Source organism: Streptomyces sp. SLBN-8D4, assembly GCF_049739545.1.
In the GTDB taxonomy this organism is placed as follows: domain Bacteria; phylum Actinomycetota; class Actinomycetes; order Streptomycetales; family Streptomycetaceae; genus Streptomyces; species Streptomyces canus_C.
This window is the reverse complement of record NZ_JBMGQC010000001.1, coordinates 8,034,023-8,090,523: the sequence shown is the minus strand read 5'-3', so window position 1 is coordinate 8,090,523 and position 56,501 is coordinate 8,034,023. Positions and strand designations below refer to the sequence as shown.

General features: G+C 71.7%; 50 protein-coding genes, 1 pseudogene and 1 riboswitch (1 of these 52 cut by a window edge). Of the genes and pseudogenes, 17 read left to right on the top strand and 34 right to left on the bottom strand.

Annotated features, from left to right (window positions below):
* Nucleotides 1-13: 13 nt before the first annotated feature.
* The 4 genes from RKD20_RS36805 to RKD20_RS36790 all read right to left on the bottom strand — a co-directional run bounded on the left by RKD20_RS36805 (nt 14) and on the right by RKD20_RS36790 (nt 4,786).
* Nucleotides 14-619 (bottom strand): GTP-binding protein, encoded by a 606-nt coding sequence (locus RKD20_RS36805; protein ID WP_424881465.1) that lies wholly within the window; start codon nt 617-619, stop codon nt 14-16.
* Between the two features lie 325 nt (nt 620-944).
* On the bottom strand, nt 945-1,340 hold the full coding sequence (locus RKD20_RS36800) for a DUF742 domain-containing protein (RefSeq protein WP_424881464.1): 396 nt from the start codon (nt 1,338-1,340) through the stop codon (nt 945-947).
* Between the two features lie 9 nt (nt 1,341-1,349).
* A complete protein-coding gene (locus RKD20_RS36795) occupies nt 1,350-1,772 on the bottom strand; it encodes a roadblock/LC7 domain-containing protein (protein WP_424881463.1) in 423 nt (140 codons plus the stop codon).
* The gene (locus RKD20_RS36790) at nt 1,769-4,786 is read right to left on the bottom strand and encodes a nitrate- and nitrite sensing domain-containing protein (RefSeq protein ID WP_424883404.1); all 3,018 of its coding nucleotides are present in this window, start codon (nt 4,784-4,786) and stop codon (nt 1,769-1,771) included. Before RKD20_RS36790 ends, RKD20_RS36795 begins: the two co-directional genes overlap by 4 nt.
* A gap of 431 nt (nt 4,787-5,217) precedes the next feature.
* Here RKD20_RS36790 and RKD20_RS36785 point away from each other — a divergent pair, with 431 nt between their 5' ends.
* Complete coding sequence (locus RKD20_RS36785) at nt 5,218-5,757, top strand: hypothetical protein (protein WP_424883403.1); 540 nt, start codon at nt 5,218-5,220, stop codon at nt 5,755-5,757.
* 62 nt (nt 5,758-5,819) lie between these two features.
* Here RKD20_RS36785 and RKD20_RS36780 read toward each other — a convergent pair whose 3' ends face one another.
* From RKD20_RS36780 to RKD20_RS36765, 4 genes are all read right to left on the bottom strand, one after another.
* Entirely contained in the window at nt 5,820-10,514 is a 4,695-nt protein-coding gene (locus RKD20_RS36780) for a hypothetical protein (RefSeq protein ID WP_424881462.1), read from the bottom strand.
* Nucleotides 10,515-10,551: 37 nt separating this feature from the next.
* On the bottom strand, nt 10,552-11,430 hold the full coding sequence (locus RKD20_RS36775) for a hypothetical protein (protein WP_391183793.1): 879 nt from the start codon (nt 11,428-11,430) through the stop codon (nt 10,552-10,554).
* A gap of 31 nt (nt 11,431-11,461) precedes the next feature.
* On the bottom strand, nt 11,462-12,991 hold the full coding sequence (locus tag RKD20_RS36770; protein ID WP_424881461.1) for a hypothetical protein: 1,530 nt from the start codon (nt 12,989-12,991) through the stop codon (nt 11,462-11,464).
* Between the two features lie 158 nt (nt 12,992-13,149).
* A complete protein-coding gene (locus RKD20_RS36765) occupies nt 13,150-13,845 on the bottom strand; it encodes a GntR family transcriptional regulator (RefSeq protein ID WP_424881460.1) in 696 nt (231 codons plus the stop codon).
* 129 nt (nt 13,846-13,974) lie between these two features.
* On the opposite strand from RKD20_RS36765, the gene RKD20_RS36760 reads away from it, so the two are divergent.
* The 5 genes from RKD20_RS36760 to RKD20_RS36740 are packed head-to-tail and all read left to right on the top strand — an operon-like array spanning nt 13,975 to nt 18,377.
* Entirely contained in the window at nt 13,975-15,270 is a 1,296-nt protein-coding gene (locus RKD20_RS36760) for an MFS transporter (protein WP_424881459.1), read from the top strand.
* A complete protein-coding gene (locus RKD20_RS36755) occupies nt 15,267-16,088 on the top strand; it encodes a putative hydro-lyase (RefSeq protein WP_424881458.1) in 822 nt (273 codons plus the stop codon). Before RKD20_RS36760 ends, RKD20_RS36755 begins: the two co-directional genes overlap by 4 nt.
* 47 nt (nt 16,089-16,135) lie before the next feature.
* Nucleotides 16,136-16,894: a LamB/YcsF family protein gene (locus RKD20_RS36750; RefSeq protein ID WP_424881457.1), complete on the top strand. Its 759-nt coding sequence runs from the start codon at nt 16,136-16,138 to the stop codon at nt 16,892-16,894.
* A complete protein-coding gene (gene pxpB / locus RKD20_RS36745; protein WP_424881456.1) occupies nt 16,891-17,502 on the top strand; it encodes a 5-oxoprolinase subunit PxpB in 612 nt (203 codons plus the stop codon). Before RKD20_RS36750 ends, pxpB begins: the two co-directional genes overlap by 4 nt.
* Nucleotides 17,499-18,377, top strand: coding sequence for a biotin-dependent carboxyltransferase family protein (locus RKD20_RS36740; RefSeq protein ID WP_424881455.1), 879 nt, complete (start codon nt 17,499-17,501; stop codon nt 18,375-18,377). The genes pxpB and RKD20_RS36740 overlap by 4 nt, the downstream gene beginning before the upstream one ends.
* A gap of 77 nt (nt 18,378-18,454) precedes the next feature.
* Here the strand turns inward: RKD20_RS36740 and RKD20_RS36735 are convergent, their stop codons facing one another.
* The 5 genes from RKD20_RS36735 to RKD20_RS36715 form a co-directional block, all read right to left on the bottom strand.
* Nucleotides 18,455-19,303, bottom strand: a complete 849-nt coding sequence (locus RKD20_RS36735) for an SGNH/GDSL hydrolase family protein (RefSeq protein WP_424881454.1) — start codon at nt 19,301-19,303, stop codon at nt 18,455-18,457.
* A 13-nt stretch (nt 19,304-19,316) separates the two neighbouring features.
* A complete protein-coding gene (locus RKD20_RS36730; protein ID WP_424881453.1) occupies nt 19,317-20,480 on the bottom strand; it encodes a glycosyltransferase in 1,164 nt (387 codons plus the stop codon).
* Nucleotides 20,477-21,610, bottom strand: a complete 1,134-nt coding sequence (locus RKD20_RS36725) for a glycosyltransferase family 4 protein (protein ID WP_424881452.1) — start codon at nt 21,608-21,610, stop codon at nt 20,477-20,479. Before RKD20_RS36725 ends, RKD20_RS36730 begins: the two co-directional genes overlap by 4 nt.
* Before the next feature lie 188 nt (nt 21,611-21,798).
* Nucleotides 21,799-23,217 carry a HEAT repeat domain-containing protein gene (locus RKD20_RS36720; RefSeq protein ID WP_424881451.1) on the bottom strand — a complete coding sequence of 473 codons (1,419 nt, stop codon included), beginning with the start codon at nt 23,215-23,217 and terminating at the stop codon, nt 21,799-21,801.
* Nucleotides 23,218-23,529: 312 nt separating this feature from the next.
* Entirely contained in the window at nt 23,530-23,922 is a 393-nt protein-coding gene (locus RKD20_RS36715; protein ID WP_424881450.1) for an ankyrin repeat domain-containing protein, read from the bottom strand.
* Nucleotides 23,923-24,138: 216 nt separating this feature from the next.
* Between RKD20_RS36715 and RKD20_RS36710 the strand changes: the two genes are divergently transcribed.
* Nucleotides 24,139-24,333, top strand: coding sequence for a hypothetical protein (locus tag RKD20_RS36710; protein WP_020117383.1), 195 nt, complete (start codon nt 24,139-24,141; stop codon nt 24,331-24,333).
* A 40-nt stretch (nt 24,334-24,373) separates the two neighbouring features.
* Nucleotides 24,374-25,960, top strand: a complete 1,587-nt coding sequence (locus RKD20_RS36705; protein ID WP_424881449.1) for an ABC transporter ATP-binding protein — start codon at nt 24,374-24,376, stop codon at nt 25,958-25,960.
* Nucleotides 25,961-26,036: 76 nt separating this feature from the next.
* Here RKD20_RS36705 and RKD20_RS36700 read toward each other — a convergent pair whose 3' ends face one another.
* Nucleotides 26,037-27,536, bottom strand: a complete 1,500-nt coding sequence (locus tag RKD20_RS36700) for a PLP-dependent aminotransferase family protein (RefSeq protein ID WP_424881448.1) — start codon at nt 27,534-27,536, stop codon at nt 26,037-26,039.
* A 64-nt stretch (nt 27,537-27,600) separates the two neighbouring features.
* On the opposite strand from RKD20_RS36700, the gene RKD20_RS36695 reads away from it, so the two are divergent.
* From RKD20_RS36695 to RKD20_RS36680, 4 genes and pseudogenes are all read left to right on the top strand, one after another.
* Nucleotides 27,601-28,290: a YczE/YyaS/YitT family protein gene (locus RKD20_RS36695; protein ID WP_424881447.1), complete on the top strand. Its 690-nt coding sequence runs from the start codon at nt 27,601-27,603 to the stop codon at nt 28,288-28,290.
* A pseudogene (locus tag RKD20_RS36690) lies at nt 28,287-29,055 on the top strand (glycerophosphodiester phosphodiesterase). The gene RKD20_RS36695 and the pseudogene RKD20_RS36690 overlap by 4 nt, the downstream one beginning before the upstream one ends.
* Nucleotides 29,056-29,120: 65 nt before the next feature.
* Nucleotides 29,121-30,476, top strand: a complete 1,356-nt coding sequence (locus RKD20_RS36685; RefSeq protein WP_424881446.1) for an MFS transporter — start codon at nt 29,121-29,123, stop codon at nt 30,474-30,476.
* A 268-nt stretch (nt 30,477-30,744) separates the two neighbouring features.
* Complete coding sequence (locus RKD20_RS36680) at nt 30,745-31,119, top strand: RNA polymerase-binding protein RbpA (protein ID WP_003977404.1); 375 nt, start codon at nt 30,745-30,747, stop codon at nt 31,117-31,119.
* Nucleotides 31,120-31,201: 82 nt separating this feature from the next.
* Here RKD20_RS36680 and fxsA read toward each other — a convergent pair whose 3' ends face one another.
* The 4 genes from fxsA to RKD20_RS36660 form a co-directional block, all read right to left on the bottom strand.
* The gene (fxsA, locus tag RKD20_RS36675) at nt 31,202-31,768 is read right to left on the bottom strand and encodes an FxsA family membrane protein (protein WP_424881445.1); all 567 of its coding nucleotides are present in this window, start codon (nt 31,766-31,768) and stop codon (nt 31,202-31,204) included.
* 72 nt (nt 31,769-31,840) lie between these two features.
* A complete protein-coding gene (locus RKD20_RS36670; protein WP_424881444.1) occupies nt 31,841-32,635 on the bottom strand; it encodes a polyprenol monophosphomannose synthase in 795 nt (264 codons plus the stop codon).
* A 551-nt stretch (nt 32,636-33,186) separates the two neighbouring features.
* Complete coding sequence (locus tag RKD20_RS36665; protein ID WP_424881443.1) at nt 33,187-34,782, bottom strand: amidohydrolase; 1,596 nt, start codon at nt 34,780-34,782, stop codon at nt 33,187-33,189.
* Between the two features lie 63 nt (nt 34,783-34,845).
* Nucleotides 34,846-35,286 (bottom strand): Lrp/AsnC family transcriptional regulator, encoded by a 441-nt coding sequence (locus RKD20_RS36660; protein WP_006136660.1) that lies wholly within the window; start codon nt 35,284-35,286, stop codon nt 34,846-34,848.
* A gap of 268 nt (nt 35,287-35,554) precedes the next feature.
* Between RKD20_RS36660 and RKD20_RS36655 the strand changes: the two genes are divergently transcribed.
* Nucleotides 35,555-35,989 carry a hypothetical protein gene (locus tag RKD20_RS36655; RefSeq protein WP_424881442.1) on the top strand — a complete coding sequence of 145 codons (435 nt, stop codon included), beginning with the start codon at nt 35,555-35,557 and terminating at the stop codon, nt 35,987-35,989.
* 10 nt (nt 35,990-35,999) lie between these two features.
* Here RKD20_RS36655 and RKD20_RS36650 read toward each other — a convergent pair whose 3' ends face one another.
* From RKD20_RS36650 to RKD20_RS36640, 3 genes are all read right to left on the bottom strand, one after another.
* Nucleotides 36,000-37,094, bottom strand: a complete 1,095-nt coding sequence (locus RKD20_RS36650; protein ID WP_424881441.1) for a phosphotransferase family protein — start codon at nt 37,092-37,094, stop codon at nt 36,000-36,002.
* 35 nt (nt 37,095-37,129) lie between these two features.
* Nucleotides 37,130-38,242 (bottom strand): hypothetical protein, encoded by a 1,113-nt coding sequence (locus tag RKD20_RS36645; RefSeq protein WP_424881440.1) that lies wholly within the window; start codon nt 38,240-38,242, stop codon nt 37,130-37,132.
* A 342-nt stretch (nt 38,243-38,584) separates the two neighbouring features.
* Nucleotides 38,585-39,757 (bottom strand): acyl-CoA dehydrogenase, encoded by a 1,173-nt coding sequence (locus RKD20_RS36640; RefSeq protein WP_424881439.1) that lies wholly within the window; start codon nt 39,755-39,757, stop codon nt 38,585-38,587.
* A gap of 342 nt (nt 39,758-40,099) precedes the next feature.
* On the opposite strand from RKD20_RS36640, the gene RKD20_RS36635 reads away from it, so the two are divergent.
* Nucleotides 40,100-41,332, top strand: a complete 1,233-nt coding sequence (locus tag RKD20_RS36635) for a glycoside hydrolase family 18 protein (RefSeq protein ID WP_424881438.1) — start codon at nt 40,100-40,102, stop codon at nt 41,330-41,332.
* Between the two features lie 81 nt (nt 41,333-41,413).
* On the opposite strand, the gene RKD20_RS36630 is transcribed toward RKD20_RS36635, so the two are convergent.
* The 3 genes from RKD20_RS36630 to RKD20_RS36620 all read right to left on the bottom strand — a co-directional run bounded on the left by RKD20_RS36630 (nt 41,414) and on the right by RKD20_RS36620 (nt 43,781).
* Nucleotides 41,414-42,076, bottom strand: coding sequence for a TetR/AcrR family transcriptional regulator (locus RKD20_RS36630; protein ID WP_424881437.1), 663 nt, complete (start codon nt 42,074-42,076; stop codon nt 41,414-41,416).
* 66 nt (nt 42,077-42,142) lie between these two features.
* Nucleotides 42,143-42,283, bottom strand: coding sequence for an SCO1431 family membrane protein (locus tag RKD20_RS36625; RefSeq protein ID WP_424881436.1), 141 nt, complete (start codon nt 42,281-42,283; stop codon nt 42,143-42,145).
* 139 nt (nt 42,284-42,422) lie between these two features.
* Complete coding sequence (locus RKD20_RS36620; protein WP_424881435.1) at nt 42,423-43,781, bottom strand: peptidase C39 family protein; 1,359 nt, start codon at nt 43,779-43,781, stop codon at nt 42,423-42,425.
* Nucleotides 43,782-44,014: 233 nt separating this feature from the next.
* Between RKD20_RS36620 and RKD20_RS36615 the strand changes: the two genes are divergently transcribed.
* On the top strand, nt 44,015-44,635 hold the full coding sequence (locus RKD20_RS36615) for a uridine kinase family protein (RefSeq protein WP_424883402.1): 621 nt from the start codon (nt 44,015-44,017) through the stop codon (nt 44,633-44,635).
* 432 nt (nt 44,636-45,067) lie between these two features.
* Nucleotides 45,068-46,933 (top strand): AAA family ATPase, encoded by a 1,866-nt coding sequence (locus tag RKD20_RS36610; RefSeq protein WP_424881434.1) that lies wholly within the window; start codon nt 45,068-45,070, stop codon nt 46,931-46,933.
* Between the two features lie 144 nt (nt 46,934-47,077).
* On the opposite strand, the gene RKD20_RS36605 is transcribed toward RKD20_RS36610, so the two are convergent.
* From RKD20_RS36605 to RKD20_RS36560, 10 genes are all read right to left on the bottom strand, one after another.
* Nucleotides 47,078-48,154 (bottom strand): hemolysin family protein, encoded by a 1,077-nt coding sequence (locus tag RKD20_RS36605; protein ID WP_424881433.1) that lies wholly within the window; start codon nt 48,152-48,154, stop codon nt 47,078-47,080.
* The gene (locus RKD20_RS36600) at nt 48,151-49,485 is read right to left on the bottom strand and encodes a hemolysin family protein (RefSeq protein WP_424881432.1); all 1,335 of its coding nucleotides are present in this window, start codon (nt 49,483-49,485) and stop codon (nt 48,151-48,153) included. Before RKD20_RS36600 ends, RKD20_RS36605 begins: the two co-directional genes overlap by 4 nt.
* A gap of 192 nt (nt 49,486-49,677) precedes the next feature.
* A complete protein-coding gene (locus RKD20_RS36595; RefSeq protein WP_356599505.1) occupies nt 49,678-50,136 on the bottom strand; it encodes a PH domain-containing protein in 459 nt (152 codons plus the stop codon).
* Nucleotides 50,137-50,150: 14 nt separating this feature from the next.
* Nucleotides 50,151-51,008, bottom strand: coding sequence for an ATP phosphoribosyltransferase (gene hisG / locus RKD20_RS36590; RefSeq protein WP_424881431.1), 858 nt, complete (start codon nt 51,006-51,008; stop codon nt 50,151-50,153).
* A gap of 44 nt (nt 51,009-51,052) precedes the next feature.
* Nucleotides 51,053-51,325 (bottom strand): phosphoribosyl-ATP diphosphatase, encoded by a 273-nt coding sequence (locus RKD20_RS36585; protein WP_020117406.1) that lies wholly within the window; start codon nt 51,323-51,325, stop codon nt 51,053-51,055.
* Between the two features lie 34 nt (nt 51,326-51,359).
* The gene (ribH, locus tag RKD20_RS36580) at nt 51,360-51,845 is read right to left on the bottom strand and encodes a 6,7-dimethyl-8-ribityllumazine synthase (RefSeq protein WP_356024345.1); all 486 of its coding nucleotides are present in this window, start codon (nt 51,843-51,845) and stop codon (nt 51,360-51,362) included.
* A 23-nt stretch (nt 51,846-51,868) separates the two neighbouring features.
* Nucleotides 51,869-53,158, bottom strand: coding sequence for a bifunctional 3,4-dihydroxy-2-butanone-4-phosphate synthase/GTP cyclohydrolase II (locus tag RKD20_RS36575; RefSeq protein WP_424881430.1), 1,290 nt, complete (start codon nt 53,156-53,158; stop codon nt 51,869-51,871).
* Entirely contained in the window at nt 53,155-53,796 is a 642-nt protein-coding gene (locus RKD20_RS36570) for a nicotinamide mononucleotide transporter family protein (RefSeq protein WP_424881429.1), read from the bottom strand. The genes RKD20_RS36575 and RKD20_RS36570 overlap by 4 nt, the downstream gene beginning before the upstream one ends.
* Nucleotides 53,793-54,398 carry a riboflavin synthase gene (locus tag RKD20_RS36565; protein ID WP_424881428.1) on the bottom strand — a complete coding sequence of 202 codons (606 nt, stop codon included), beginning with the start codon at nt 54,396-54,398 and terminating at the stop codon, nt 53,793-53,795. The genes RKD20_RS36570 and RKD20_RS36565 overlap by 4 nt, the downstream gene beginning before the upstream one ends.
* Nucleotides 54,399-54,544: 146 nt before the next feature.
* Nucleotides 54,545-54,675: riboswitch (FMN riboswitch) on the bottom strand.
* Nucleotides 54,676-54,972: 297 nt separating this feature from the next.
* A complete protein-coding gene (locus RKD20_RS36560) occupies nt 54,973-56,223 on the bottom strand; it encodes an ROK family transcriptional regulator (protein ID WP_424881427.1) in 1,251 nt (416 codons plus the stop codon).
* A 113-nt stretch (nt 56,224-56,336) separates the two neighbouring features.
* Here RKD20_RS36560 and RKD20_RS36555 point away from each other — a divergent pair, with 113 nt between their 5' ends.
* Nucleotides 56,337-56,501: the start of an MFS transporter gene (locus RKD20_RS36555; protein ID WP_424881426.1), read on the top strand. Its footprint extends 1,047 nt past the window's final position; 165 of the gene's 1,212 nt are visible here — the first part of the coding sequence; its start codon is at nt 56,337-56,339; the stop codon falls past the right edge of the window.

Genomic DNA, 56,501 nt, shown 5'->3' with positions numbered 1-56,501 from the left:
CCGCACCCGTGTCTCAGGTCGCGACGCTCTGGCGGCGCCGCGCAGAGTACGCCATCGCGTGCTGGACGACGCCCACGAGTACGTCCTTGACCGACTGCTTGTCCCGGGCATCGCACAGCACGACCGGTACGTCCTCGTCGAGGTCGAGGGCCTGCCGTACGTCCTCCTCGGGGTAACGGACCGCTCCCTCGAAGCAGTTGACGCCGACGAGGAAGGGGATGGAGCGCCGCTCGAAGTAGTCGACCGCGGCGAAGCAGTCCTCCAGGCGGCGGGTGTCGACGAGCACAACGGCTCCCAGGGCGCCTTCGGAGAGCTCGTCCCACATGAACCAGAACCGTTCCTGCCCGGGCGTGCCGAACAGGTACAGCACCAGGTCCTCGCGCAGGGTGATCCGCCCGAAGTCCATGGCGACGGTGGTGGTGCGCTTGTTCTCCACACCGCTCGTGTCGTCGACGGGGCGGCCCGCCTCGGTCAGCAGTTCCTCGGTGCGCAGCGGTCTGATCTCGCTGACCGCGCCCACGAACGTGGTCTTGCCCACGCCGAAGCCGCCGGCCACCAGGATCTTGAGCGTGACGGGCTCGACCGGGGGCTTGCCGCGCTCAGATCGCCCGAAGATCATTGGTCTCTTCTCCTGCTTGCTGGGGGTGTGGGGTGGACGGCGGTGCGCGGGCGGCCGTACGGGCGTCGCGCGGCGACGTCGGTGCAGGTCCCGTCTCGGTCGACCCGGAACCGCCGGCCTGTCGTCACGTCCGTCTCCCCGATCGCACTGCTCGCAGCCGTGTCCGCGGGCCGCTGGCCGGCCGTCCGCGAATGGTCGTCGACGATCAGTCAGATCATATCGGCAGGGGGCTTCCCGGTGTCCGCCGCGGACCGGTAGGGCCTCCCGGCGCGGACACGCGGCCCGCTCTCGGCGTTCTCCGAGGGCGGGCGCGCGCGACGGCCCCTCACAGTGCCCGCAGGCCGTTGATCACGTCGCGCAGGATGCTCTCGTCCGGCAGCTCGGCGGGTGGCACCGGCCGGTTCACATGGACCCACTCCGAGGCGACGAGGTCACCCACGAGGACCCGTACGACCCCGATGGGCAGGTCGAGTTCGGAGGACAGCTCGGCGACCGACTGCGGGCTGTCCCGGCACAGGTCGACGATGTCCACGTGCTCGGGGGACAGCGAGTGGTCCCCTTCCGGATCGTCCGTGTGGGATTCGGCCACGACGACCGCGATCAGGTCGAGGCGGTGCTGGCCGGCACTTGTGGTGCGACCACGCGTCATGGCGTACGGACGAACCACCGGTCCGGCCTCGTCGTCGAACCAGTGGCTTCTTCCCTGACCGTCTGTGCTCATGCCATCTCACTACCCGCCCTGAGGCAGATCGGTGCGCGGGGCGGCACTGAGATGCACACCGACCCGCTTGACCAGGAGCGTCATCTCGTACGCGACGAGACCCACGTCCGAGTCGGCGTCCGAGAGGACGGCGAGGCAGCTGCCGTCACCCGCGGCCGTCACGAACAGGAAGGCATCGTCCAGTTCCACGACCGTCTGCCGGACGTTGCCCGCCTCGAAGTGCCGGCCCACACCCTTGGCCAGGCTGTGGAACCCGGACGCCACGGCGGCGAGGTGCTCGCTGTCCTCACGGGTCAGGTCCTGGGACACGCCGGTCGGGAGGCCGTCGCTGGAGAGCACCAGGGCCTTGCGGATGCTCGCGACGCGCTCCACCAGGTCATCGAGGAGCCAGTTGAGCTCGCCGGACTTTTCGGTCGCCTTCGGTGCGGTCATCGACCGTCCCCCTTAGTCGTTCGTTGTGGTGCTGTGCCGCCGGACGTGTCGTCGCCCTCGGCGTTCTCCTCACGGCCACGCTGCCAACCCCGTTGGAGCGAGGCCATTCGGCTGCGGACCTCGTCGGCGTCCCGCTCCGCGGGCTCCGCCTGGTTCTGGGGGCGCCGCTCCGGGGCCTGTTTGAGCTGCGGGGCCAGGTTGGCCTGCCGTACCCGGCGGGGCAGCGGAGCGGTGCCGGAGCCGGCCTCGACGGGCCCGCGGGCGGCGTCGAGCGGCGGCCTGCCGGAGCCGGAGGCTCCGGCGGCACCACCGGAAGGCTCGCCCCAGCCCGGCCGTACGACGCCGCCCGGCGCGGAGTCGGTCGCGCGCCTGCCCACGGCATCCGCGGTCGGGCCCACGGCGCCGAGAGCGGACGTGTCCGAGCCGTGCCCGTCGGCGGCCGAGTCCTCCGCGCCCGGGCCGCTCGACGCGATGTCGGCACGCCGGGTGCGTCGGGGCAGGCCAGGCGCTGCGGGTCCGCCGCCGAGTTCACGACCGGGGGATGTCGAGGGGGCCGGTGGCTCCGTCAGCTCGTCCAGGCGGTCGGCCACGCCGGTGCTCCGGCGCAGGGCCGCGGCACGGCGGCGGCTCGGGAGGGTCGGAGGTTCGGAGCGCGCGGGCCCCGCCGCGGGGGTGGTCTGCGACCGGGACGCGCCCGGGCCGATCGCCGGCGGCTGGTCCGCCTCCTGGCGTCCCGTCCGCTCGCCGGTGACCGGGCGGCCGTGGGAGCTGACCAGCTTGGGAGTCCGGCGACGGGACAACGACACCGGGGCGTCCGCGCTGCCGCCGCCGATGTCCGCCCCGTCGGTTCCGGGAGACTCTTCGTCGACCTGGGCCAGGGAGCGGCGCGGCCGGAACAGTCCGCCGCGCTCGCTGTCCTCGGATTCGAGGACGCCCGGCAGGTCGCTCAGGGTGTCCAGGTCGACCGGAGCCTCCAGTTCGACCGGGCCGTCCAGGATCGCGGGCGGCATGCCCCCCAGCGGTGCCCCCCGGGTGAGCGAGACGCGCTGCGCCTGCTCCAGTTCGGCCTCCTTCGACGGCCGGGGCCTGTCGAGGCGGAAGCCGATGCCGTTGGTGTCGGGGACGTCGTCGGTCAGCAGCGCGTCGGGGATGAAGACGACCGCCGTCGTGCCGCCGTACGGCGAAGGCTGCAGCGAGACCCTGACGTTCTGCCGCTGGGCGAGCCGGCTGACCACGAACAGCCCCAGCCGGTCGGTGTCGGACAGCTCGAACTCCGGTGTCTCGGCGAGCCGGAGGTTGGCGTCAAGGAGCGCGTCGGCGGCCATGCCGAGTCCGCGGTCGTGGATCTCCAGGGTGAAGCCGTTGGCGACGCGCTCGCCCAGGACCTGGACGGCGGTGTGCGGCGGGGAGAACACCGTGGCGTTCTCCAGCAGTTCGGCCACCAGATGCGTGAGGTCCGCGACGGCCGGGCCGGTCACGGCCACCCTGGGCAGCCGGCGGACCTCGATGCGCTCGTAGTCCTCGACCTCGGCGACGGCGGCACGGACGACGTCCATGAGCTGGACGGGTTTGCGCCACTGCCGGGAGGGGGCGGCGCCGGAGAGGATCACCAGGCCCTCGGCGTGCCGGCGCATACGGGTCGTCAGGTGGTCGAGGCGGAAGAGGTCGGCGAGTTCGTCGGTGTCCTCGGTGCGGCGCTCCATGGTGTCGAGCAGGGTGAGCTGCTTGTGCAGCAGAACCTGACTGCGCCGGGCGAGGTTGACGAAGACCTCGGAGACCCCGGCGCGCAACTCGGCCTGTTTGACGGCCGCTTCGACAGCGGCGCGCTGGAGGGTGTTGAGCGCCTGGCCGACCTCGCCCATCTCGTTCTTGTCGTACTCCAGGCGTGGGACCTCGGTCTCGATGTCGACCTGTTCGCCCACGGACAGCCGGCGCATCACGCTGGGCAGCCGTACGCCGGAGGCCTCGTGGGCGTCCAGACGCAGTTGCCGCAGGTCGCGGATGAGGCCGCGGCCGACGCGCACGGACAGCACGAGCGAGAAGAGCAGGGCGATCAGACCGAGGATGCCGACGGCGGCCGCCTTGATGATGACGCCCATCGCGTCCGGCCGGACGCGGTCCTGGAGGCGGTCGCCCGCCTGGTCGTCGAGCTTGGCGAGTTCGTCGAGCGCACTGCCCGCGGCGGCGTCCCAGCTCTTGGCGCTGACGCTGCCGGTCGTACCGGGCTCCGCGGTGGCGACGGACTGCTCGGCGGAGCGCAGCGGAGCGGTGCCGGCGTTCTTCCAGAAACGCTCGTAGCGCTCGCGCTCCGAGGCCGGCAGAACTCCCAGGCTGACGTCGTACATCAGGGTCCGCTGGGCGGCGAGGTCGGAGACGTCGCGGATCTCGTCACGGGTGAGCTTGCCCACCACGAGGGCGGAACCGAGGAGGGCGTCCTCGCGGGAGAGCAGTTCACGGGCCCGGGTGATGTTGACCAGCGCCCGGGCCTGCTTGTCCAGTTCGACGTTGTCGATGCCGTCGAGGGTGGCGAGGAGGGCGTAGGCGGGGTCGACGAGGCGGTTGTACTGGTCGAGGGCCTGGAACCTGGAGACGGTGCCGTCCTCGACACTGCGGCGCAGCGAGTCGATGCCGTCGAAGGCGTCCAGGACGGCGGTGAGGCGCTCGTCGTCGTCCTGGTCCAGACCGTCGCGGACATCGGGATCGTGCGCGTTCCGGCGGAACTTGGCGATGGCCTCGTCCGAGGCGCTCCTCGTGCCGCGCAGCGCGGCCAGGGCGTCCGAGGCGCGCGGATCGGCCAGGTAGACGAGCGTCTGGCGGCGTTCCTGCTGGAGCACGCGCACGGTGTCCTCGATGGGATACCCGAGCTTCTCCGTGACGGTCGACACCTGGAAGAGCCGGGCGACCTCACGTCCCGTCTGCACCGTGGCGAAGCCCCACACCGCGATCAGGGACACCAGCGGCACGAGAAGCAGCGCCACGATCTTCCGGCGGATCGACTTCCCGCGAAAGCGCATGGCCTCCCCCAGCTCGACCCCCATCCGCCGGGGGTACACATGTACGTCAACAAACCGGCGCGAGCCTACTACCGACGCACACGTAACTCGAAGTTGCGTCCGGAACCCGAACTTCTGCCGCGGTTTCGAGAGATGGGTGCTTGTCCTCCCATTGCGGGAGATTGCGTCCCGCGACCAGGTGGGGCGATCGGACCGGAACTGATCGGCCAGGGTGGGTGGTTGGCTGGATTTTTTCGTTTCTTTGACGTCGCGGGGGAATCTTGAAGGGGTTTTGTTCGTCTTCCTCTTCGGGAAATGGCGGTGGATTCGGCCACAGGAGCCGCATCTGCAACTGGGCGGCGTAAAGCAGCGCAAGCCGGGCAGCCACCTTAGAAGCCCGGTTCACGAACACCGGGACGAGGGGTCTGCCGGCGGTGGGGAGTGACACGGTGATGGGCACGGCGGAACGGCAGGAGGCGCCGGGAATCGGCGCGGAGACAGCGAGTCCGACGGCGCCCCGGCGCACCGGGGCACGGGTTCCCGACATACCGGCGGAGCCGGACGTGCCGCGCAGGCGCGCCGCGGCCCGGGAGGAGGCGTACCGGCCATTGTGGGTCGAGGAGCCCGCCCGCAGGCGTCGGCTGCCGGATCCGGTGCGGACCTCCGCGGTGCGGGCGGTGCTCATCATCGCGGTGACCCTGCTTCAGGCGATGGTGGCCTTCCTGTGCACCCTGGCCGGGTCCTGGCTGGCGTTCCCGATGGTGCTGAGCAGCGTGGCGAGCACCGTGGTGGCCACCTGGGGCGCCGTGGACGTCTGGGTGACCCGTCAGGTGTGGAACCAGCGCCACGGCGTGGTGTCGACCCCGAGCAGCACCGCGCGTGCGCTGCGGCGTGAGCGCCGCAAGGCCCGGCGGCACGCGCGGGTCACGGAGCGGACCCAGGAGCGGATACGGCGTCAGGGCGGCGGCACGGGGCGGTTGTCCCATCCGTGAGGGCTTGATCACCCCCGCCGTCGGCGTCGGCCGGCCGCTCACCGGGCGCGGCCCCGCGCTCCTTACGGAGTCGCGGGCGCCGGGCGCTTGAACATCCGGGTCGCCGTGATCTCGCTGTGCCCCGCCTCCCCCGCCTGCGGCTGCTGCGGCAGGCCGGGGCGGAGGTGTTCCTCCACGCTGATGTACTTCAGGCCGGCCCTGAGGTCCGCGTCATTGCGCAACCGGATGACCAGGGGGAACTCGGCGAGCGCCGTCGTGTCGAACAGTCCGGTGGTGTACAGGAGTTGGACACCCAGCGCGTCCGACACGGCCCGCTGGAGTTCCAGCAGATACGTCGCGTTGGCGCGGCCGATGGGGTTGTCCAGGAAGAGCGTCCCCGCGTGCCGGTGCTTGTCCCGGCCCCGGTCGTTGGACCGCAGGGCCGCCATCGTGCAGTACAGCGCGATGGCCGCCGTCAGCAGCTGACCGCCGGAGAACACGTCACCCATCTGACCCACGGGCACCCGCTCGGCCCGCAGCACGGCGTCCGGCTTGAGGATCTCCACGGCCACCCCCCTGGGCTGGAGCGCCGCCCCGACTCCCCGCAGCAGCAGGGACATTCCGTCCCGCCGCAGGTCGGAGTTCTTCTTCACCGCGGCCCTGGTCGCCTCGTCGATGACCTCGCCGAGCCGCTCGGTCAGCGTCGCCTGGTCGGGCTCCTCGAAGCGGATCCGCAGGAACTCCTGCCCGGACCACTCACCGAGCCCCTCCGGCAGCCGGGACAGCCGCTGGGCGGACCTGAGCGTGGCGAGGGCGGACTCCACGAGCCCCCGCAGCCGGTCCACGATCGAGTCCCGGTTCCGCTCCAGCTGCGCCAACTCGTCGGTCAGCACCCGCAGTCGGGGGGCGAAGGCGTCCGCCCACTTCTGCGCGTGCTCGGGCAGGGCCGAGGCGGGCAGCTCGCGGATCTGCTGCCGCGCGGGGGTGCGGACCTGCTCGTAGCGCGTGGAGTTGGCGTGCCGCACGAGGACGTCACTGGCCTCGCGGACGGCCGACTCGGCGGCGGAGAGGTCGGCTGCACAGCCGCGCAGCGAACGGCGGGCCTCGGCGGCGGCCCGCCGGGCCTCCTCGGGGCTGCCCGGGTACGGCTCCTGCTCTTCCTGCTCATCCTCCACAACGTGCTCGCGCAGCAGGTCGCGCAGCATCGCGGCAATCTCGTCGAAGCCGCCTGCCGCGTCCTCGGCGGCCCGGTGGGAGCCGAGCAGTTCCGCGTGCACCTCCCTGGCCTGCGCCAACGCCTCGGTCCGGGAGGCGAGTTCGGCGGTGGCCGTACGCAACAGCGCCTGCGCGTGCTCGGCGTCGCGCGGCTCCAGCTCCGGCGACAGCTCGGTGTGCGCCTCGCCGTCCCCGGGCGCATGCCGTTCGGCCTCGCCGCGCAACCGCCCCAGCTGCTCGCTCGCGGTCGACACCCGGGTCTCCAGGAGCTGCACCAGTTCCTCCGCACGGGCGGCGGCGGCCTGCCGGGAGGGCCCGTCGGAGCCGTCGGGCGACTGGAGCAACTGCGCCGCGCGGGTGCGGACCTTGTTGCTCAGCCGGTCCAGTTCGGCGAGGGCCGCGCTCTCGTCGCTCTCCGCCCGCGCCTGCTCGGCCCGCAGATCGGCGCCGACCCCCACCTTCTCGTACAGCTGGGAGGCGGCTCGGTAGGCCTCGCGGAGCGCGGGCAGCGAGGACTTGGAGGCGTCCGGGTCGCTGTCCGGGACGTCGTCCGGGGCGCCGGCGATCTCGGCGCGCTCGGCGCGCAGCGCCCGCGCGGTGCGGCGGGCGTCGTCGGCGGCCCGCTGGGCCCCGCGCCGGTCCTCGTCGGCGGCCCGGGCCCGCTCCAGACAGGTCTGGGCGCGGGCTTCCGACTCGGTGGCCTCGTCGGCCAGTTCGCGCAGCTTGGCCTGCCAGCCGGCCCGCTCGCGCAGCCGGTAGGCCAGCCCGGCGAGGGCGTCGGCGGCGCGCCGGGCCTTCTGGGCGGCTTCCTGTCGCTCGTCACGTGTCTGCGCGGCCTCGGCGGCGGCTTCGTCGGCCTCCGCCCGTACCGTGCGCGCCTCGGCCAGTTCGGCCTCCGACTCCTCGGCGAACACGCGCGTGTCCGTGGCGGCCTGAGCCAGTTCGACGAGCCGGCCGGCCGGGCAGCCGGTGCGCCAGGAAGCGAGCCGGGCGGCCAGTTCACGGTCCTTGCCGAGGCGGGCCGCGAGCGACCGGATCTCCTCGTCCCGCTCGCCGGCCCGCGCGCGCAGCGCCTGGCGCTCCTCGTCGGCGGCGTGTTCGTCGTGCATGGCCGGGTTCGGCGGCACGAGGAAGACGTCGGCGCTCTGGGAATCGGTCGCCGGGGTCGGTGCCAGCAGCGCGGCGGCCGTGCCGACGGCGACGGCGGAGCGCGGGAGGAGTGCCGCGTCGTTCAGCGCCTCACGGGCACGCGCGTGGGTGTCGGGGTCGGTGATGATCACGCCGTCGACCAGATCGGGCCGGGCGGCCAGCACGCGCGCGTGGTCGACGGGGTCGACGGCCTGGGCGAGGTAGCGCCAGCCGGGCAGGGCGGGGATGCCGTTCTCACCGAGGAACTCGACCGTGGCCAGCACGTCCGGGCCCGGCGGCAGAAGCCCACCGTCACCGAGCGCGCCGAGGATCCGGGAGTCGTCGGCGGCGGCCGTCCGCAGCTCGAAGAGTTGGCGTTCGGCGGCGGAGACGGAGTCGTCGAGCAGTGCACGCAGTTCGTCGGCGAACCGGTCGAGATCCTCCGAGGTCAGACCGGCGTCGACGTAACCACCCGTGGAGCCGCTGTACGGATCGGCGCCGCCCGCCGCTCCGGCACCCTCGCGTCCGGCCGCGCCGCTCGTCTTGGCGCCCTCGGCCCCCGCGCGCGGTCCCGGGACGGCCGCGGAGGTTCCGGTCAGGCTCAGCAGCTCCGCCAGCCGCTCCTCCCCCGCCAGGCCCTCGGCCAGGCGCCGCTCGGCCTCGTAGGACCGCGCTGCGGCCGTGGCCGCGTCCTCCGCGCGGGCGGCCGTGAGCTCCGCCCGGGATTCGGCGGCGGCCGCCTCGCGCGCGTGCTCGGCGGCCCGGTGGGAGGCCTCGCGGGCGGTGTCCCAGGCGGCGACCGCCGTCTTCTCGGCGTCGCTCGCGGCGAGGGCCGCCCGGGCGGGGTCGGCGTCGGGCGCGCTGTCGTCGAGCCAGCCCGCGCGGACCGCCTCGGCGGTCTCCTGCTCGACCTCGCTCAGCCGCTGGCGCAGATGGCCGATCTCACTGCGGGCGCGCTGCGCCTCGGTGGCGGCGGACGTGGAGTCCCGGTGGGCCGACTCGCTGACTTCCTGGAGAGCGGCGGACCGCTCCTCCTCCTCGTTGGCGAGCGTCTCGGCACCCTCGGCGGCCGAGTGCAGGGCCCGCACGAGATCGACGGCGGCCTTGGCGCGGGCGGCGAGCGCGGGGGCCGCGTCCCGCTCGGCCTCCTGAATGGCGGCGGCCACGCGCGCGACCCGGTCCGCGGCGGCTCGGTGCCGCAGTACGGCCTCGGCGGCCTGCCAGGCGGAGTGCAGCGTCCGCGCTTCGGCGAGCTCGCGCTTCTGGGCCGCGGCCGACTTCTCGGCGGCGGCCAGCGCCAGGGAGGCGTGCCGGTAGGCGATTTCGGCGGCGACGAGCGCACTGCGCTCCCGGCCCGCCTCGGCGTGCGTGACGGCGTACGCGGCCGCGGTGACCCGCTGGGCCAGGTCCGCCGCCCGTACCCGCTCCTGGACACCCCGCGCGGACAGCCGCCGGGCCAGGGTGCGGGTACGGCGCTCGGCGCCCGCGTGGATGTCACGCGCGCGTGAGCGTGCCTCGGCGGCCTCGACGATCCGGCCCAGCAGGTCCACGGAGCCTGCGGTGAAGTCCCGTTCGGCGATGAGTTCGGCGCGTCGCCCCAGCTTGTTGCCGAATCCGCTGACCAGGTCGGCGAGCCCGTCGGTGTCGCGGGTGTCGGTCACCGCGCGCAGCAGCAGGTCGGTGAAGTCGGAGTCCTTCTTCACCGCGAACAGGCCGGCGGCCTCACCCTCGTCGGCGTTCATCTCCCGCTGGTAGCGGAAGAGTTCGGGGTCCAGGCCGAGGTCGCCGAGGTGCTCGATCCAGCGGTCGTGGATCTCCTCCCAGTGCACCTCCAGATGCGGATACGCCTTTCCCGCCTCGGTGATGGCGTCCCGGAAGCCCTTCATGGTGCGGCGGCGGCCCTGCGCGGCCGACTGGCCCTCGGCGGGCGGCCGGACGGCGGTGGACTCGGCGACGGGCAGGTTGTCGAGGCTGAGCCCCGGTCCGGGCCGGAAGGAGTACCAGGCCTCGGCGAACTTCCGCGGGTCGTTGGAGACCTGGCGTCCCCGCCACTCGCTGACCTTGCCGACGACGACGCACTCACCGGTCAGGGTGTGCTGCCACTCCAGGGCCACGTGCCCGCAGTCGTCCGCCAGCAGGAATTTCCGCAGCACACCGGAGCTGGCGCCGCCCAGCGTGTTCCGGTGGCCCGGCAGCATCACCGAGAAGATCAGCTTGAGCAGGACGGACTTGCCGCCGCCGTTCTCCAGGAAGAGCACTCCGGCGGGCGCGGGCCGGCGGGGCGGACCCACGGGCTCCTCCTCGAAGAACTCCGCCTGGGTGGGCGCGGGGTCGGGCACCTCCGCGCCGACGCCGCGCAGGTCAAGCACGGTGTCGGCGTAGCGCGCACCGGCGGGGCCGATGGAGTAGAGGCGGACCCGGGACAGCTCGTACATGGCGGACTCTCGTAAGTCTTCGGCAGGTCAGGGAATTTCAGGAGTGGAACGGCAGCCCGGCATCGGCCACCAGCTCCAGGTCGTCGGCGTCCTCGGCGGGCACCAGGGTCGGTGTGCCGTCGGTGACCGGGACGACCCCCAGCTCCAGGAGTTCGGCCATGGCGGCGCTTCCGGCCATGTCGCGCACCTGGAGCTGGTAACGAGCCGTGGTCCGGTAGGTGCCGCCGTTGTCGTCCCCGGTGCGCTGGAGGAATCCGGAGTCGGTGAGGAAGGCGGCCGCCTTGCCGACGATGCCGGTCGTGGACCCGGCGAGTCGGCGCGCGTCCTTGGTCGCGCCGGCCGCGCTGCGTCTCGCCCAGATCCGCCAGGCCGCCTCCAGCCCCGGAGCGTCGGTCGCCGGGTCGGTGTTCTCGCCGACCTCCTCGGCCCGCTCCTCGAGCCGTCGGCAGGCCTGCCGTACGAAGGCGTCCACGCCGTTGACCGAGACCCGCCCGATGTATCCGTCGTCTGCGAGGTCCTCGGGCCGCGGGAACGCCATGGCGGCGACGGCGAGATGGGCGAGGCCGTGCAGGAACCGGTCGCCGCCGTCGGCGGACGTGCGACGCGCGTAGTCCCCCATCCGGACGGCGAACACGGAGTCCTCGGCGGCGGTCACGGCCATCCCCGCGCGCGGGGACACCTCGAGGACGACCAGGCCGAGTCCGGCGGCGACGGCGTCGGCGAGCCGCGCGAACGGCGGGTCCTCCCGGTAGCGCCGCAGCAGGTCGGCGTACTCCTGGTCCCGCGCGGGCTGCAGTTTGGGCTGCAGACCGAAGGCGACGAGCCGAGCGGCGTCGGCGGCGTCGGCGGGGGTGACGGCGGCGGGCGCCGACGGGGTCGGGACCTCCGTGTCGCTCCACTCGACATGCTCACTCACGGCTGGGACTCCTTGTCACGCTGTCGCTCACTCATGCTGCTTCCGTCCGGTCCGCCGCCATCCCCGCGGCGTCCAGCAGGGCTGTGCCGACGATGAGGTCGGCGCCACCGAAGTCCGGATCGTCCAGTTCCGTCCCGTCGTCCACGGCGAAGAGCAGCTTCTCCTCGCCCTGGCGGTAGGCGGTGCCGACGGGAGGGCTGGCCGCGTGGATCGACATCAGGGCCACCAGGTAGGCCAGATCGAACCCGCCGGTCCGGCGGGCCTCCGCGAGCAGCCCGGAGAGCCGCCGCGGCGCGTCCGCGGGCAGGTCCAGCAACTGCTTCGCGGACGCCAGCTGTTCCTCGCTGAACCGGCTGTCGTCGGGCGTGGCGATGAGGTCCGGCTCCGGCATCTCCGCGCCCAGGTGCTCCCGCTCCACGGGGGGCGTCAGCAGTATGTCGACGAGATCGCCCACCCGGACCGACACCGGTGTGCGCAGGCCGGTCCCGCGCGCGAAGAACGCGTCGGTGACGCGGGTGGCCTGCTCCAACGGCAAGGGCAGCAGCGGCGCGAACAGCTGGCCGTACAGGTCCGTCCCCGACGTCGTCATGGGGGTGGCGAAGGCCTGCCGGTCCTGCTCGGCACGGAACAGCGGGCCCGCCTCCAGGAGCCGGGACTGGAGCTGGGTGTGGCGCCGGATGCAGTCCTTGACGATGTCCACGAGCTCGGCGGCCCGGCGCTTCTGCTCGGGGTCCTCGGACTCGTCCCGCGCCTTGCGGATGTTGGTCAGGATCGCGTTCTCGTGACGGTACCGGTCGGCGACGTGGTCGAGTGCCTCGGCGATCATGTCGGGCACGGAGTTGAGCCAGTCGACGGCCCGGACATTGCGCCGGGTGGCGTCCAGGGTCCTGCGCAGCGTCTCGGAGTACTGCACGGTCCGGTAGCGGGCCTGCTCCGCGGCGAGCTGGGCGTCGGCGAGGCGGCCGCGGCTGATCAGCACCTCCAGCTTGACCTCGGCGGCGATCTGGGCGCTGGTGACGTCGGTGTCGAGGGCCCCGACGAGGACGTTGACCGCCTCGTCCGTCGTCCGGAGATACACCGAGCCGCCGGGCCCCGGCACCTCCTCGATCAGCTTGAAGTCGTAGTCACGCCGGACGTAGGTCCCGTCCGGTGCGAACGTGCCGTAGACCGCGCGGAAACCGCGGTCGACGCTGCCGACGTTGATCAGGTTCTCCAGGACCCAGCGGGCCACGCGCTCGTGCTCGGCGACGGGCCGCTGCGGGGCCTGGGCGGCGATGCGCGGGATGAGGCGGGCGACGACCTGGTCGTGGTCGGCGCCGGTGTCGAAGTCCATGTTCAGGGTGACCAGGTCGATGGCGGCGAGGGCCACCTCCGCCATGCCGTACACCGAGTACTCGCCCGCGAGATTGGCCTTGCGCACATCGAGGTCGTGCAGCGGCGCGGTGCAGGCGAGCGCGCGCAGCCGACGCGCCAGTCCCTCGTCGGCGGCCGGGCCCGGTGCGGGGCGCGGCCCCGCGCTGAACTGGGGCGGAACGCTGTCCGTCGTCGCAGGCGAAGTCACGGTGCACAGACTAGGTCCTCGGTCTGACAACTCCCCAAACGGCGCGGATCGCCTCCGGCGGTTGGACGGGGGACCACGGTTGAGATTTGTCTGCCGGCCGGTGGGGGCTGGCCGCGCGCAAGCGGCGGAGCCGCATATCGGACACAGCCCCGCGCCCCCTAAACGTCCTGGCCCACTCTTCGCCTGTACACCTCGACCACTCGCCCCAAAGAATCCGAGAGGTACACGGCGAGCAGCCGTTCCGCCTCTTCCCTGTCGCCCGCCTGGAGCGCGCCGAGGATCTGCTGGTTGCGCGCCAGGTACGGCTCGTGCAGGGCCTTGGGGTCGTCCACGACGTGGAAGGCGAGGCGGAGTTCGGCGAAGACACTGCGCATCAGTTCGTCGGTGCGGTCGCTGCCCGCGAGAGCGACCAGTTCGCGGTGGAAGTGGATGTTGGCGGTGCCCAGCGTTTTCCAGTCACCCTCGCGCACCGCCCGCTGCCCCTCCACAACCGCTTCGGCGAGCGCGTCCAGGGCGTACGGCGGCTCGCCCAGCCCACGGACGACGGCGCACTCCACGAGCGCGCGGGTGCGGTAGATGTCCTCCACGTCCTCGACCGCCAGGACCCGGACGAACACACCGCGGTTCAACTCGTGGACCAGCAGCCGCTCGTGGGTGAGCAGCCGGAACGCCTCGCGCAAGGTGTTGCGGGAGACCCCCAGCGCTCCTCCGATGCTGTCCTCCGACAACCGTGTCCCCGGCGGGAAGTAGCCCTCGGCGATGCGGCTCCTGAGGATGTCCGAGACCCGCTCGGCCGTGCTGGTGCGGCCCAGGAGGGCGCGATCGTCGGCCAGTCCGCTCAACTGCTCTGCCATGCCCGGAATTCAACCGCAGACACGAGAACGAAACAACAGGGGTATTGAAGGATCGTTGAACGATCCTCTACGTTACTCTCACCGCACGGTGCAGCTCCGCAACCTCCGTCCTCCCACTGCGAGGTGCTCATGAGCACGACCCCGCCTCCTCAGGCCCTGACCGATCAGCCCACAACCACCGAACACCAGGCCGAAGACGGGGCGTTGGGCTGGTTCCGCGCCCTCGGTCCGCGCGGCCGACGCGCCTTCGCCGGCGCCTTCGGCGGCTACGCCCTCGACTCCTACGACTACTTCACGCTCCCGCTGAGCATGGTCGCGCTGGCCGGCTACTTCGGCCTGGACAGCGGCCAGACCGGTCTCTTCACCACCGTCACCCTGCTGGCCTCCGGCATCGGCGGAGCCCTGGCAGGAGTGCTGGCCGACCGGGCCGGCCGGGTCAGGGCGCTGATGATCACGGTGGTCACGTACGCGATCTTCACCGTGGCCTGCGGCTTCGCCCCCAACTTCGAGTCGCTGCTGATCTTCCGCGCCCTCCAGGGCCTCGGGTTCGGCGGCGAGTGGGCGGTCGGCGCGATCCTGGTCGCCGAGTACGCGAGCTCGAAGCACCGGGGCCGCACCCTGGGTGCGATCCAGAGCTCCTGGGCCGTGGGCTGGGCGCTGGCCGCGATCGTGTACACGGTGGTCTTCTCGGTCTTCGACGCCGACACGGCCTGGCGCGTGATGTTCTGGACCGGCGCGCTGCCCGCGCTGCTGGTCGTCTGGATGCGGCGCCAGGTCCAGGACGCCCCCGAGGCGATCGCCGTGCGCGAGAAGAGCGCAGGCAAGGGATCCTTCGCGGCGATCTTCAAACCGGACCTGCTGCGTACGACGATCTTCGCCGGGCTGCTGTCCACCGGCGTCCAGGGCGGCTACTACACGCTCGCCACCTGGGTGCCGACGTATCTGAAGAGCGACCGCGGACTGTCGGTCGTCGGCACCGGCGGCTACCTGACCTTCCTGATCTCCGGCGCCTTCCTCGGCTATCTGACCGGCGGCTACCTCACCGACCGGCTGGGCCGGCGCCGCAACATCTGGCTCTTCGCCCTGCTGTCGGCCGTCTGCATCGTGGCCTACGGCAACATCCCGAGCGGAGCCGACACCTGGCTCCTGGTCCTCGGGTTCCCGCTCGGGTTCTGCATGTCGGCGATCTTCAGCGGCTTCGGGTCCTATCTGAGCGAGCTGTACCCGACGGCGGTGCGCGGCTCGGGACAGGGCTTCACGTACAACGCGGGCCGCGCGGTCGGCGCGGTCTTCCCGACCACCGTCGGCTTCCTGGCCGACAGCTGGGGCGTGGGCGGGGCACTCGTCTTCGGCGCCATCGGCTACGGAATCGCCGCACTGGCCCTGCTCGGACTGCCGGAGACCCGTGGGAAGGAACTCGCGTGAACCGCACGGAAGACCGTCCCCTGACCCTCGTCGACGAGCACGCGCACGCGTGGAGCCCGGCCCAGGCACGCGCCCGCTTCCGGGCGGGTCTGACCGGCCCCACCGCCGGGGTCGCGGCCGGCCACACCCAGGCCAACCTGATCTCGGTGCCCGCCGACTGGGCGTACGACATGCTGCTGTTCTGCCAGCGCAACCCCAAGCCCTGCCCGGTCCTCGACGTCACGGACGCCGGTGACCCGACCACCGTCCTCGCCGAGGGCGCGGATCTGCGCACCGATCTCCCGCGCTACCGGGTGTGGGAGGACGGGCACCTGGTGGACGAGCCGACGGACGTGCGCGCACACTGGCGTGACGACCTCGTTTCGTTCCTGATCGGGTGCAGCTTCACCTTCGAGTGGGCACTTTCGGAGGCGGGCGTCCCGATCCGGCACATCGAGCAGGGCCGGAACGTTCCGATGTATGTGACCAGTCGACAGTGCCGTCCCGCGGGGCGGCTGCACGGACCCATGGTGGTCTCCATGCGCCCGGTGCCGCCTCAGCACCTGGCCGCGGCCCTGAGGGAGAGCGGTCTGCTCCCGGCCGTGCACGGCAGCCCCGTGCACTGCGGTGACCCCTCCGGCCTGGGCATCGAGGACCTCGGCCGTCCCGACTTCGGTGATCCGGTGGACGCCGAGCCGGACGACATCCCGGTGTTCTGGGCCTGCGGAGTGACCCCGCAGGCCGCGGTGATGGCCTCGCGCCCGCCGTTCGCCATCACCCACGCACCGGGGCAGATGTTCCTGACGGACGCCCGCGACGAGCAGTACCGGGTGGCCTGAGAACCGCTAGACCCTCTTGAAGATCTGAAAGGAGACACGAGACCTCCATGATCTCGATCGATCTCAACGCCGACCTCGGCGAGGGCTTCGGCCGCTGGGAGTTGACCGACGACGAACAACTGCTGTCCGTCGTCACCAGCGCCAACGTGGCCTGCGGGTTCCACGCCGGGGACGCGGTCACCATGCGGCGGGTGTGCGAGCTGGCCGCCGCGCGCGGGGTCCGCATCGGCGCCCAGGTCTCCTACCGGGACCTCGCGGGGTTCGGACGGCGCTCTATGGACGTGCCGCCCGCCGAGCTGACGGCCGAGGTGGCCTACCAGATCGGCGCCCTGGAGGTCTTCGCCCGGGCGGCGGGCACGCGCGTGTCCTACGTCAAGCCGCATGGCGCGCTCTACAACCGGGTCGTCCACGACGAGGAGCAGGCCGCGGCGGTCGTCGACGGCGTGCTCCTCGCGGACGTCACGCTGCCTGTGCTGGGCCTGCCCGGTTCGCGTCTTCTGGAAGCCGCCGAGAAGGCAGGTCTGGAGTCCGTGACGGAGGCCTTCGCGGACCGCGCCTACACAGAGGAGGGCACGCTGCTGCCGCGCGGCCAGGAGGGCGCGGTGGTCACGGATTTCGAGATGGTGGTGGAGCGCTCGCTGGGCCTGGCCCGGGATCGCGCGGTCACCGCCCACTCCGGCGCCCTCATCGAGATCGAGGCCCGCTCCCTGTGTCTGCACGGCGACACCTCGGGCGCGGTGGAACTGGCCCGACGGGTCAGAGCGCACCTCGAGTCCTCGGGCGTGCTGGTGGAGGCATTCGTATGAGGGCATTGCCGGTCGGGGACGACGCCCTGCTCGTGGAGGTGACCTCGGGCGAGGAGGCCCAGGCTCTGCACGCGGAGCTGGTGCGCCGCCGTGCCGAGGGATCGCTGTCGGTCCGCGAGATCGTCCCCGCGGCCCGTACGGTCCTCCTCGACGGCCTCACCGACCCGGTCCGCCTGGCCGCCGAACTCACCGCCTCCGAGGTACCTCCCGCTCCCCCACGCGCGCGTGAGGTGATCGAACTCCCGATGCGTTACGACGGCCCGGACCTGGCCGACGTGGCCGCGCACTGGGGCGTCTCCACCGAGGAGGTGGTCCGCATCCACGCCGGCACCGAGTTCACGGTCGCCTTCTGCGGATTCGCGCCCGGATTCGGCTACCTCACCGGCCTGCCCGACCGTTACGACGTCCCGCGCCGGGCCACCCCGCGCACGGCCGTCCCCGCGGGTTCGGTGGCGCTCGCGGGCCCGTACACCGGGGTCTACCCGCGCTCGTCGCCGGGTGGCTGGCAGCTCATCGGGACCACTGACGCCGTTCTGTGGAACCACACGCGCGCGCCGGCCGCACTGCTGTCGCCGGGGACACGGGTGCGCTTCGTGGGGGCGAGATGACGGACCGCGCCCTCTGCGTCGTCCGGGCCGGAGCACTGACCACCGTCCAGGACCGGGGGCGCCCGGGCCACGCCCACCTCGGCGTCCCCCGCTCGGGCGCACTGGACGGTCCGGCGGCCGACCTCGCCAACCGCCTGGTCGGCAACCGCCCCGGCGCGGCCCTCCTGGAGACCACGCTCAACGGCTGCGCGGTACGCCCGCGTTCGACGGTCACCGTGGCCGTCACGGGTGCCCCCTGCCGGATCACGGTGGACGGCCGTCCGACGGCCTGGGGCGCACCGGTGCGGGTACCGGCCGGAGCACTGCTGACCGTCGGAACGGCGATTTCAGGGCTGCGCAGTTATGTGGCCGTCTCCGGCGGAATCGCTGTGGAGCCGGTCCTGGGCAGCCGGTCCACGGATCTCCTGTCGGGCCTGGGCCCGGTCCCCCTCACGGACGGCGCGGTCCTCCCCCTGGGCACACCGACACCACTCCACACGCGCGTGGACGCCGCGCCGCAGCCGGCACCCCCCGCGGAACTCGTCCTGCGTGTCACGCTGGGCCCACGGGCGGACTGGTTCACCCCGGAAGCGGTACGGGCTTTCACCTCCCGCGCCTTCCAGGTGTCCTCGGCGAGCAACCGCATCGGCCTGCGCACCGAGGGTCCGGCCCTGGAGCGGGCGTTCGAAGGTGAACTCCCCAGCGAAGGCATGGTTCTGGGCGCCGTCCAGGTCCCTCCCGACGGCAGGCCGGTGGTTTTCCTGGCAGACCACCCGACCACCGGCGGCTACCCGGTGATCGGCGTGGTCCGCACACCGGACCTGGCCGCGGCAGCGCAGGCGGTACCCGGCATCCCGGTGCGCTTCGTAGCGGTGCGGCGGCGACAGCTTCCCTAGGGGCGCGGGGAACTGCCCGACCAGCTACGACGCACCTGCACCTGCACCTGCACCTGCACCTGCACCCAACAACGCACTCACGCGGCCTCAGGTCGTTGCTCCTGCCCGGACAAGGCCGCCAACGCCGTGGACACCCCGTGCGCGGCCCGCAGATCGAGCCGCGCGCTGGTCCCCCGGGCACGATGCCGCATCTCGTCCATCGCGAGCGTCACCAACTGGGGCAGCAGGTCGGTGCACCGCCGCACCACCCACCCCGTGCCCGCCGTGGCCAGCCACCACAGACTCGCCGCCCTCGCGGGCACGGGAAACTCGGGCTCGGCCGAGGGCGCGACCCCGGTCGCGACCCCCCGCTCCGCCAGCACCGCGTGGAACCGCACGGCCAGCTGCCGGTGCCCCCGCTCACTGGGGTGCAACCGGTCCGCACTCCACATCGCGGGCTCGGTGGTCCAAGCTCCCTCGGCCGCATGCAGATGCACCGCCCCGTACCGCTCGGACAGGGCGTGCACCACCGCGTTCACCGCCCGCTGCCGCCGAGCCAGCGGACGCGCCAACGCGCCGGGCAGGCCGAGCATCGTGCCCGGGTCGGGCAGGCACGCCGTGAGCAGGACAGCGCCCTGCTCGGTGAAGGCCGCGTACACCTCATCCAGCCGCGCGGCCACTGCATGGATGTCGAACGTGCAGCGCAGGGTGTCGTTGACGCCGACGACGACCGAGACGACATCCGGCCGCAACCCCAGCCCGACCGGCAGCTGCCGCTCCAGCACGTCCCGCGTCTGCGCCCCGCTCACCGCGAGCTTGGTGAACTCCACGGACTCGGCGAGCCCGTCGGCAAGCAGCGCGGCCCAGCCGCGCCGTTCCCCGCCGACGGGATCGCCCACGCCCTCGGACAGCGAGTCACCGAGGGCGACGAAGCGCACGGTTCTCATGACGCGCCCCTGCTCATGCCACGCCTCCCGGCACGGTGCCCCGTACGAAGACTTCCGCGTCGTGCGCGGCGAGGAACGCACGGACCGCCGTGTCCCAGCCGAAGCACTCCGCACGCGCGCGTGCGGCCTCGCGACGCTCGGCCTCGGAGCGTTCGAGGAGCGTGTCGACGGCGTCCGCGAAGGCGTCCCCGCGGTCGGCGGCGACGGCCCCGGCCGGTCCGATGACCTCCGGCAGCGCGGAGGAGGCGCTCACCACCACCGGTGTGCCGCACGCCATGGCCTCCAGCGCGGCGAGCCCGAAGGTCTCGGCGGGCCCGGGCGCCAGGCACACGTCGGCGGAGGCCTGGAGCGCGCCGAGCAGCCCGCGGTCGGAGACGTGGCCGAGGAAGGTGACCGGCAGCCGCCGTTCCCGGGCCCGCTGTTCCAGGCGCGGCCGCAGCGGCCCGTCCCCCGCCACCACGAGCACCGCCCGCCGGCCTCGGCGGACCAAGGTCTCCAGGGCGTCCAGGGCCGTGCTCGGCCGCTTCTCCACGGACAGCCGGGTGCACGTCACGAGAAGGGTCTCGTCCTCGCCCGCGTAACGGGCCCGCAGTCCCGCGTCGCGCAGCGCCGGGCGCCGCTCGACCAGGTCGACGCCCAGCGGGGCCCGTACGACGTTGCGCGCGCCGATCCGGACGAACTCCCGCTCGGCGAACTCGGTGGTGCACACCACGCGCGCGTACGTGTGCGCCGTACGGACGTTGAGGGCGTCGGCGGTACGCCGGGCCGCGCCCTCGGGCAGTCCCCAGGTGCGCAGGACGCCGTCGGCGGTCTCGTGGGAGACCATCACGGCGGGGACGCGGGCCCGCCGGGCCCATTTGCCGGTCCACCTGAGGGTCGTACGGTCGGAGACCTCCAGGCGGTCGGGGGCGAGTTCCTCCAGGAGCCGGGCCACGCGCCCCTTGTCGGCGAGGACGCGGTAACCGCCGGTGCCGGGCAGCAGCGGGCCGGGCAGGGTGATGATCCGTCCCTGCTCGGTCACGCGGTCGCTCGCGCGCTCGCCGGGCACGATGAGCACGGGCTCGTGTCCGGCCGCCCGGTAGCCCTTGCCGAGCTCGCGCAGGGCGGTGCGCAGGCCGCCCGAGGCGGGCGCGACGAAGTTGGCGAGACGGACGATCCGCAGCGATGGTCCGCTCATGCCGCCACCGCCGTCTTCCGGCCGGTGAGCACGGCGGCGTAGTGGCCGATCAGCTGGTCGCCGACGGCCGCCCAGGTACGCCCCTCGACCATGGCCCGCGCGGCGGCGCCGAACGAGGCACGCGTCCCGGGGTCGGCGCGCAGGGACCACACCGCGTCCCGTACGGCGGCCGGGTCGCGTGGCGGGACGAGGTACCCGGTGCGCCCGTGGGCGACCAGGTCGAGCGGGCCACCGGCGGCGGGGGCGACGACTGGCACGCCGCTCGCCATGGCCTCCTGCACGGTCTGGCAGAAGGTCTCGAAGGGGCCGGTGTGCGCGAAGACGTCGAAGGAGGCGAAGATCCGGGCCAGTTCGTCGCCCATGCGACGGCCCAGGAAGACCGCGCCGGGCAGTGCCTGCTCGAGATGGGGCCGACTGGGCCCGTCTCCGACGACCACGACCTTGACGCCGTCCAGGCGGCAGGCGTCGGCCAGCAGTTCGATGTGCTTCTCGGCGGCGAGCCGTCCGACGTAGCCGACGATCATCTCGCCGTTCGGGGCGAGTCGGCGCCGCAGCGCCTCGTCGCGCAGGTCGGGGCGGAAGCGGACGGTGTCCACGCCCCGCGGCCACAGCTCGACCCGGGGCACGCCGTGCGCCTCCAGGTCGCGAAGGGAGGCGCTGGACGGGGCGAGGGTGAGGTCGGCGGCGGCGTGGACGGAACGGATACGGCGCCAGGCGGCGGCTTCTCCCGCGTGCACATAGGTGCGGGCGTATCCGGCGAGGTCGGTCTGGTAGACGGCCACGGCGGGGATGCCGAGCCGGGCGGCGCCGGCCATGCCGCGGACGCCGAGGACGAAGGGGCTGGCCAGGTGGACGATGTCGGCCCGGTGCTCGGCGATCGCCGCGGCCACGCGCCTGCTGGGGAGGGCGACGCGGACCTGGGGGTAGCCCGGGAGGGGGAGGGAGGGGACACGGACGACGGGGCACGGCGCGAGGGCGTCCACGCCGGGCCCGGGGCCGGACGCGGTGGCCGGCGCGACGACGAGCGGAAGGTGACCGCGATCTACGAGGTGCCGGGCGGTCTGGAGCGCGCAGTGGGCCACGCCGTTCACATCGGGGGGAAAGGATTCGGTCACTATGACGACACGCATAAGGGTGTTCTCGCCGCGCTGGACGTGGCCGCGTCAACGTGGATCTTTGCGAACGATGAACGTCCCATGAGCGTTCCGCTGCACACCCGAGCAGGTCAGGCGGCGTCCATGCGCGCCTGACCCGTGGGTCGTCCGGTGTTCACCCGGCGGGTGTGACGGGGCTCGGAGGTTCACACCCGAGGGTGGTTTCACATGGCCGCGGTGTCCGGTCCGATACGGCTGCGGACGGCCGTCTGGACCTCGGCCTCCTCGGCCGGGTCGGCGGCCAGTCGGCGCAGTCGCTCCACGACCCGGGCGTCGCCGGTCTCGGCGTGCCGGGCGGCGATCTCGCGGGTGGTCTCCTCGCAGTCCCACAGGCATTCGACGGCGAAGCCGGTGGCGAACGAGGGATCGGTGGCGGCGAGCGCGCGGGCGGCGCGGCCTCGGAGGTGGGAGGAGGCCGTCTCCCGGTAGATGTGACGCAGTACGGGCGCGGCGCAGGCGATACCGAGCCGTCCGGTGCCGTCGACGAGGGTCCACAGGGTGGGCGCGTCGGGGCCCTCGCCCCGTACGGCCTCCCGGAGGGCCGCGAGCACGAGGTCCCGGTCCCTGGTTCCGCCCAGGCAGGCGAGCATGCGGCCGGCGGCGGCGCCCAGCGGATCGGGCCGGCGGGCCCAGCCGCGCGCGCGGTCGACGGCGGCGATACTGCGCATGCGTTCGAATGAGTCGAGGGCGGCCTCCACGACGAGCGGTGAGCCGGTGGCGGCTGCCAGCTCGATCAGATCGAAGGCCTCGGGATCATTGCTGTCGGCGAGATAGCGCAGCGCGGTGGACCGCGCCCCGTCGGTGCCGTCCTTGGCGGCCGCGAGGATCTCGGGCCGGTCCTCCGGCCCCGCGACGGCGGTCAGGCACCGGGCGGCAGGCACATGGAGGGCGGCACCCCGCTCGACGCCCTGCTGGGCCCACTCGAAGACGGCCTGCACACTCCATCCCGGGCGCGGCCCGGCGGGTCGCATCTGGCGCTGCCAGCGGTCGAAACAGCCGGCCTCGTGAGCGGCACGCACGCGGGTGGAGACCGATTCGCGGGGATCGTCGGCCCACAGCCGCCACGGCCGCGGTTCGAAGGCGTCGCGGACGGCGGCGGCCAGTTCGGCCTCGCCCTCGGGATCGGTCGCGAAGCGGGCGAGCACGGGGGCGGCGAGGGCACGCAGCCCGGCGTCGTCGTCGCGCAGCGCCAGTTCGTCCAGCGCCCAGGCCCAGTTGGAGCCTGTCGCGGCGTACCTGCGCAGCAGTTCGAGCGCGTCGCGCCTGCCGTAGGAGGCGAGGTGGCCGAGGACGGCGAGGGCGAGGCCCGTGCGTGACTCCTCGGTGTCGAAGACGTCGTCCACCTCGAAGAGGTGTGCCTCGATCTCGTCCAGCTCGCCGCCCAGGTCGAGGAAGAGACGGGCGTAGTACAGGGAGCGGTTCTCCACCTGCCAGTCGTGGCGGGGATCGCGCAGCACGCAGTGGTTGAGGGCCGCGAGCGCCTCGGCGCGCGGGGCGGTGAGCGCGTGCAGTGTGCCGTCGCCGCGGCCCCGCTGGAGCAGGCCGAGCAGCGTACCGCTGGGCGCTATGACCGGATCGAACATGGGAAACAGCCTCACATCAAGCGTCGACGCAACCGGGGACGTGCATTACCTGGCCGCGTGACAACACGTCGGGGCGCCCGCCGTTTCCTGCTTGCTGTAAGCCATCTTCCTCTGCCTCTCGTCGGTGGCCCATGCGGACCGTGTCACGGTCCGCGCGGTGCGGCATCACCTGCCCGGCCATCACGTCCGTGAACCACGACGTCATGATGACCCGGCATTCACATCTGCCGCGACCGAAATTTCGGCGGCCTTGTACCGCCTCCCCCGTTGTCTGAGTTTTCGCTGGTCAGTTCACTGGTCAGAAGGTGCGGATCAGTGTGCGGCGAACAGTTCGAGCAGTTCTGTCCTGCCGAACATCCGGGCCGTGTCGAGGGCCGAGGGGGTGCCCTCGGCCGGATCGGCGCCGGCTTCCAGCAGGGCCTCGATGACGTCCGTGGAGCCCTTGAAGACAGCCCCGGCGAGGGGCGTCTGCCCCCGGTCGTTGACCCCGCGGGCCGCCGCCCCGCGGGCGACGAGCTCACGCACGGCGTCCGCGTGGCCGTGGTAGGCGGCGAGCATCACGAGCGAGTCCCCGCGGTCGTTGGTCAGGCCTGCCGGGACACCCGCGTCGACGTACGCCACAAGTGCCTCGGTCTGCCCCTGCCGGGCCAGATCGAAGATCTTGGTCGCCAGCTCCACGACCTCGGGGTCGGGGGCTTCAGTCATCGGCCGGACCGCCTCTCATACAACCGTTCAGGTGCATCGCAAGGGTACTGGCTCGCACGGCAGATGACCCGAGGTCCCGTGGTGGGCGTCACCACGGCTCCACCAACCAGGTGAAATCGCGAGAAATTCAACCATTTGCACCTTTTATCGTATGGATACATGCTGTGATGCTGGAAGTACTCATGGTGACTGTCCCCACGAACCAGGAGCACCAAAATGATCCTCTCCATCTCGGGTGTCGTACTGCTCGGCATCGTCGTCTTCATCTTCTTCCGCAAGGACGGGCTCAAGGCTTCGCACGCCCTGATCTCGTCGCTGTTCGGCTTCTACCTGGCCAGCACGGCCATCGCCCCGAGCATCAAGGCCGGCGGCGAGAGCCTGGCAAGCCTCCTCGGCGGCATCAAGTTCTGACGCCGCCCGTCCCGTCCGTACGCACCTCCAGGAGACAGCAGTGGCCCGCCGCCCCCTCCCCCGCATCCTGAGCACAGGCAGCGCGCAGATCGCCCGGAGCCGGGAGCTGGCCCGGACGGCGGCCGACAGCGCCACCGATGTCCTCCACCCGCTGATCACACTCACCCGTGGTCTGCGTCGGCTGGCCTCGGCCGGGCGGCGCAGGTGGGCCGACACACACAAGGACCGGCGCGGGCCGCTGCTGTTCCTGGTGGCCTCGGTGGTCCTGGTCGTGGCGCTCGTTCCGTACGGTCCGCTGCTCGCCGTCATCAGCCTGATGGCGGCGGCAGCCTGGCAGGGCCGGGACCGCAAGCCGCCGGAGCCGGACGGACCCGACGAGTCGCAGACACAGCGCCTCCAGTCGCTGTACGAAGCGCTCCTCCCGTACTTCTCGGCGGCCGAGGACCCGGCCCCGCTGTACACGCACGGCGGCGAGTGGGGGGATGCCTTCCCCGCGTACGACTTCGACGCCACCGGCCGCATCACCCACCTGCTGATCCGCTACCCGGCGTACTTCACCGACGGCGAGGCCGAGTCCCGGGCCCGCATCGAGCAGCTGCTGCACGTCAAGTCGGGCCGCGGCCGCGAGTACCACTTCGCCTGGGACGAGGAGGGCAACGAGCTCACGGTCACCGTCCTCGCCCCTCTGCCCACCGACATCGCCGCCCAGCGTTTCGTCACCGCCCCGGGCGAGACGGTCCTCGGCTTCACCGACCCCTCCCAGGTCCAGCGCACCCTCCCGCTCGGCTACGGCGACGGGCAGCGTGACGTCCCGCCGGTCGTCTGGCGCACCGGCATCCGCTCCACCGAGCCGCACCTGCTGGTCATGGGCCAGCCGGGCAGCGGTACGTCGACCCTGCTGCGTTCAATCGCGCTCCAGGCCCTTCAGTACGGCGATGTCGTCGTCGTCGAGGGCGGCAGCACCGGCGAGTACGCGTGCCTGACCGGGCGGGACGGAGTCCTCGCAGTCGAGTGCGGGCTCTCCGGGGCGGTGGCGAGCCTGGAGTGGGCGGCGACCGAGACGGAGCGCCGCCTGATCGCGACCAACCGCGCCCGGCAGGCCGGCCATCCGCCGCCCGAGGACACCAAGCGTCCGCTGTGGATCCTCCTGGACCGCCCGAGTGCCTTCACCCACCTGGCCGCCGCGGACGGCCGCAAGGATCCGCAGTCCCTGCTCCAGGTCCCCCTGCGGCACGGGCGTGCGGCGAATGTCACGGTGGTGGTGGCCGATCAGTTCGACAGCGCGGAGGCGTTGAGCGAGCCGGTACGCCAGCACACGCGCGCGCGTGTCGTGCTCGGGCCCGCGACGGCGGACCAGTTGGAGGCGTTCCTGGGAGCGCCCCCGCACACGACCCCGCTGGCCGAGGTGCCGCCGGGCCGCGGCTACGCCCGCCTCGGGACGGGCCCGGTGCATCGACTCCAGGTGCCGGCGACCCCGGACCCGTACGACGACGCGACGAGCGAGGCGGACCGGCAGGCGGTGCTGGCGTTGCTGCCGGAGCGGACGACTCCGGCCGACGCTGAGACGGTCCCCTCGGCCGACCCGGAGACAGTCCCCTCGGAAGCGATGGCCGCGGAAGCGCCGTAGGGGGGACGGCGGTAGGCGCGGCTGCGGGCCGGTGGGGGCCGGTCGCGCGGCCCCTGGGCAGGTCCGGTCAGCGATCTCACGCCACGAACGTACGCGGCGCCTCCCCGCCGCCGGATCCCCCGCTCTCCACCACCCTCGCCGCGGCAGCCAGCCGTGTCGCCGCCTCCTCGGCCAGCGCGCCGCCCACCGTGAACGGCAGCCGCACATACCCCTCGAAAGCGCCGTCCACCCCGAAACGCGGCCCCGACGGGACGCGCACCCCCACGCGCTCACCCACCTCCGCCAGACGCGACCCGGACAGTCCCCCGGCCCGCACCCAGAGCGTCAGACCGCCCTGCGGTACCTCGAACTCCCATGTGGGCAGCTCCTTGCGCATCGCCGTCACAAGGGCGTCCCGGTTCTCCCGGGCCTGGGCCCGCCGCAGTTCCACGGCCTGCTCCCACCCGCCCGTGCTGAACAGCCAGTTCACGGCCAACTGCTCCAGCACAGGCGTTCCCAGGTCGGCATAGGCGCGCGCGGCGACCAGGCTGCGGATCACGTCCGGTGCCCCCCGGACCCACCCGATCCGCATCCCCGCCCAGAACGCCTTACTGGCGGAGCCGACGGTGACCACGGTGGATCCGGCCGGGTCGAACGCGCACACCGGACGCGGCATCGAGACGTCCTCGTCCAGCCACAGCTCGGTCATCGTCTCGTCCGCCACCAGCACGGTCCCCGCGGACCGCGCCGCCTCCACCAACTGCCGCCGCTGGTCCTCACCGGCCAGCGCACCGGTCGGGTTGTGGAAATCGGCGACGACATAGGCGATCCGCGGAGCCGCGTCCCGCAGCACCTGACGCCAGCGGTCGATGTCCCAGCCGGTCAGCCCCTCCGCCATCGCGACGGGCACGAGCCGGGCACCCGCCTCCCGCATCAGCTGGAGGATGTTCGCGTAGGACGGGGACTCGACGGCGATGCGCTCGCCCCGGCCCCCGAACAGATGACAGATCGCGTCGATCGCGCCCATCGCCCCGGTCGTGACCATGATCTGCTCGGGCATCGTCGGGATCCCGCGCGCGGTGTACCGCTCGGCGATCATCGCGCGCAGGGCCGGAAGCCCGGCCGGGTAGTCCCCATGTGTGTGGGCGTACGGCGGCAGCTCCTCCAGGGCGCCCTGCACCGCACGCGTCAGCCACGGCTCCGGCGCGGGCAGTGCCGCGCAGCCCAGGTCGATCATCGAGCCGAGGGCCTCGGGCGGGAGCGGTTCCAGTCCACGCGCGGGGAGCGGGTTCCCGGCCGGTACGGCCGTCCAGCTGCCCGCGCCGCGCCGGGACTCCAGGAAACCCTCGGCCCGCAGCGCCTCGTAGGCCGCCGCCACGGTCGTACGACTGACGGACAGGGACAGGGCCAGCTCCCGTTCCGCGGGCAGCCGGGCGGCCACCGGAACTCGCCCTTCCAGGACCAGCAGGCGGATGCCGTCGGCGAGGGCGCGGTAGGCGGGCGGCCGGCGCGTGCCGGGGCCCGCCGGACGGTCCTGCTGGGAGTTGAGCAACCGGGCGAGCTGCGCCGCCCCCATCGCGGAAGTCCACTGCGCCACTGAAATCAGTCCACCTTCACCGAATTGGCCATGGATGGCATGTCATCCCAAGCCACAGGATGTCATGCATCAGGCCACTACCGCCACAGGGGGACCCACCTTGTCCATGCAGAGCCGTCTGGGACGACGGTTGATCCAGCTGTGCGCCGGACTCACTCTGTACGGGGCCAGCTCCGCGCTGCTCGTCGAGGCGGGGTTGGGCCTGGAGCCATGGGGCGTGCTGCACCAAGGGCTCGCCGAGCTGACCGGGCTGTCGATCGGTGTCGTGTCGATCGTCGTCGGCGCGGCGGTGCTGCTCCTGTGGATCCCGCTGCGCCAGCGGCCGGGCCTCGGCACGGTCTCCAACGTCTTCGTGGTCGGCCTCGCCATGGACGCCACCCTCGCCGTGGTCCCCGACGCGCACGGTCTCGCCGTACGGATCCCCCTCATGCTGGCCGGCATCGTGCTCAACGGTGCGGCCACCGGCCTGTACATCGCCGCCGGCTTCGGTGCGGGCCCCAGGGACGGTCTGATGACCGGGCTGCACCGGCGGACGGGACGCTCGATCCGGCTGATGCGGACCGCGATCGAGGTGGCCGTCGTGGTCACGGGATTCGTGCTCGGCGGCACGATCGGCGCCGGCACCGTCCTCTACGCGGTGTCCATCGGCCCGCTCGCCCAGGTCTTCCTGCGCGTGTTCGCCGTTCCCCGGGCATCCGACGGCAGCACGGTCGTTGCCGTCGGGCAACCGCAGGGAGCGATACTGCGTCCGTGACCTCGCGGATACGCCACCCCTACCTCGACCACCCCGGCCCCATCCCCTTCGCCCACCGGGGCGGAGCGGCGGACGGCCTGGAGAACACCGCCTTCCAGTTCCGGCGGGCGGTCGAGGCGGGGTACCGGTACCTGGAGACCGACGTCCACGCCACCGCGGACGGCAGGCTGGTCGCCTTCCATGACACCACTCTGGACCGGGTGACCGACGGCGGCGGGCCGGATAGCGGACCTGCCCTGGGCCGACGTACGGCACGCGCGTGTGGCGGGCAAGGAGCCGGTGCCGCTCTTCGAGGATCTCCTTGACGCCTTCCCCGAGGCCCGCTGGAACGTCGACATCAAGGCCGAGTCCGCCCTCCAGCCGCTCCTGGACCTCGTCGAGCGCACCGACACCTGGGACCGCATCTGCGTCGGCTCCTTCTCCGAGGCGCGGGTGATGCGCGCCCAGCGGCTGGCCGGGCCGCGCCTGGCGACGTCGTACGGCACCCGGGGCGTGCTCAACCTCCGGCTGCGCTCATGGGGTGTGCCGGCCGCTCTGCGCCGCTCGGCCGTCGCCGCCCAGGTGCCCGAGCTCCAGTCGGGCATCCAGGTGGTGGACCACCGCTTCGTGCGCGCCGCCCACGCGCGCGGGCTCCACGTGCACGTGTGGACCATCAACGAGCCCGAGCGCATGCACCGGCTCCTGGACCTGGGAGTCGATGGCATCATGACCGATCACATCGACACACTGCGCAAGGTCTTGGAGGACCGGGGCGTCTGGGTCTGACCCACGTCCGACCCGCCCGTTCCCCGGCCGGCGCACGGCACCTTCACGGGGAAGCGAGGGCACGGGTGGGCACCGACACCGTGCGGGTGGGCGCGGCGGACGAGGCCGCCGACCGGCGGCGCGAACAACGCGGCTGGTACTTCTACGACTGGGCGTGCTCCGTCTACTCGACGAGCGTGCTCACCGTGTTCCTGGGCCCCTATCTGACGTCGGTCGCCAAGAACGCGGCGGACGCCGACGGCTATGTCCATCCGCTGGGCATCCCGGTGCGCGCCGGCTCCTTCTTCGCGTACTCGGTGTCCCTGTCGGTGATCGTGGCCGTGCTGGTGATGCCCTTGGTGGGCGCCGCCGCCGACCGCAGCGGCCGCAAGAAGCCCCTCCTGGCGGCCGCCGCCTACACCGGGGCCGCCGCGACGACCGGCATGTTCTTCCTCGGCGGCGAGCGCTATCTCCTCGGTGGCGCCCTCCTGGTCGTCGCGAACGCGGCGCAGTCCGTGGGGACGATGCTCTACAACTCCTACCTGCCGCAGATCGCCCCGCCCGAGGAGCGCGACGCCGTCTCCTCCAAGGGCTGGGCCTTCGGCTACGCGGCGGGCGCCCTGGTGCTGGTCGCGAACCTCGTTCTCTACATGGGCCACGACTCCTTCGGCCTCTCCGAGAGTGCCGCGGTCCGCATCTGCCTGGCCTCGGCCGGCCTGTGGTGGGGCGCCTTCACGCTGGTTCCGCTACGACGGCTGCGCGACCGCCGGTCGTCCGCGCAAGAGGCCAAGGAGCCCACGGCCCCCGGCTTCCGGCAGCTCGCCGCCACCGTCCGCGACATGCGCCGCCACCCGCTCACGCTCGCCTTCCTGCTGGCCTACCTGATCTACAACGACGGCATCCAGACCGTGATCTCCCAGGCGTCGGTCTACGGCTCGGAGGAGCTGGGACTCGGGCAGTCGACGCTCATCGCGGCCGTGCTCCTGGTCCAGGTGCTCGCGGTGGCGGGGGCGCTGGCACTCGGCCGGCTCGCCCGGACCTACGGGGCCAAGCAGACGATCCTCGGCTCACTCGTCGCCTGGGCGGTGATCCTGGGGGCCGGGTACTTCCTGCCCGCCGGCGCACCCGGGTGGTTCTTCGTCCTGGCTTCCGGCATCGGGCTCGTCCTCGGCGGCAGCCAGGCCCTGTCCCGCTCCCTGTTCTCCCACCTCGTCCCGCCCGGCAAGGAAGCCGAGTACTTCTCGGCATACGAGATGAGCGACCGGGGCATGAGCTGGCTGGGCCCGCTCCTGTTCGGGATCACCTACCAGCTGACCGGAAGCTACCGGGACGCGATCATCTCCCTGGTGGCCTTCTTCGTCATCGGATTCGCCCTGCTCGCACGGGTCCCGGTACGGCGGGCGATCAGCGACGCGGGCAACCCCGTACCCGAAAGGATTTAGCGTTCAACACCAAAGCGCTGTAGTGTACGCGTTTGGCCTGCCAGGCGTACCGTTACTGCGCGTCAAAGATAATGAAACGCTGGGTGACATCTGCTAGCAGATGTGACAAACCGGGCGATGGTGGGTACAACAAGGGGCGGCTACGACGGCGACGCATTGCCCGGGACGGGACCCGGAACGGGAATCTTTACCGCCGACCGGACGTTGACCGGTATGACGACGACAGCGACACCTGTCCTGTGGGCGACAAGCCCGGGAGGCACGATTCATGAGTGAGCGAGCTCTTCGCGGCACGCGCCTCGTGGTGACCAGCTACGAGACGGACCGCGGCATCGACCTGGCCCCGCGCCAGGCCGTGGAGTACGCATGCGAGAAGGGGCACCGCTTCGAGATGCCCTTCTCGGTCGAGGCGGAGATCCCGCCGGAGTGGGAGTGCAAGGTCTGCGGGGCCCAGGCACTCCTCGTGGACGGCGACGGCCCTGAAGAGAAGAAGGCCAAGCCCGCGCGTACACATTGGGACATGCTGATGGAGCGACGCACCCGAGAGGAACTCGAAGAGGTCCTTGAGGAGCGTCTGGCGGTTCTGCGTTCCGGAGCGATGAACATCGCTGTTCATCCCCGGGACAGCCGCAAGTCGGCCTGAGCGGGAACAAGCGCATACAAGTAACCGCGGGCGCGGTACGTGATTCACGTACCGCGCCCGCGGTTTGTGCTGTCCGCGCCCGTCAGCGGGTGAGCGGAGGGCGCTGCTCCCGCGGGGAGTCGCCGCCCGGCTCGTCCCGGACGATGACCTCGCCCTGGACCACCTTGCCGTCCGGACGCTGCATACGGGCCTGCTGGAACGCGTCGCCCAGGGTGCCGGGGGCGGCGGCGCGGATCCTGCGGTCGAAGGTGCGCTCGGCGTAGCGGCCGACGGCCTTCTGGACCGGCGGGATCAGCAGGAGGAGCCCCACCGCGTCGGAGAGCAGGCCGGGGATCATCAGGAGCAGGCCGCCCAGCATCATCAGGCCGTTGCCACCGCTGCCGGAGCTCGACGGGGCGCCGCCCCGCTGGAGCGCCTCGTTCAGGTTCTGGAAGGCGCGGCGGCCGGCCCGCTTGATGACCACCGAGCCGAGCACGAAGCCGGCGACCAGCAGCAGGAACACCGCGAAGCCGTTCGCCGCGCCCGCGACCACGGTCAGCAGCCAGATCTCCAGCACCAGCCAGGCGGCGACGCCCAGCGGCAGGAAGGTGCGCACACGGGAGCGGCGGGGCCGGGCGGGGTACGTGGGGGTCGAAGCGCCTGTCGTCATGAGTCCAGTGTGCCTGGCCACGGCTCAGCACGGCATAAGGGGACGATCGCCCCCGTCTGTGAGGTCGTGGGCCTACGGCTGTGCGCGCTTCGCCCGTGCCGTGAGCCTGCCGACCCGCTCCCCCACACCCCAGGTGGTGACCCGCCACAGGGCCTCCACGAGGATGTCGCGGCTCATCTTGGAGTCGCCCAGCTCGCGCTCGACGAAGGTGATCGGTACCTCCACGACGTGGTAGCCGGACTTGACCGCGCGGCGGGCGAGGTCGACCTGGAAGCAGTAGCCCTGGGAGGCGACGTCGTCGAGGCCGAGGCCTTCGAGGGTCTCGCGGCGGAAGGCGCGGTAGCCGCCCGTGATGTCACGGAGGGGAAGGTCGAGGGCGACGCGGGAGTACAGGCTGCCGCCGCGGGAGATGAACTCACGGGACTTGGGCCAGTTCACGACCCGGCCGCCGGGCACCCAGCGGGAGCCGAGGACCAGGTCGGCGCCCTTCAGAGCGGTCAGCAGCCGGGGCAGCTCCTCGGGCTGGTGAGAACCGTCGGCGTCCATCTCGACCAGGACGCCGTAGCCGTGCTCCAGGCCCCAGTGGAAGCCCGCGAGGTAGGCGGCGCCGAGGCCCTCCTTGCCCTTGCGGTGCAGGACCTGGACGTGGTCGTCCTCGACGGCCAGTTCGTCGGCCAGCTTGCCGGTGCCGTCGGGACTGTTGTCGTCGGCCACGAGGACGTGCGCCTCCGGGACGGCCTTGCGCACCCGGTGGACGATGGCCTTGATGTTCTCCGCCTCGTTGTAGGTCGGAATGATCACCAACGCCGTGCCGAGCGGGCCGAATCGCCTCTCCTGGCCCGTGTGGGTCCCGTCGCCGTCGTTCACCGCTGCCCCTTCGAGTCAATGCACAGGCGTCCACCATAGTGGGCACGGCCTGCGATGACGTGACAAGGCGTTCGTATGCTGGTGTCGTTTCCACAAGAGCGGGGTAAGAGTAGGATCTTTGGCCGCTATGACCGAATCGCCCCTCTCGCTGCGGATAGGGGCCCGGCGCTCTTCGGGCCGACCTGGGGCCCGCTGGCTGCGGGTCGACCGAAAGCCGTTGTCTACTGAGCGCCCGGGCCCCACCCGGGTCACACCTCCCCGGCCGGACGGAACGTTCCCTCGTCGTGGCGCGAGCGCTGAGCCTGGCTCCCAGTGGCGGTGCTCCGGTGCGGCACACCGTCCCTGACCCAGCGGCGCTGCGACGACTGGGTGGAAATTCCCCGGTCGGGCGTCCGGTGGTGGACCCGGCCGAACCTACCGGCCTCCTGCCGTCGGCTGTCAACAGTCGTTCGACCTGCGCATCTTCAGACAACGCCCTGGTCAGGGCAGAGGATGCGCAGGTCGCGCGACAGCGGGGCGGGGTCCGATCGATACCGCGCCACCCCCGGAGATCACTCGCCCGGCCGTACGAAGACCGTCCGTCCGCCGACCACGGTGCGCAGGCAGACTGGCAGGTCACGGCCCGGCGTCAGGTCGGGCAGGCCCGGGGTGCCGGAGCGGGGGTCGGTGGACCAGCGGGCGACCCGGTCGTCCGGGGCCTGCACGACCAGTTCGCCGGTGTGCCACACGGCGTAGTCGGCGGGGGCGCCGGGCACCAGGACGCCCGCGTCGTCCCGGCCGACCGCCCGCCAGCCGCCGCGGGTGTGCGCGGTGAAGGCGGCACGCACGGAGACGCGGTGCTCGGGGGTGCGGTGGAAGGCGGCCGCGCGGACCGTGCCCCACGGGTCGAGGGGGGTGACGGGGCTGTCGGAGCCGAAGGCGAGCGGCACACCGGCGCGCAGGAGGGCCGCGAAGGGGTTCAGACGGCTCGCCCGCGCCCTGCCCAGGCGCCGGGCGTACATCCCGTCCTCACCGCCCCACAGGGCGTCGAAGGCGGGCTGGACGGACGCGGTCAGACCGAGTTCGGCGAACGCGGCGACGGCCTCGGGGGTGAGCATCTCGACATGCTCGACGCGATGCCGGGCGGCACGTACACGGGCGAGGCCGAGCTTGTCCGCGACGGCGCGCACTCCCTCGACCACGGCGGTCACCGCCGCGTCGCCGATGGCGTGGAAGCCGGCCTGGAGGCCCGCCTCGGTGCAGGCGGCGACATGGGAGGCCACGGCGGCGGCGTCCAGGTAGGCGAGGCCGGAGTGGTCGGCGTCGGTGTACGGCTCGTGCAGGCACGCGGTGTGGGAGCCGAGGGCGCCGTCGACGAAGAGGTCTCCGGCGGCGCCGAGCGCGCCGAGTTCGCGTGCCTTGGCAACGCCTTCGTCGCCCTGCTCGGCCCAGTAGCCGACCACCCTCGGGCCCGGCTCCTCGCCCGCTAGCCGCAGCAGTCCCGTGAAGTCGTCCTCGGAGGAGATCTCGGGGCCTGCGCATTCGTGAAGGGTGCCGATGCCGAGGGAGGCGGCGTGGGCGAGGGCGGCGCGCTGGGCCTGCGCGCGCTGGGCCGGGGAGACGGAACCGAGCGCCTTCGCGCGGACGGCGTGGTGGGCGTCGGCGGTGAGGGGGCCGTCCACCGCACCGAGGGACGTCATGTCGAGGAGGGCGGTCGTCACCACCGCCGAGTGGACATCGATACGGCTGAGGTAGAGCGGGCGGCGACCGGTCGCCTCGTCGAGTTCCGCGCGCGTGGGCGGGCGGCCACCGGGCCAGCGGGAGGCGTCCCAGCCGTGGCCGAGGAGGACATGGTCGTTCGGGCGGGCGGCCGCGAACTCTCGTACGAGATTCAGCGCCGCGTCCAGGGAGGGGGCGTCGGAGAGGTCGAGGCCGGTGAGCGCGAGGCCGGTGGCGGTCGTGTGCACATGTGCGTCCGTGAACGCGGGGGTGACCAGAGCCCCGTCCAGGTCCACGACTTCGTCGACACCGTCAGCGAAGGCGTCGGCCGCGCCTTCGGAACCGACCCAGGCCACCTGTCCGTGTTCGACGACCATCGCGGTGGCGAAGGGGTCGGCGGGGCTGTGGACCTCGCCGCGACGGAGGAGGACGGTCTTCGGTTCGCTCATGGGGGACAGTTTTGCAGGAGGCATCTCGCCGCAAGGGTGCGGGTTGCACGAACCCCGGTTCGTTCAGATGCGCGGCGGTCGTGCCTCGTACGGGGTCGACAGCACCACCGTGGTACGCGTCGAGACCCCCGCCAGGGACCGCACGCGCGCGAGCAGTTCCTCCAGCTCGTGCGGGGTCGCCACCCGCACCTTCAGGATGTAGTTCTCGTCGCCGGCAACGCTGTGGCACGCCTCGATCTCGGGGACGCCGGCGAGGCGGTCCGCGATGTCGTCGGGGGCGCTGGGGTCGAACGGCTTCACCGAGATGAAGGCCGTCATGGGCAGGCCCACCGCCTCCGGGTCGACCACCGCGGCATAGCCGCGGATGACACCACGCTGCTCCAGCCGCCGCACCCGCTGGTGCACGGCCGAGGTGGACAGGCCCGTGGCCTTGCCCAGGTCCGTGTAACTCATCCGCCCGTCCTTGACGAGCAGCTGCACGATTTGTCGGTCCAGCTCCTCCATGGCGCAAGAACCTACAGTGCGCCTGATCTCCTCGGATACCTGAGCGCCCCAGGTCATGCCCGGTTCGTGATGTGACCGAGAGGCGCCTGTGCGTCTCCTGGGGGACAAAGCCACCGCCACGGGCATCTGCGAGCGGCATGTGACGAAGGCCACACACTCCGGACGGCCCCTGTGATGTTCTCGTGATTACCGCCACGACGGGACGGGAAGTGCTTGCTGTGGTCGAGGCCGCAGTGCCTTCACGGCCCAGCCCGAGGGGGAGAACCCAATGCAGAGTCTTCAGCGTCCTGGTCGTACCGCGCCCAAGCGCCTCCAGGCGGTAGTCGAGTTCGAGCCGGAGGGCGTCGAACCCGACGCCCTCGAAGAGGACTTCGACGCGTACGACACCTTCGAGATGTACCGGGTGATCTGCCCGGACTGCGCGCAGCCCATCGCCCTGCTGGCGGACGAGGAGATGCTGCCGGAGCACGCGCTGTGCGCCTCACCGTGGAACCCGTTCGGCCTCACGGTCTGCGCCGGTACGGGGCGCAAGGCCTCCGACGCCCGGTCGGCGGACGAGTCGGCGGAGCCCCAGGAGCAGGACACGGCTCTGCTGTTGACGCTCCCTCAGGGACTCGACTGGCGGACCCAGCCCTTCTCGCACGTCGGTGGCCCCGGTTCGCGCCCCTTGCGCGTGCCGGTGATGCGCCGTCAGGCCGCCTGAGCCGTCTGGCTCAATCCCAGTAGCTGCCCTGCACCATGGCCCGCAGACTGTCGTGGTGCAGGATCAGTGTGTCCGGGTCCGCCGGTACGGCCACTTCGCCGAAGTGCGCCTGACGGTAGGCGATGCGCAGCATGACGATCGCGTGCCGCAGCGCGGCGTACAGCGTGAAGAAGTCCATGTCGTGCGGTGTGTGGCCGGTGAGTTCGGCGTAGCGGGCCTCGATCCGGTCGCGGCGCAGGAAGTCCGGCAGCCCGGGCCCGCCGAGGGCGGTCGTCAGGTCCTGGAAGAAGCGGTGCAGGTAGACGGTCCAGCCGAGGTCGACCTCGCGCGGGGCCAGGGCCGCCATCTCCCAGTCCAGGACGGCGACGGGGTCGAAGCCCTCGTAGATCACGTTCCCGATGCGTGCGTCGCCCCAGTTGAGGACGGGCGGGTCCGGGTCGGTCGGCCAGAGTTCCTCCAGCCGGTCGAAGGCCTGCTCGATGAGGGGTGAGCGGGCGAGTCCGTCGACCACCCAGTCGTAGTAGGCGCGTTGGGCGGTGACGTGGCGGCGCAGTGCGTCGCCCTCGCCGGGCAGTTCCAGGAACGCGGCTTCCGCCGTCGGCACTTGGTCGTGCAGATGGGCCAACAAGCCGATCGTGGCCGCCTCCAGGTGCTCCCGCTCGGCGTCGCTCGCGGCATGCAGCCAGTTGCCCTCGTAGGTATAGGGCATGACGTCCGGCGGCACGCGCCCCCGCACGCGTTCCATGACGAAGAAGGGCGCCCCGAGCGGGCCCGGGTCCTCCTCCAGCCACTGCACCCTCGGCACGGGCAGGTCCGTGCAGCGGGCCACCGTGAGCATCGTGCGGTACTGGCGGACCATGTCGTACACCGGGAAGACGGTGTACGCCGAGGGGTCCGCGGCGAGCCGCAACGCGCAGGACCGCAGGGGCGGTTCGGGGTGCTCGATGTCGAAGAGCAGGGTCTCGCTGGACAGGCCGTTCGAGGTGGGGACGGTGACTCCGACGGCCTTCCCACCGGGCAGGCGGGTGCCGAGCCAGGCGGAGAGACGGTCGGCGAGCTGCTGCGGGTCGCGGGTGCTGGTGCGGGGGCGGGGTGCCGTGGACATGTCGTCAACTCCCTTGTGGAGCAGGCGGAACTCTCCTACGGGGCCACCGAGTCGAAGCCGGTGAAGCCGCTCGGGTCATGCCGTCCGAACGAGCCGTGTTCGAAGATGCCGTGGCCGATCCTGCCCTCCAGCCGGAAGCGGGCCGCATGGTCGGTGACGCCGAAGGCGGCCCGGGGGTGCGGCTCGGTGAGGTCGTAGGTGCGGCGGTCGGTCCAGTCGCGGCCCTGCCAGGTGCCGTGCTGCCAGTCGTCGGCGGGCGGGTAGCCGGCGCCGAGTGCGAGCGGTGAGGAGGTGAGGACCTCCACCTCCAGCTCCATGGGCTTGCGGAGGTCACCGAGGTGAATGAGGGCGCGTTCCGGGTGGCGCGTGCCGGGGCGGTAGGTGATCTCGGGCTGGGGCCAGCCGAGTTGGCGGTCGCGCCGGCCGGGACGGACGAGGGTCGCGTCGTTGAGCGAGCGGTGGCCGTCGGCGTCCTCCTGGACGATCACCAGGAGGAAGCGGTCCTCGAAGCGGACCGGGCACCAGATCCAGTGGAAGCCCTCCGCGGGGTGCTCCTCCGCGAACCGGCCGCCCTCCTCCCCCGGCACCGGCCGCACACCCCAGCTGCGGTCCCGGGTCCCGGTCCAGCCCTGGAGGCGCAGTTCGCGTCCGCCCACCCGGATCCAGCCGTCGCAATGGCCCGCCTGCACGAAGCGCCTGCCCTCCAGGGTGAGCCGGCCGCCCCGCCGCTGCAGGTGGTGCGGCTCCCAGAGGGCCGGGAAGTCGGCGGTCCAGCTGATCTCGTACGACAGTCCGTCCGGGTCGCCCGGGTCCGCCTCGCAGCTCAGCACGAACTCCCGCAGCGGGCGTTCGACGAGGATGCGCAGCGGGCCGACGGTCAGCTCCGTCCTGGAGTCCTCGCGCAGGGCGTCCGAGGCGCGGACCGCGTGCAGGGTGTCGCCGAGGCGCAGGGTCGCGTAGGCGTCGATCACCCCGAGGTTGGGGTAGACGCCGAGCCCGAGGATGAGCAGGGCGTGTCCCTCGTGGTCGAGGACGTGGAAGATGCAGCGGTCGTAGGCGTTGCGGTCCCCCGTCGCCACGTACTTCATGGACAGGGGCACCTGGTGCACGGGGTACTCGTCGAGCGGTACGGGGCGGTCGTCGGTCATGGCCAACCTCCCAGCCGGCGGTTGGCTGACGGTACGTCAAGCCGCTGGCACTGGCCAGATGTTCGGCCGGACGCCCGCGAACTCACGGTCGATTGCGGACACCGTGACCCGGCCGCCGGCTTCCGCGTTGCCCCGGTATGACCCGTACGTATGCACCGGTCGTAGAATCGGTTCCGCCGACGCCAACCCCGTCCCCCTACCGCCCGGCCCCGCCGCCACCCCAGGACCCGCCCATCTACCGGGACCTGATGCGCACCTGGGCGAGCGGCGGGCGCACTCTGCCGGGGCGCCACGACCCGGAGTGGGTACGGCTCGCGGCGCCGCAGGTCAGGCCCGGTCAGTTCAGCGCGTCTCCGGACCCGCTAGGTGGCGGGCGATGACCATCCGCTGGATCTGGTTGGTGCCCTCGACGATCTGGAGGACCTTGGCCTCGCGCATGTAGCGCTCGGCCGGGAAGTCCGCGGTGTAGCCGTAGCCGCCGAGGACCTGGACGGCGTCGGTGGTGACCTTCATCGCGGTGTCGGTGCAGTGCAGCTTGGCCATGGCCGCCTGCTTGGCGAAGGGCCGCCCGGCGTCGCGCAGCCGCGCCGCCGCGAGGTACAGCGCCCGGCCCGCCTCGATCTGGGTCGCCATGTCGGCGAGCATGAAGCGCAGTCCCTGGAAGTCGGCGATCGGCCGCCCGAACTGCAGTCGCCCGGTCGCATAACCGACCGCCTCGTCGAGGGCCGCCTGGGCCACCCCGATCGCGCAGGCCGCGATGCCGAGCCGTCCCGAGTCGAGCGCGGACAGGGCGATCGCGAAGCCCTGCCCCTCGTCGCCGATGCGCCGGGCGTCCGGGACGCGCACCCCGTCGAAGTGGACCTGGGCGGTGGGCGAGCCCTTCATGCCCATCTTCTTCTCCGGGGCCGCGGCGCTCACGCCCTGCGCGTCGGCGGGCACCAGGAACGCGGTGATCCCGCGCGGGCCCTCCTCGCCGGTGCGCGCCATGACGGTGTAGAAGTCGGCGACCCCGCCATGGGTGATCCAGGCCTTGGTGCCGGTGATCACCCAGTCGCCGCCCTCCCGGACCGCCCTGGTGCGCAGCGAGGCCGCGTCCGAACCGGACGAGGGCTCGGAGAGACAGTAGGCGCCGAGCAGTCCGCCGCCGAGCATCGCGGGCAGGTGCTCGACCTGCTGTTCCTTGCTGCCGTAGGTGGCGAGGGCGTAGGAGGCGAGGGTGTGCACGCTGACGCCGAGGCCGACGGTGAGGCGGGCCACGGCGAGCTCTTCGAGGACCTGGAGGTAGACCTCGTACGGCTGGTCGGCGCCGCCGTACTCGGGGTCGTACGGCAGACCGAGCAGTCCGGTGCGGGAGAGCAGGGTGAAGACCTCGCGCGGGAAGTGCCCGGCGTCCTCCTCCTCGGCCGCCTTCGGGGCGATCTCGTGCTGCGCGATGTCGCGGACGAGCGAGATCAGATCCCGGGCCTCGTCCGTGGGCAGTTGCCGGTCCACCGGCTGCGGGGCGCGGTCGGGCATGGCGACGCTCTCCTCCCTGTAGGGCGCTGGCGGGCGCACGCCGTGGGGTGGGGCGGCTCCGCCGGTCTCACTGGGCGCCGCTCGCTGCTCGCGTCTCCCGGGTCACGGAAGCTGCTGACCAGCGGCTGCGCCCTGTGAGTATGCCCGAAAGGAGACACCTGGTCACTGGTTAACGACCGCTCACTTCAAGATATCCCAGGGCACCGACAACCGGCCTCGAATCGGCCCGGGATTGGTCCGAACCATTGACCAGGTGGTCTAGTCCTCCTACTCTTCCGGCAGCGCTTCATCGCGTTCATGCCAATCGACTGGCGTTCCCCTCTCCCCCACGAGGAGACACCGATGCACCTTCCCCACCTCGTCCGCTTCCGGGCGCTGATCTCCGCCGCGTGCTGCGCGGTGCTCGGCGCGGGCCTGCTGGCCGGCGCGAGCAGCGCCACCGCGGCCGCCCCGGGGGCGACACCGAGGGCCGCCGGCTCCAAGGTCGTCGGCTACTTCACCGAATGGGGCACCTACGACCGCAAGTACTACGTGAAGAACATCGAGACCTCCGGCTCGGCGGCGAAGCTGACCCACATCAACTACGCCTTCGGCAACGTCACCGGCGGCAAGTGCGCGATGGGCGACGCCTACGCGGCGACCGACCGGACCTACACGGCGGCCGAGTCCGTGGACGGGGTCGCGGACACCTGGGACCAGCCGCTGCGGGGCAACTTCAACCAGTTGCGCGAGCTGAAGAAGAAGCACCCGGGCCTGAAGGTCATCTGGTCGTTCGGCGGCTGGACCTGGTCGAGCGGCTTCGGCGAGGCCGCCCGCAACCCCGCCGCGTTCGCCCAGTCCTGCTACGACCTGGTCGAGAACTCCAAGTGGGCCGACGTCTTCGACGGCATCGACATCGACTGGGAGTACCCGAACGCCTGCGGCAACACCTGTGACACCAGCGGCAGGGAGGCGTTCAAGAACCTGATGGCGGCGCTGCGTGCGAAGTTCGGGAGCGGTTCGCTGGTCACCGCCGCGATCACCGCGGACGCCACGGCCGGCGGCAAGATCGAGGCGGCGAACTACGCGGGCGCGGCCCAGTACGTCGACTGGTACAACCCGATGACGTACGACTACTTCGGCGCCTGGGACGCGACAGGACCGACGGCCCCGCACTCGCCGCTCAACTCCTACTCCGGCATCCCGAGGGCCGGTTACTACACCTCGGCGACCATCGCCAAGCTCAGGGGCCTCGGCATCCCGGCCTCGAAGCTGCTGCTCGGCATCGGCTTCTACGGCCGCGGCTGGACCGGAGTGACGCAGTCGGCGCCGGGCGGCACCGCGACGGGCCCGGCGGCGGGCACCTACGAACAGGGCATCGACGACTACAAGGTGCTGAAGTCCAAGTGCCCGGCGACAGGGACGGTCGGCGGCACCGCCTACGCCAAGTGCGGCAACAACTGGTGGAGTTACGACACCCCCGCGACCATCGCGACGAAGATGACGTACAAGAACCAGCAGGGCCTGGGCGGCACCTTCTTCTGGGAGCTGAGCGGGGACACCTCGAACGGCGAGCTGATCAAATCGATCAACTAGCCGGGATCAGGTCATGAACTGACCGGTCCCACGGGGGACTTGGGGCGGGGGACCACGAGCCTCCGCCCCAACTCGTGGCCGTCAGTCGCCGCGGCGGGCCGGTGCCGGAGCCGGGTGGGTCGGATCCAGCTCCGCGATGGCGCGCATCGAGGCCCCGAGCGTCTTCACCAGGAGTTCGCGCATGGTGTCGCGGGAGAGCTGGGGCGGGCCGTCGATCCAGTCGAGGGTGGCACCCTCGACACTGCACACCCAGGCGACCAGGCCCATACGGGCCAGCGGCGAGATGTCGGTGCGGCCGTACGCCCCTTCGGCGATGGTCGCGACGATCGCCTCCCGCACCCCGTCCCGGATGGCGTGCACCTCGGCGTCGAAACCGACACCGCCGCTCACGACCGTGCGGTAGGCCGCCTGGTTGTGCTCGGCATAGCGCAGGTAGCTGTCCAGGGTGCGGTGGACGCGGTCCACCTGCTCCATCTCCAGGCCGCTCGCCGCGTAGGTGACCAGGTCGGCGACGGAGTCCTGGATGATCGCCAGGTAGTAGCCCCGCTTGGACTGGAAGTAGTAGTAGATCAGCCCCTTGGCGACGTGCGCCTGCTTGGCGATGTCGTCCATGGACAGCGCATCGTAGGACGTGTCCGCGAACAACTTCCGCCCGATGGCGATGAGTTCGGCGCGGCGCGCAACCGAGCGCTCGGTGCCGCGGGCCCGCGGGCGGGCGGCTTCACGCTGATCACTGATATGCAAATTTCGCCCCTGGTCTCGGGCTGGCGGCGGGACATCCGCAGTATGTCAGGTCACTTGTGGACCAGGTCACAGGAGACCGAGCTGCGTGACGAGCATCGCGATCACCGTGACAAGGACCCAGCCCGCGATCTGTTCGAGGATCTTCGGACCGTGGTCCTCGGGGCCGCCGGTACGGCTGCGGGCGGCGGTGGCAGAGTGTGCGGTCATGGCGTCTCGCTGATCTCGGAAGTACTGGTCGGATCCCCCGCCGATCCGTCCACCTTGCCACTCTCCGTGGCTTTTGCGGCCGAGACCTTGGTCACAGCAAACGGCCCCCGACGGATGCCGGGGGCCGTCGCGGGGCGGCTCAGCGCACGCCCACCGCCGCGAGCGCCTTGCGCTGGCGCGGGGTCGGGCAGGCGGGGAAGTACAGATAGCAGACGCCGCCGGTGCCGGAGACGACCTTGCCACTGGCGTTGTACCGCTTGGTGCGCAGCCAGATATTTTCCCACTCGCGCCGCTTGTAGACGCGCCGCACCGCCTCGTCGCCGGGCGAGGCCGGGTCGTTGGCGATCACATCGCCCTCGGCGGTGAAGCCGATCACCGTCATGAGGTGGCCCGAGGTGCCGTAACCGGCCCCGGTGAGCTCCTCCTTGAGGAACGACTGGGACGTTATGGCCGGGATGCCGGCCGCGATCAGCGTCTCCAGGTCGGTGAGCGAGCCGAGCCGGGTCACCACGCCCTGGAGGTCCTTGAAGGTGGCCGCGTAGGCCGCGTTGAACGGCCAGTTGCCGCAGCCCGCGTACTGGTAGTCGTAGGTGTACCGGGCCGCGTGGCAGACCTGGGGGTCGGCGTACGCCGGGTCGACCCAGGCCAGCTGCTCCTTGGTGAGCCGGCCGCCCCAGTACTCGATGATCATCTGCGAGGACGTGGGGCTGCACCAGGCCTCGCCGCCGTTGTCGTACTCCGGGTACTGGCCCTTGTGGATCTCCTGCGAGTAGCGCGGGACGATCAACTCCTTGGCGAGCCCGGGCGCGGTGGCCGGCACGGTGAAGCGGTCCGGGACGTCCGAGCCCATCGCCCCGAGCCGCCAGACGGTCGGCGTGTTCGTCGCGCCGGGCTTGCGGTACAGGGTAAGCCGCAGCCGGTACGAGGCCAGGCGCAGCCCGGTCGACGCGTCGTCGATCGCGAAGGTGTCCGTCCAGATCGTGCTCTTGCCGTCGGTCTGGTCGTCGACCGAGGTCCGCTTGATGTCCTCGTCGCCGGCCGCCCAGCGGCCCATCACGTACCAGGGGGTGGCCGTCCCGTCGGAGTAGGTCCCCTGAAGTTCGATCTGGATCCAGGTGCCGGCCGGGGTGTGGGCGTTCCAGGAGGCGATCACCTCGGCCGAGGGCACGGCGAGCGGGCGGACCGGGGAGGTCCAGGTCGCGTACTCCCAGGTGGCGGTGGTCCCGGTGTGCGGGTCGGTGTACGCGGTGGTGCCCGCGGGAGCGCCGATCACGACCCCGGGGCGGTGTCCTGCGACGGCGCGGGTGCCGTCGGCGGTGCCGGCGCGCCAGTCGCTGTAGGTGGTCCAGGCGTGGTTGTCGACCGGGCGGGCGGCGGTGTCGTCGGGTTCCGCGGCGGTGTCGTCCGCGGCGGTCGCGGGGCTCGCGGCGCGTGCCACCGCGGCGGCGACCGCGACAGCCAGAACGGTCCTGCGGGACGGCTGCTGGGCTCTGCTCATGGGTGGGAAGACCCCCAGGTGTCCGATTCGGAGCGGGCCGATGCACGTTTGTGCGCCAACTATGAACGAGGCGGCATGCTCCTGCCAGCACTTCGGCCCGTGCCACGCCCGTGAATATTGGTCTCGTCCACTGGCATGACCTGGGAAGCTGCGGTTCCGGCGGCGATCACAGGCCCTCACTAGACTGGACGGGCCCGACCGCCCATCCGTATGAGCAGCTTCAGGAACTCGTCATCCATTTCCTCGCCTCCCGGCTCCGCCGGCTGTCCCCGTCCTGCGGCCCGGTCCGTCTGATCGGCGTCGACGGGCACGCCGGTTCCGGAAAGTCCACGTTCGCCGGGCAGTTGGCCGACGCCCTCGGCGGCGCGCCGGTGCTGCATCTCGACGACATCGCCAGCCACGACGAACTGTTCGACTGGACCGGGCGGCTGATGGACGAGGCGATCACCCCGCTCGGCCGCGGCGAGACCGCGCACTACGCCGTCTACGACTGGCACGCCCGCCGCCTCGGACCGTCCCGCGCCCTGCCGCCGGCACCGGTGATCCTCCTGGAGGGGGTCGGCGCGGGCCGACGCGCGCTGCGGCCGCACCTGGCCCGACTGCTGTGGATGGAGTTGTCCCCCGAGGAGTCCTGGGCACGCGGCCGCTCCCGGGACGGGGCGGAACAGCGGGAGTTCTGGGAGGGATGGGTCACGGCGGAACAACGGCATTTCGCCGAAGACCCCTCCCGGCCCTACGCCGACCTCCTGGTACGGCAGTGCCAGAAGGGATACACGCTCACCAAAGGGCCTGCCGGGACCGCTGGACCGGACCACGATGTCACCCACGGTGACGGTCCGGCGGCGATGTGTTGAACCTGTGAAGACCCACCAGTAGGAACTTGCCTGAGTCGCCCAACTCCGCTTGACCGAGGGGCCGTACAGGTCTTACGTTCTGAATGTGCGGCCGTTCGAGGCCGCCCGCAGTCGCGAAGCCCCCGGTTGTTCCCCCGTGATCGGGGGCTTCGTTCTGCCCTCACACGGATTTCCGGACGCCGTGAGGCGCGATTTGCTCACCCTCGGTCACCACCCGCGGTGCGCCTCATCTGCTCCCACCTCGCCAAACGGCCTGTGCGGCACCCTACGGCGAGCGACACCACCGCAGGTACGATGCCCTCGGTGCGACCTACGGACGACTGCTCTGCGCACCGTTGCAACTCCGGTCCGCGGCACAGCGGTTGGACGAAGGCGGCCACCGGGCGTCGGCCCGGTGGTGAAACCACGGGGGCACGGTTTGTGGGGGACGTGATGGATTTCGGCACGCAGGGCCCCGAGGCCCCGGCCGACCTCGCCTGGCTGCGAGGTGTGGACGCCTACACGATGGGCGCCTATCCACAGGCGGAGGAGGAGTTCCGGGCCGCGGTACGGATCGATCCCGGGATGGCCGACGGCTGGCTCGGACTGCACGCGCTGCGTGTCGACACGACGACCGCGCTGCTCAGGATGTTCCGGCACCGCGAGCGCTTCGGCGAACAGCGCGCACGGCACCGACGCACCCTCAACTCCTGGTACTGGCTGGGGTGGTGGGTGCAACCGGTCCTGGAGAGCCCGCGCGACCTGCTGCTCGCGCACGCCTCGCACTGGCTGGACGGCCGGCATGTCCCCGAGCTGGACCGGGCCCTCGCGGGCCTGCCACCGGTGGACACCGACCATCAGGTCCGCTTCCTGCACGCCTGCCGCGCCTATCTCGTCAAGGACTGGGATCAACTGGTCAGGCACACCGACCCGTTGATCGACGACGCCATGCTCGGCATCGAGGCCGGCCTGTTCGGCGGCATGGCCCGGGTCCGCCTGGAGATGTTCGGCCAGGCCGAACCGCTGCTCTCGGCGGCCCTGATGCGCTGTCGCAGCGAGCAGCCCCAGCGCAAGGAGCTGCGGTACTGGCTGGCCCGGGCGCACGAGGGGACGGGCCGGTCGGCGGCCGCGCTCCCCCTCTACCGGGCCGTGCACCGCGTCGACCCCGCCTTCATGGACACCTCGGCCCGGCTCGCCGCGATCGCCGAGGGCGACGGGTACGACGACCCGGCCGACCTCGCGGCGATCACGCTCACCGGGTTCGGCCAGGACGTGCTGGACGGACCCGACGGCATCGACCCGCTGTTCGGTATCGAGGGGCGGGAGCTGAAGCTCTCCGACCCGGAGCCGCCGCCGACCGGTCCGCTGCCCTCGATGACCGACCCGGCCGGACGCGAGCGGTCCGGAGTACCGGCGGGGCCGCTGCCGGCGGGGCCCACCGATCCCGTCTTACTGGAGGAGGCGCTCACCGAGCTGGAGCGCATGGTGGGGCTGGAGCCGGTGAAGCGCCAGGTCAAGGCCCTGTCCGCCCAGTTGAACATGGCCCGTCTGCGCGCCGGGCAGGGCCTGCCGGTCCAGCCGCCCAAACGTCATTTCGTCTTCTCCGGGCCCTCCGGCACCGGCAAGACCACGGTGGCCCGCATCCTCGGGCGCGTCTTCTACGCCCTCGGCCTGCTCGGCGGCGACCATCTCGTGGAGGCACAGCGGGCGGACCTCGTCGGGGAGTACCTCGGCCAGACCGCGGTCAAGGCGAACGAACTGATCGACTCGGCCCTCGGGGGCGTCCTCTTCGTCGACGAGGCGTACTCGCTCTCCAACTCCGGTTACGGCAAGGGGGACGCGTACGGCGACGAGGCACTCCAGGTGCTGCTGAAGCGGGCCGAGGACAACCGGGACCACCTGGTCGTGATCCTGGCGGGCTACCCGGAGGGCATGGACCGTCTGCTCGGCGCGAACCCGGGGCTCTCCTCCCGGTTCACGACCCGCGTCGACTTCCCGTCGTACCGTCCCCTCGAACTCACCTCCATCGGCGAGGTGCTGGCGGCGGAGAACGGTGACGTCTGGGACGAGGAGGCGCTGGACGAGCTGCGCTCCATCGCCGGACACGTGGTGGACCAGGGCTGGATCGACGAGCTGGGCAACGGGCGGTTCCTGCGGACCCTCTACGAGAAGAGCTGTGCGTACCGGGATCTCCGGCTGTCGACGTATCCGGGGATGCTGAGCCGTGACGACTTGTCGACGTTGCGGTTGCCGGACCTGATGCAGGCGTACGGGGAAGTTCTGTCGGGGCGGGGGCCGCAGGACCCGTCGGCGATGTAGCTCGTCGGCTGCGGGCCGGTGGGGGCTTGTCGCGCAGTTCCCCGCGCCCCTAAGAGCAGTGGGCACGGCTAGGCACGCATGAACTGCACCCACCCAGGGGCGCGGGGAACTGCGCGATCAGCCCCCACCGGCCCGCAGCCGAAACTACGACGCCAACGCCTCCTCGCTGCTACGAGGCTCGGTGACCCGCACCTCCGGCAGCTCCCGGTGCGCAGGGTCCCGTACCTCGCCCACCAGCAGCTCCAGCACATCCTCCAGTGCCACCAGACCCAGCACCTTCCCGGACCCGTCCGCCACCTGGGCCAGGTGCGTGGCCGCGCGCCGCATCACCGTGAGCGCGTCGTCCAGCGGCAGGTCGGAGCGGAGCTTCGTCATCGGCCGCCAGATCTGCTGGGGCACCGCCCGCTGCGAGTCCTCCAGGTCCAGTACGTCCTTCACGTGCAGGTACCCCATGAAGGCGCCGTTCTCCGCGGCGACCGGGAAGCGTGAGTACCCGGTACGGCCGGTGAGTTCGATGATCTGGCCCGGGGTCACCGAGGGGCGCACCGTCACCAGGGACTCGCGCTTCAGCAGGACGTCCGTCACGGGGCGCGAGCCCAGTTCCAGCGCGTCCTCCAGGCGTTCCTGCTCCTCGGGGTCCAGCAGGCCCGCCTGGCCGGAGTCCTCCACCAGCCGGTTCAGCTGTTCGCTGGTGAACACGGCCTCGACCTCGTCCCTGGGCTCGACGTTGAAGAGCCGCAGGATGGCCCGGGCGCAGGCGCCGAGGGAGAGGGTGATCGGCCTGCAGAGGCGGGCGAAGTAGACGAGGCCTGGGCTGAGCCACAGCGCGACCTTCTCCGGGGCCGCCATCGCGAGGTTCTTCGGGACCATCTCGCCGATGACGAGATGGAAGAAGACGACCGCGGCCAGGGCGATGATGTAGCCCAGCGGATGGATCATGCCCTGCGGCAGGTGGATCCACTCGAAGACCGGCTCCAGCAGGTGCGCGACCGTCGGTTCGGCGACCGCGCCGAGCGTGAGCGAGCACACGGTGATGCCGAACTGGGCCGCCGCCATCATCTGGGGGAGCCGCTCAAGGCCGTACAGCACCTGGCGGGCCCGTGCCGTGCCGAGCGGTTCGATCTGGCTGCGGCGCACGGAGACGAGCGCGAACTCGGCGCCGACGAAGAAGCCGTTGGCGAGCACGAGCAGCCCGGCGAAGAGGAGTTGGAGCACGCTCATCGGGCGGCCTCCATGACGTTGACCGCGGGGACCGTGCGGACCAGGCGGACCCGCTCGGCACGGTAGTGCCCGACCTGGCGGACGGTGAGCCGCCAGCCGGGCAGTTCGGCCCGGTCGCCGACGGCGGGGATACGGCCGAGCAGGTCGGCGACCAGCCCGGCGACGGTCTCGTACGGCCCCTCGGGCACGTCGAGGCCTATGCGCTGGAGGATGTCGACCCGGCAGCTGCCGTCGGCGTCCCACGCGAGGCGGCCGTCCTCGGGCGGGGCGGCGGCGAGTTCGGGGACGTCCTGACCGTCGTGCTCGTCGCGGACCTCGCCGACGATCTCCTCGACGATGTCCTCCAGGGTGACCACGCCGGCGGTGCCGCCGTACTCGTCGACGACGACGGCGATGGGCTGCTCGCTGCGCAGCTGGGCCAGGAGGGGCTGGACGGGGAGGGTCTCGGGCACCAGCAGCGCCGGGCGGGCGATGCGGGCGACGGGGGTGCGCAGCCGGTCCTGGACCGGGACGGCCAGGGCGTCCTTGAGGTGGACCATGCCGACGATCTCGTCGATCTTCTCCCGGTAGACGGGGAAGCGGGACAGACCGGTGGCGCGGGTGAGGTTGACGACGTCCTCGGCGGTGGCCGAGGCCTGGAGCGAGCTGACCTTCACGCGCGGGGTCATGACGTGCTGCGCGGTCAGCTCGGCGAGCGAGAGGGTGCGCACGAACAGGTCCGCGGTGTCCTGCTCCAGGGTTCCCGCCTGGGCCGAGTGGCGGGCCAGGGAGACCAGCTCGCCGGGGGTGCGGGCGGAGGCCAGTTCCTCGGCGGGCTCGATGCCGAGCGCCCGGACGAGGCGGTTGGCGACCGCGTTCAGGGCGGCGATCACCGGCCGGAACAGACGGGCGAAGGCGTGCTGCGGGCCGGCCACGAAGCGGGCCACCTGCATCGGCTTGGACACCGCCCAGTTCTTGGGCACGAGTTCGCCGATCACCATCTGCACGGCCGAGGCCAGCAGCATGCCGACGACGACGGCCACGCCGGAGACGGCGCCCTCGGGGACGCCGATGGCCGTGAACGGGCCGTGCAGCAATTCCGCTAGGGCCGGTTCGGCGAGCATGCCGACGACGAGGGAGGTGATGGTGATGCCGAGCTGGGTGCCGGAGAGCTGGAACGACAGCTCCTTGAGCGACTCGGCGACCCTGCGGGCACGACGGTCGCCTTCCGCGGCGGCCTTCTCGGCGTCCGTGGCCTCGACGGTGACGAGGCCGAACTCGGCCGCCACGAAGAAGCCGTTGGCGAGAATCAGCAGGAACGCCGCTCCCAGGAGCAGCAACGGGATGGTCATGCCGCCGCCTCGATATCTCGCGGGATATCTCGGGAGGGGGCGGCGCAGGTACTACAGGACGATCCGTCCATCGCTGGAGGGAGTCACTCCTCGGGTAGCAGGAACAACGAGAGGCGGAGGCGCAAGGAAAAACGCCTCCGCCAACAGATTAATCAAGACATGGCCGACTGCGGCAGGGTGGAAGCCCCTGAGTCAGCCCTGATCTTCGTCGGAGCGGGCGGTGGAGCGGGCCTCGGCGAGCGCCCGCAGGGCCTTCGCGTCGGCGATGGCCTGCTGCTTCGCGATGCCCGGCTGGATGCCGAGCGCGGGCAGGCTGGTGCCGTCACTCAGGTTCAGGAAGACCCAGGGATCGCCCGGGCGGAGGTTCACCTGGATGATCTCGGCCCACTCCAGATGCCGGCGGCCGGCGATGTTCTGGACGGTGACACCGGACTCGTCGGCGACGACCTTCACCCTCGCCAGCAGGAACAGCACACCGGCGAGCAGGGCCGCCGTGAAGATGAAGCTCAGGCGCTCGCCGGGGCCCAGCTGCTCCAGCAGGAGAGCGATCACCGTGATCGTCACGAAGATCGCGACACCCGCGGTGATCAGCACGGCACGGGTGCGGCCCGGCCGGAACGTGACGGGGAGGGTGGGCGGTTCGGAGGACATATGCGGCACTTCCCTCACAGACGGCAGGCGTGGATGGCCGTCGTCAGGATGGCCCGCGCGCCGATGTCGTACAGATCGTCCATGATCCGCTGCGCCTCCTTGGCGGGGACCATCGCGCGGACGGCGACCCAGCCCTCGTTGTGCAGCGGGGAGACGGTCGGCGACTCCAGGCCCGGCGTGAGCGCGACGGCCTTCTCCAGCTGCTCGACGCGGCAGTCGTAGTCCATCATCACGTACGTCCGCGCCACCAGGACGCCCTGGAGGCGGCGCAGGAACTGCTGGACCTTCGACTCCGCGGCTTCATCGGCGTCGGCGCCGGTGCGGCGGATGACGACGGCCTCGGACTTCATGATGGGCTCGCCGAAGACCTCCAGGCCCGCGTTGCGCAGGCTGGTGCCGGTCTCCACGACGTCCGCGATGACCTCGGCGACTCCGAGCTCGATCGCGGTCTCGACGGCGCCGTCGAGGTGGACGACGGAGGCGTCGATGCCGCCCGCGGCGAGGTGCCCGGCGACGATCCCCTCGTAGGAGGTGGCGACCGTCTTGCCCTTGAGGTCCTCGAGGCCGTTCGCGGTGCCCGGCTTGGAGGCGAAGCGGAAGGTGGAGCGGGCGAAGCCGAGCGGCAGGATCTCCTCGGCGTCGGCGCCGGAGTCGACCAGCAGGTCACGGCCGGTGATGCCGATGTCGAGCTGACCGGAGGAGACGTAGATCGCGATGTCCCGGGGGCGGAGGTAGAAGAACTCCACGTCGTTGACCGGGTCGACGATCCGCAGTTCCTTGGACTCGCGGCGCTGCTGGTAGCCGGCCTCATGCAGCATGTCCGCCGCAGGGCCTGACAGGGAACCCTTGTTGGGGACGGCGATGCGCAGCATGAGGTCGGCTTCCTTTGCTCTCAGGGGTTGTTTCGGCGCGTGGCTTACAGGTGGGCGTAGACGTCGTCGAGGGAGATCCCGCGCGCGACCATCATCACCTGGACGTGGTAGAGCAGCTGCGAGATCTCCTCTGCGGCCGCCTCCTTGCCCTCGTACTCGGCGGCCATCCAGACCTCGGCGGCCTCTTCGACGACCTTCTTGCCGATGGCATGGACGCCCTTGCCGACCAGCTCTGCGGTGCGGGAAGTGGCGGGATCGCCGTTGGCGGCCTTGTGCTGGAGCTCGGTGAAGAGCTCCTCGAACGTCTTATTGGACATGGTGGCGCCCACTTTACGCGTAAGCCCGGACCACCTAGTGCCACGGTTCAGATACTGAGCGGAGGGTGGCCGCGGTGGCCACCGCGGCGGTCACCGCCTCGTGCCCCTTGTCCTCGTTCGAGCCCTCGATGCCGGCGCGGTCCAGGGCCTGTTCCTCGGTGTCGCAGGTCAGCACGCCCATGCCGACGGGGACGCCGGTTTCCACCGAGACCTGGGTGAGGCCCTGGGTGACGCCCTGGCACACGTACTCGAAGTGCGGGGTGCCGCCGCGGATGACGACACCGAGGGCGACGATCGCGTCGTAGCCGCGGCCCGCGAGGACCTTGGCGACGACCGGGAGCTCCCAGCTGCCGGGGACCCTGAGCAGGGTCGGCTCGTCGATGCCCAGGTCGCGCAGGGCCCGCAGGGCGCCGTCGACCAGTCCGTCCATCACCTTCTCGTGCCACTGCGCCGCGATGACGGCGACCCTCAGGTCGCCCACGTTGCGTACGGACAGCTCCGGTGCACCCTTGCCGCTCACGTTCTGGACTCTCCTCGAAGTGCTTACTGGTTGCTGCAGGTGGACACCGGGTTGGTGTCCAGCCAGGGAAGGTCGTGGCCCATCCGGTCCCGCTTGGTGCGCAGGTAGCGGAGGTTGTGCTCACCCGCCTGTACGGGCATCGGCTCCCGCCCGGTGACCTTGAGGCCGTGGCGCAGGAGGGCGTCGGACTTGTCGGGGTTGTTGGTCATCAGCAGCAGGCTGCGTACCCCGAGGTCCTCCAGGATCTGCGCGCCGGCGCCGTAGTCCCGGGCGTCGGCGGGCAGGCCGAGCTCCAGGTTGGCGTCGAGGGTGTCGTGGCCCTGTTCCTGCAGTTCGTACGCCCGCAGCTTGGAGAGCAGGCCGATGCCGCGCCCCTCGTGGCCGCGCAGGTAGACCACCACTCCCCTGCCCTCGGCCTGGATGCGCTCCAGGGAGGCGTCGAGCTGGGGGCCGCAGTCGCAGCGCAGGGAGCCGAAGATGTCGCCGGTGAGGCACTCGGAGTGGACCCGGACCAGGACGTCCTCGCCGTCGCCGATCTCGCCGTGGACGAGAGCCACGTGCTCGACGCCGTCGACGGTGGAGCGGTAGCCGTACGCCGTGAAGGTGCCGTGGGCGGTGGGCAGCCGGGTCTCGGCCTCGCGGCGGACCGTGGGCTCGCTGCTCCGGCGGTAGGCGATCAGGTCCTCGATGGAGATGATCGTCAGGCCGTGCTTGCGGGCGAAGGGGATCAGCTCGGGCAGCCGCAGCATCCGGCCGTCCTCGCCCGCGATCTCGACGATCGCGCCGGCCGGGCGCAGTCCCGCGAGCCGGGCCAGGTCGACGGCGGCCTCGGTGTGACCGTTGCGGGTGAGGACGCCTCCGTCCTTGGCGCGCAGCGGGAAGATGTGGCCGGGGCGGACGAAGTCGGTGGGCTCGGCGGCACCGCTCGCGAGGAGCTGGAGCGTGGTCGCGCGGTCGGATGCCGAGATCCCGGTGGTCACGCCGTGCGCACCGGACGCGTCCACGGAGACGGTGAACGCGGTCTTCATCGACTCGGTGTTGTCGTCGACCATCTGCGGCAGCTTGAGCCGGTCCAGTTCGTCACCCTCCATGGGGGCGCAGATCAGGCCGCGGCACTCGCTCATCATGAAGGCGACGATCTCGGGGGTGATCTTCTCGGCGGCGACGACCAGGTCGCCCTCGTTCTCGCGGTCCTCGTCGTCGACGACCACGATGGGGCGGCCGGCCGCGATGTCGGCGATGGCCTGCTCGACGGGGTCCAGCGCGAAGTCCTCGAACCCGTCGGTGCTGTAGAGAATGGGTGCGGCGGTCATGCCGGCGCTCCTTCCATGACGGGCCGCGCGGACTCTCGGGAGCGCAGCCACCAGTCGCGCATGCCCCACAGGACGAGCGCGCCGTAGATGACGTAGACGAAGCCGGAGAAGGCGTAGCCGTTGGCGAAATTCAGCGGGACGCCGACGAGGTCGACGAGGAGCCAGGCGAACCAGAACTCGACCATGCCGCGCGCCTGGGCGTACATGGCGACGACGGTGCCGACGAAGATGTAGGCGTCCGGCCAGGGGTCCCAGGACAGGCTCGGGTAGGCCTTGAAGAGCAGGGCGACCGCGACGGTGCCGACGGCGGCGGCGCCGATCATCGAGGCGCGTTCGGTCCAGGTGGCGAACCGCGGTGCGATGTGTCCGTCGCCGGACTGCTCCTTGTTGCGGTTCCACTGCCACCAGCCGTACAGGGCGACGACCATGACGACGGCCTGCTTGCCGGCGCTGCCGGTGAGGTGCCCGTAGAAGGCGCCGAAGAGGATGAGGCCGGAGGCGAACTGCACCGGCCAGCTCCACAGGTTGCGCCGCCAGCCGAGGGCGAGGGCGATCAGGCCGAGGATGTTGCCGATCATGTCCGACCAGAGGATGTGCTGGCCGAACAGGGTGAAGGCCTCGGTGTTGAGGGAGTTCACTTCCCCGCCCCCTGACTGCTTGCGAGCAGGCGCTCGACGTACTTGGCCACGACGTCGACCTCGAGGTTGACCGGGGCGCCGGGCTGCTTGAGGCCGAGCGTGGTCAGGGCGAGGGTGGTGGGGATGAGGCTCACGGTGAAGTGGTCGGGGCCGGCGTCCACGACGGTGAGGCTGATGCCGTCGACCGTGATGGAGCCCTTCTCGACGACGTAGCGCGAAAGGTCCGCGGGGAGCGAGATCTTGATGATCTCCCAGTTGTCGGAGGGCTTGCGCTCCAGGACCTCGCCGGTGCCGTCCACATGCCCCTGGACGATGTGTCCGCCGAGGCGTGCTCCCACGGCCGTGGGGCGTTCGAGGTTGACGCGGGAGCCGACGCCCAGGGCACCCAGGCTGGAGCGGTCGAGAGTTTCGGCCATCACGTCGGCGGTGAACTCGTCGCCCTCGTGGTCGACGACGGTGAGGCAGACGCCGTTGACGGCGATGGAGTCCCCGTGTTTCGCGCCCTCGGTGACGACGGGGCCGCGCAGTCGGAAGCGACAGGCGTCGCCGAGGTTCTCGACGGCGGTGATCTCGCCCAGCTCTTCGACGATTCCGGTGAACACTTCCCGGGTCCTCCCTGCCTCTTGGGGCACGGACTCCGGGGCTGTCGATGACGACAGAATGGACGAGCGGGAACACCGGGGGCGACGCCGGACGCACTCGTCCCTCAGGACGAACGGATACGGCGGCGCGCACGAATGCCCGCCCGCCGCGCACTGCCTCCCATCCGGACTTTAACCGTCGGTCCAGGAATTTCACCTGGTCAACCGGCCGCTGGAAGCGGCCGGGTCGCGGACTGTAACCGCCGGTTCGGACTTTCACCGACCCCGGAGTGCGCTGCTTCTGGTACAGAGCCAGTCTGCCACGCCTGATCGACGTCCATACAGGTGATGGATGTGGGGTGGCTCACAGACGGTAGCGATGGACATGTCGGGGCCGACCTCCCGGCCGATTCCCACGGACGGATGGCGCAGATCCATTGACGTAATGGTCTAGTCCTTTTTAGGGTCGCCGTGCGTGGACACCCGTAGAGACGGGCCCGGCGGCGGTGACGACGGCCCTTGCCCGCCGCCGGGTCTCCTTCCCTGGTGAGAGTGCGTCCGGGCGGTGGGAGGACCACCTGCTGGCCGGCGACGACTACCCGCGCCTTTGAAGAGGCGCGAACAACTCGTCCTGAGCCCTCTCTCTCGCCGTGAGCAGGGCGCCCCGCAGGACCGCCCCTCCCCCCAGCGCGCTCGCCCGCACCTCGGTGGGCAGCGGTGACATTCGGCGGACCCGTCGCTCCACTCTCGCCGCGAGGTCCGCTCCACCGGCCTGGCCCACCTCCCCGGCCAGCACCAGGCAGCCCGGGTCGAGGATGGCCACGACCGCGGCGACTCCCACGGCCAGGCGGTCGGCGAGGGCGTCCAGGAAGTCCGTCGCGGCACTCGCCCCCGCTACCGTCGCCACACTCACTCCCGCTCCCGCTCCCGCACTCGCCCCCGCTCCCGCACTCGCCACCGCGTCCCGAACCACCCCCGCGGCCAGCGGCTCGTACCCCTGTGCCTCGACGGTCAGCCCGTGCCGCTCCGCCAGGGCCACGATCGCCGCCGAGCCCGCCAGGGAGTGGAAACCCCCCTCGCAGTCCACCGCCGACGGCAGCCCCGCCGTGCCCGGCACCGGCAGGAAACCGATCTCCCCCGTGCCGCCCGACGCGCCCCGGCGCAGGGTGCCCTCCAGGACGACGGCCGCGCCCGTGCCGTGACCGAGCCACAGCAGCACGAAGGTGTCCCGGTCCTTGGCCACCCCGTCGCGCTGTTCCGCCAGCGCCGCGAGGTTGGTCTCGTTCTCGACATGGACGCGGGTCTCCGGGAGCCGCTCCTGCAGCGCCAGCACCAGTCGCCGGTGCCAGGCGGGCAGGCCGCCGGAGTCGCGGAGTTCCCCCGTGGCCGGATCGATCAGGCCGGGGGCGCCGATGCCGACGGTGTGGAGTCCCGGCACCCCCGCCTCCTTCGCCGCCCGCTCGACCAGCGCGACGGCCTGCTCGACCGCGGGCCCGGTCCCCGTGTCCCCGCCGATGGGCACCGACGCCTCGGCCAGCACCCCTCCCAGCAGATCGCAGACCACGACGGAGACGCCCTCGGTGCGGACGTCGAGGGCCGCGAGATGGGCCTGGTCGGCGACAATGCCGTACAGCTTCGCGTTCGGGCCGCGGCGCTGCTCCCCCGACTCGCCGACCACGTCGATCAGTCCGGCGACGGCGAGGCGCTCGACGAGGTCGGCGACGGACGGCCGGGACAGTCCGGTGAGCTGCTTCAACTGCCCTGCCGTCAGCGGGCCTTCCTGCTGGAGCAGGCGCAGGGCGAGCCGGTCGTTGATGGCCCGGGCGGTGCTCGGGGATGCGGGCATGCCGGGAATCCTCTCAGATCCGCAGTGCCGAATATGCGCTATCTATCAGGCAGGGTTCCTGATAGTTTACGGCGGCAGCATGGGCAGGACGAGGATCCGGGAGGGGCCCGACCATGAGCGATGTGGTGTACGCGCCGGCAGAGGTACGGCGGGCCCGGTACGCCGTGGCCGCCGTGTTCGCCGTGCACGGGGCCGTGACCGGGTCGTTCGCGACCCGGGTGCCGTGGATCCAGGACCATGCCTCGGTGAGCGCCGGCCAGCTGGGGCTCGCGCTCGCC

Coding starts and splice junctions, on each gene's coding strand:
- RKD20_RS36805 (WP_424881465.1), bottom strand. CDS start 619: ATGATCTTCGGGCGATCTGAGCGCGGCAAGCCCCCGGTCGAGCCCGTC.
- RKD20_RS36790 (WP_424883404.1), bottom strand. CDS start 4,786: ATGCGCTTTCGCGGGAAGTCGATCCGCCGGAAGATCGTGGCGCTGCTT.
- RKD20_RS36760 (WP_424881459.1), top strand. CDS start 13,975: ATGAGCACGACCCCGCCTCCTCAGGCCCTGACCGATCAGCCCACAACC.
- pxpB (WP_424881456.1), top strand. CDS start 16,891: ATGAGGGCATTGCCGGTCGGGGACGACGCCCTGCTCGTGGAGGTGACC.
- RKD20_RS36715 (WP_424881450.1), bottom strand. CDS start 23,922: ATGACTGAAGCCCCCGACCCCGAGGTCGTGGAGCTGGCGACCAAGATC.
- RKD20_RS36640 (WP_424881439.1), bottom strand. CDS start 39,757: ATGCCCGACCGCGCCCCGCAGCCGGTGGACCGGCAACTGCCCACGGAC.
- fxsA (WP_424881445.1), bottom strand. CDS start 31,768: ATGACGACAGGCGCTTCGACCCCCACGTACCCCGCCCGGCCCCGCCGC.
- RKD20_RS36650 (WP_424881441.1), bottom strand. CDS start 37,094: ATGTCCACGGCACCCCGCCCCCGCACCAGCACCCGCGACCCGCAGCAG.
- RKD20_RS36710 (WP_020117383.1), top strand. CDS start 24,139: ATGATCCTCTCCATCTCGGGTGTCGTACTGCTCGGCATCGTCGTCTTC.
- RKD20_RS36645 (WP_424881440.1), bottom strand. CDS start 38,242: ATGACCGACGACCGCCCCGTACCGCTCGACGAGTACCCCGTGCACCAG.
- RKD20_RS36560 (WP_424881427.1), bottom strand. CDS start 56,223: ATGCCCGCATCCCCGAGCACCGCCCGGGCCATCAACGACCGGCTCGCC.
- RKD20_RS36585 (WP_020117406.1), bottom strand. CDS start 51,325: ATGTCCAATAAGACGTTCGAGGAGCTCTTCACCGAGCTCCAGCACAAG.
- RKD20_RS36660 (WP_006136660.1), bottom strand. CDS start 35,286: ATGGAGGAGCTGGACCGACAAATCGTGCAGCTGCTCGTCAAGGACGGG.
- RKD20_RS36780 (WP_424881462.1), bottom strand. CDS start 10,514: ATGTACGAGCTGTCCCGGGTCCGCCTCTACTCCATCGGCCCCGCCGGT.
- RKD20_RS36595 (WP_356599505.1), bottom strand. CDS start 50,136: ATGTCCTCCGAACCGCCCACCCTCCCCGTCACGTTCCGGCCGGGCCGC.
- RKD20_RS36725 (WP_424881452.1), bottom strand. CDS start 21,610: ATGCGTGTCGTCATAGTGACCGAATCCTTTCCCCCCGATGTGAACGGC.
- RKD20_RS36575 (WP_424881430.1), bottom strand. CDS start 53,158: ATGACCGCCGCACCCATTCTCTACAGCACCGACGGGTTCGAGGACTTC.
- RKD20_RS36625 (WP_424881436.1), bottom strand. CDS start 42,283: ATGACCGCACACTCTGCCACCGCCGCCCGCAGCCGTACCGGCGGCCCC.
- RKD20_RS36765 (WP_424881460.1), bottom strand. CDS start 13,845: ATGGCAGAGCAGTTGAGCGGACTGGCCGACGATCGCGCCCTCCTGGGC.
- RKD20_RS36750 (WP_424881457.1), top strand. CDS start 16,136: ATGATCTCGATCGATCTCAACGCCGACCTCGGCGAGGGCTTCGGCCGC.
- RKD20_RS36600 (WP_424881432.1), bottom strand. CDS start 49,485: ATGACCATCCCGTTGCTGCTCCTGGGAGCGGCGTTCCTGCTGATTCTC.
- RKD20_RS36720 (WP_424881451.1), bottom strand. CDS start 23,217: ATGTTCGATCCGGTCATAGCGCCCAGCGGTACGCTGCTCGGCCTGCTC.
- RKD20_RS36785 (WP_424883403.1), top strand. CDS start 5,218: ATGGGCACGGCGGAACGGCAGGAGGCGCCGGGAATCGGCGCGGAGACA.
- RKD20_RS36605 (WP_424881433.1), bottom strand. CDS start 48,154: ATGAGCGTGCTCCAACTCCTCTTCGCCGGGCTGCTCGTGCTCGCCAAC.
- RKD20_RS36730 (WP_424881453.1), bottom strand. CDS start 20,480: ATGAGCGGACCATCGCTGCGGATCGTCCGTCTCGCCAACTTCGTCGCG.
- RKD20_RS36610 (WP_424881434.1), top strand. CDS start 45,068: ATGGATTTCGGCACGCAGGGCCCCGAGGCCCCGGCCGACCTCGCCTGG.
- hisG (WP_424881431.1), bottom strand. CDS start 51,008: ATGCTGCGCATCGCCGTCCCCAACAAGGGTTCCCTGTCAGGCCCTGCG.
- RKD20_RS36655 (WP_424881442.1), top strand. CDS start 35,555: ATGCAGAGTCTTCAGCGTCCTGGTCGTACCGCGCCCAAGCGCCTCCAG.
- RKD20_RS36665 (WP_424881443.1), bottom strand. CDS start 34,782: ATGAGCGAACCGAAGACCGTCCTCCTCCGTCGCGGCGAGGTCCACAGC.
- RKD20_RS36735 (WP_424881454.1), bottom strand. CDS start 19,303: ATGAGAACCGTGCGCTTCGTCGCCCTCGGTGACTCGCTGTCCGAGGGC.
- RKD20_RS36795 (WP_424881463.1), bottom strand. CDS start 1,772: ATGACCGCACCGAAGGCGACCGAAAAGTCCGGCGAGCTCAACTGGCTC.
- RKD20_RS36800 (WP_424881464.1), bottom strand. CDS start 1,340: ATGAGCACAGACGGTCAGGGAAGAAGCCACTGGTTCGACGACGAGGCC.
- RKD20_RS36695 (WP_424881447.1), top strand. CDS start 27,601: ATGCATCAGGCCACTACCGCCACAGGGGGACCCACCTTGTCCATGCAG.
- RKD20_RS36635 (WP_424881438.1), top strand. CDS start 40,100: ATGCACCTTCCCCACCTCGTCCGCTTCCGGGCGCTGATCTCCGCCGCG.
- RKD20_RS36740 (WP_424881455.1), top strand. CDS start 17,499: ATGACGGACCGCGCCCTCTGCGTCGTCCGGGCCGGAGCACTGACCACC.
- RKD20_RS36680 (WP_003977404.1), top strand. CDS start 30,745: ATGAGTGAGCGAGCTCTTCGCGGCACGCGCCTCGTGGTGACCAGCTAC.
- RKD20_RS36620 (WP_424881435.1), bottom strand. CDS start 43,781: ATGAGCAGAGCCCAGCAGCCGTCCCGCAGGACCGTTCTGGCTGTCGCG.